Source organism: Planococcus sp. SE5232, from assembly GCF_050686535.1.
Lineage (GTDB): Bacteria > Bacillota > Bacilli > Bacillales_A > Planococcaceae > Planococcus.
The window spans coordinates 114,773-169,519 of record NZ_JBOGCP010000005.1; the positions used below are offsets into that span (position 1 = coordinate 114,773).

The window sequence follows — 54,747 nt, forward strand, 5'->3', positions numbered from 1 at the left end:
TAGGCAAGGCCTTATCCGAACCAGAACGTCCATTTACAGCAATCATCGGCGGGGCTAAAGTGAAAGATAAGATTGGTGTCATTGATCATCTATTGGATAAAGTTGACAATTTGTTGATTGGCGGAGGGCTTTCGTATACCTTTATCAAAGCGCAAGGCTATGAAATCGGAAACTCCCTTGTAGAAGAAGATAAATTAGAGCTCGCGAACTCGTTCATCGAAAAAGCAAAACAAAAAGGCGTTAAATTCTATTTGCCGATTGATGCAACTGTAGCCAGCGAATTTTCAAAAGATGCTGATACGAAAAGTGTGAAAATCGAAGAAATTCCGGCGGACTGGATGGGCTTGGATATTGGGCCAGAAACCGCAGCGTTGTACGCGGATGTCATTAAGGATTCTAAGTTGATCATCTGGAACGGACCGATGGGCGTATTTGAAATGCCGGCATTCGAAAACGGCACGAAATCAGTGGCGCAGGCGATGGCAGAAACCTCAGGCTATACCGTAATCGGCGGCGGGGATTCCGCTGCAGCTGTTGAGAAATTCCATGTAGCTGAAAAGATGGACCATATATCCACTGGCGGCGGTGCATCACTGGAGTTTATGGAAGGCAAGGACTTGCCGGGTGTCAGTGCATTAACCGACAAGTAAAACGAGTGATTTGAAAGGGAGTGCTTTTGTGAGAAAACCAATTATTGCAGGAAACTGGAAAATGTACAAAACAGCAACAGAGGCAAAACAATTTGTCGAAGAAGTAAACGGCTTGGTGCCGGATGCTGAAAAACTGGATGCTGTCATTTGCGCACCGGCGCTATTTTTGGCGCAGCTGGTCGTATCTGCAGAAGGAAGCCCGCTTCAAATCGGCGCACAAACCATGTCCGCAGAAGACGAAGGTGCATTTACAGGCGAAATCAGCCCTGTTCAATTGACGGATATCGGTGTGAAGTATGTCATTATCGGACATTCGGAACGCCGCCAGTATTTCAACGAAACTGACGAATCGGCAAACCAAAAAGTAAAAGCTGCTTTCAACCACGGTTTAGTGCCAATTCTTTGCGTCGGAGAAACTTTGGAGCATCGTGAAAATGGTGAAACCGGTGCTGTTGTAGAAGCGCAAGTGGAAAAAGGGATTTCCGGTTTGACTGAAGAGCAAATCACGCAATTGGTCATTGCCTACGAGCCTATCTGGGCAATCGGAACAGGAAAAACCGCTACTGCTGAAGACGCCAATGAAGTTTGTGGAATTGTCCGCAAAAAAGTGGCTGCGTTGTATAACGAACAGGCTGCTGAGCAGCTTCGCGTTCAATACGGCGGCAGCGTAAAACCGGCTAACATCGATGAATTAATGGGAATGGAACATATTGACGGAGCGTTGGTTGGCGGCGCAAGCTTGGAAGCCGACTCTTTTGTCAAATTGTTGGAGGCTGGTTCACATGCGTAAAACCGAACATCCAGCGGCGCTCATCATCTTAGATGGATTTGGATGCCGCGAAGAGACTTTCGGTAATGCTGTAGCACAAGCCAACAAACCGAATTTCGATCGCCTATGGAAAACGTATCCGCATGAGTTGCTGACGGCTTCGGGCGAAGCTGTCGGATTGCCGGATGGCCAAATGGGCAATTCTGAAGTCGGCCATCTGAATATTGGTGCAGGCCGAATTGTTTACCAAAATTTGACCCGTATCAATAAGTCGATCCGCGATGGCGATTTTTATGAGAATGCCGCTTTTCTTGAAGCGGTCGGCAACGCCAAAAACCGCGGTAAAGCCCTTCACATTTTAGGGTTATTGTCTGATGGCGGCGTACACAGCCATTATGAGCATCTTTTCGCTTTGTTGAGACTTGCCAAGCAAGAGGGATTATCAGAAGTCTATGTCCACGGTTTCCTCGACGGCCGCGATGTAGGGCCGAGAACGGCTCTTAAATATGTAGAGCAAGCTGAACGCGAAATGGAAAAAATCGGTGTCGGTAAATTTGCATCGATCAGCGGACGCTATTATGCAATGGACCGCGACCAGCGCTGGGAACGTGCTGATCTGGCATACCGTGTGTTGGTTGATGGAATCGGAAAAACGGCTCCTTCGGCAAATGCCGGCATTACGTATTCATACGACTTGGACGTTTCAGACGAATTTGTCGTGCCATTTGCCATCGTTGAAGACGGCAAGCCAGTGGCTACCATCGATTCGGGCGATTCGCTGATTTTCTTTAACTTCCGCCCAGACCGTTCCATTCAATTGACATCCGCATTTATCCGGGAAGATTTCACGGGATTCCCGTTAAGCGCTAAACATCCGAAAGATTTAAGCTATATCACATTTACTTCCTATAGTGATGATTTGCCGACCCGTGTGGCGTTCGAAACACTGAATCTGGAAAATACCATCGGTGAAGTGTTATCGGCTAATGGATTGACTCAGCTTCGGATTGCCGAAACTGAAAAATATCCGCATGTCACTTTCTTTATGAGTGGAGGACGCGAAGACGTCTTTCCTGGTGAAGACCGTATACTCGTAGCATCGCCGAAAGTTGCTACATACGATCTGCAGCCTGAAATGAGTGCTTATGAAGTGACAGACCGTTTAGTGGAGCAGATAGAAGCTGGCGCACACGATGCCATCATCCTGAATTTCGCTAATCCGGACATGGTCGGCCACAGCGGCTTGCTGGAACCGACCATCCGTGCCATTGAAGTCGTAGATGAGTGCTTGGGCCGCATAGTTGATGCATTGCATGCACAAGGTGGTTCGGCGTTGATCACTGCTGACCATGGCAATGCCGATGAAGTCCGCACGGTTGAAGGTTTGCCGATGACGGCGCATACTACAAACCAGGTGCCGGTGATTTTGACGAAATCAGGTCACGTACTTCGAAAAGGCGGCATTCTTGCCGATCTGGCACCAACAATTTTAAAAATGCTGGATATTGAACAACCGATTGAAATGACAGGAAAACCATTATATTAAAAGGGAGCTGTTTTAATTGCCAATTATCACACAAATTCAAGCACGCGAAGTATTAGATTCACGAGGAAACCCAACAATCGAAGTTGAGGTATTCACAGAAAGCGGCGCATTTGGCCGCGCGATCGTACCTTCAGGCGCTTCTACAGGCGAACACGAAGCAGTCGAGCTCCGTGATGGCGACAAGAGCCGTTTCCTTGGAAAAGGCGTATTAAAAGCAGTCGAGTTTGTTGATACTGAAATTGCGGAAGCGTTAGAGGAAAAATACTCAGTGCTGGACCAGGTATCAATCGATAACGCGATGATCGAATTGGACGGAACAGAAAACAAAGGCCGTTTAGGCGCTAACGCTATTCTGGGCGTTTCATTGGCCGTTGCACACGCTGCAGCTGACTACCTGGACGTTCCACTTTATCAATACTTGGGCGGCTTTAACGCAAAACAATTGCCGGTTCCAATGATGAACATCTTAAATGGCGGCGAACACGCGGACAACAATGTGGACATTCAGGAATTCATGGTAATGCCGGTTGGAGCAGAATCTTTCCGTGAAGCGGTTCAGATGGGTGCAGAAATCTTCCATAACCTGAAAGCTGTGTTGAAGGAAAAAGGCTATAACACTTCTGTTGGAGATGAAGGCGGATTTGCTCCGAACTTAGGTTCGAACGAAGAAGCATTGACGACTATCCTGGAAGCAATTGAAAAAGCAGGCTACAAAGCGGGCACAGATGTACTGCTAGCGATGGATGTTGCTTCTTCTGAAATCTATGATAAAGAAAAAGGCGTCTACAACCTTCCTGGCGACAACACTGTGAAAACTTCTGCAGAAATGGTTGACTGGTACGAAGAACTTTGCAATAAATACCCGATCATTTCAATCGAAGATGGATTGGATGAAAACGATTGGGCTGGACACAAATTATTGACTGAACGAATCGGCGATCGAGTTCAATTGGTCGGAGATGATCTATTCGTTACCAACACGAAGAAATTGGCTCAAGGAATCGAAGAAGGCATCGGTAACTCAATCCTGATCAAAGTTAACCAAATCGGTACGTTGACAGAAACTTTTGATGCAATTGAAATGGCAAAACGCGCTGGCTACACAGCAGTCATCAGCCACCGTTCAGGCGAATCGGAAGATGTCACCATTGCGGACATCGCTGTTGCAACGAATGCAGGACAGATCAAAACAGGTGCTCCATCCCGTACGGACCGCGTTGCGAAATACAACCAATTATTGCGCATCGAAGATCAGCTGTTTGAAACAGGCCAATACCTTGGCTTGAAAACTTTCTACAACTTGAAAAAATAAAAAATAGAGGCATTTGCCTCTATTTTCTATTGCTATTGTCACAGGTCACAATTTTTGGTAAACTTAGATTTGTTGTGAACGTTCTTTTCAGGAGGTGGAATTTATGCATACGTTGTTAATGACATTACTCGTCATCGTATCGCTCGCATTAATCGTTGTCGTTTTATTGCAATCTGGAAAAAGTGCAGGTCTTTCAGGAGCCATCTCCGGTGGAGCAGAGCAACTTTTCGGCAAGCAAAAAGCTCGTGGTTTGGACTTGGTCCTTCACCGGGTTACGATCGTACTTGCTGCCTTATTCTTTATTCTGGCTGTTGCCGTAACGAAAGTTTAATGTAGATGATTAAATCGCCTGACCATACATGGTTGGGCGTTTTCTTTTAGTATTGGAATGGAGGGATCATGATGCGGATTTCGCAGCCAAAACCATTTTTCTTTAAATCAGGTCCACGTGCCGTACTTCTTTTGCACGGCTTTACAGGGAACTCGGCGGATGTACGCATGCTCGGCCGGTTTTTGGAAACGAAAGGGTATACAAGCATTGCTCCGCATTACGCGGGCCATGGCGTCGCGCCTGAAGAATTGATCGGCACCGGTCCAGAGGATTGGTGGAAAGACGTAGAACAGGCATATGAGACATTGCTTGAAGAAGGCTATACCGAGATTGCAGTAGCGGGACTGTCACTGGGCGGCGTATTCAGCCTGAAATTAGGGTATACAAAGCCTATCAAGGGAATTGTCACCATGTGTGCGCCGATGTATATGAAAACCACCGACCTCATGTATGAAGGTGTGCTGAAATATGCGCGTGAATACAAGAATTATGAAGGAAAAAACGATGAACTTATCGAAGAAGAAATGAAGGCTTTCCAGGAGCGGCCGATGGAATCGCTGGCCGATCTGCGTGCCTTGATTGCAGATGTCAAAGAGCAGGTGGACCATGTCTATGCTCCTTTGTTCGTCGTCCAGGGCAGACTGGATAATGTCATCAATACGGATTCGGCAAATGTTATCTATGAAAACGCCGAATCGACCCAAAAACAGATTAAGTGGTATGAAAACTCAGGCCATGTCATTACGCTTGATAAAGAGAAAAAGCAATTGCACGAAGACATTTTCGCATTTCTCGAATCGCTTGATTGGAGTGTGTGAACCGTCATAAAGGAGGAGTTAGATTTGGGAAACACCGATCGTTCATTGGAACAGCGCTTATTGGTTTTCATGCGTGAAGAAGCTTATAAGCCGCTGACTGTACAGGAAATAGAAGAACAATTCGGTTTTGAAGATGCCGATGAATTCAAGGAACTGGTGAAAACTTTAGTGCGCCTGGAAGAAACGGGGACACTGGTCCGCTCCAGATCCAACCGCTACGGTGTACCGGAGCGCATGAATCTGATGCGCGGAAAATTTATTGGACATCCTAAAGGATTCGGTTTCGTGGCACCTGAAGAAGCCGGTTTGGATGATGTCTTTATTCCGCCGACTGAAACGAACGGTGCAGTAAACGGCGATAAAGTACTGATCCGTGTTTCTGAAGGATCTTCAGGAGACCGCCGTGAAGGCGCCATTATCCGGATTATTGAACGCGGTACGACAAAAGCCGTCGGAACTTTCCAGGAAAACAAAGGCTTCGGTTTTGTCGTCACAGACGATAAGAAAATGAATATGGACATCTTTATCGCCAAGGATGATACATTAGGCGCGGTAGACGGCCATAAAGTGGTTGTGGAAATTACCGGATGGCCAGAAGGCAGAAAGTCTGCAACAGGGATGGTCACACAGATTCTTGGCCATAAGAATGACCCGGGTGTTGATATACTTTCCATTATCCATAAATACGGAATCGAAACGGAATTCCCGCCGGATGTTTTGGAACAGGCAAATAATGTGCCGGATGAAATCGACCCGGCTGATTTAACGGATCGCCGCGATTTGCGAAGCGAACAGATCGTAACGATTGATGGAGCTGATGCTAAAGATTTGGATGATGCCGTCCAGGTCGTGAAGTATGAAGATGGCACCTATAAATTAGGCGTACATATCGCTGATGTCAGCCATTATGTAACGGAAGGCTCTGCGATTGACCGCGAAGCCTATGACCGCGCGACAAGCATCTACTTGACCGACCGCGTCATTCCGATGATTCCACATCGCTTGTCAAATGGCATTTGTTCATTGAATCCACAGGTGGACCGCCTGACTTTGTCCTGCGAAATGATTTTCAATGACCAGGGTGAAGTAGTTTCCCATGATATATTCCAGAGCGTCATCAATACGTCAGCACGCATGACCTATACAGACGTTTATGAAATTTTAGAGCAGGACAACCAGGAGCTGAAAGAACAATACAGTGAATTGGTCCCGATGTTCGAATTGATGAAAGAGCTGGCTGAAGTTCTGCGCACGAAGCGGATGCGCCGCGGTGCCATCGATTTCGATTTCAAGGAATCCAAAGTATTGGTGGATGAAAACGGCTATCCAGTGGATGTAGTTGTCCGCGAACGCACAGTAGCTGAGCGTCTGATTGAAGAATTCATGCTGGCTGCCAATGAAACAGTAGCTGAACATTTCCATCGCATGGAAGTTCCTGCTATTTATCGGATCCACGAAGATCCAAAGCCTGAAAAACTGCAGCGCTTTTTCGAATTCGTAACGAATTTCGGGATCGTGGTAAAAGGCTCAGGCACACAGATTCATCCGAAAGCTTTGCAGGAAATTGTTGAATCCATTGCAGGAACTCCGGAAGAGCCGGTTATTTCCACGATGATGCTTCGTTCGATGCAGCAGGCGAAATACTCGTCTGAAAGCTTGGGACATTTTGGCTTATCGACCGAATTCTATACACATTTCACATCACCGATTCGTCGTTATCCCGATTTGGTCGTGCATCGCCTAATCCGCACGTACTTGATTGAGAAGGATTTATCACAAAAAACAATCGCTTACTGGGATGCCAACATGGATGATATCGCTACACATACATCTGAACGTGAGCGCCGTGCAGTAGAAGCTGAACGTGATACGGATGCTTTGAAGAAATCACAGTTCATGGCTGATAAAATCGGCGAACAGTTTACCGGAATCATTTCTTCTGTAACGAATTTCGGTTTGTTTATCGAACTGGAGAATACGATTGAAGGCTTGGTCCACGTTTCCAATATGACGGATGATTATTACCGTTTTGACGATCGCAGCATGATGATGATCGGCGAGCGCAATAAACGCCAATTCCGAATCGGTGACGAAATTGAAATCAAAGTCATCGGCGTAAAACCAGAAGAATCATCGATTGATTTCGAAATTGTCGGTATGGTGCAAAACACACGCCAGTCGAGAAGAGAGCAGCCGAAAGTGATTCGCGCCACGAAAAAAGATGATGGTGGAAAACCAAGACGCGACGGCAAAAAGCCTGAAGGCGGCGGACCAACCCGCAAACCGAAAAACAAAAAGAAAAAGTTCTACGAAGACGCAGCCAAAAAAGGACGCAACAAGAAAAAATAAAAAAGCGGCTCCAGGGCCGCTTTTTTGAATCTAGCTGAGGTGAAACCACATGGCCAAAGGAGAAGGCAAAGTAATCGCCCAAAACAAGAAAGCCGGTTTCGATTATTTCATAGAAGAAACGATCGAGGCAGGGATTGTCTTGCAGGGCACAGAAATCAAATCGGCACGAAACGGCAAAGTCCAGTTGAAGGAATCGTTTGTACGGATCCGAAACGGGGAAGCCTGGATTTCAAATATGCACATCAGCCCTTATGATCAGGGCAATCAGTTTAATCACGACCCTACACGGTCACGCAAGCTTCTGCTGCATAAAAAGCAGATTACGGATTTAGAGGCCCATTCAAAAGTGCAGGGTTCTGCCATCATTCCGCTGAAGATGTATTTGAAGGACGGCTTCGCCAAAATTCTGCTCGGTGTCGGTAAAGGGAAGAAGAACTACGACAAACGGGAAGATTTGAAGAAAAAAGACGCGAAACGCCAAATCGACCGTGCAATAAAAGAATACAACCGCTAGAACTTGAAGTCTGACCAATGTTGTCTTATAATAGGGATATAGCACATGAAGCTGTTTATTCATCTTCCGTGTCTCTTTTTAATAAGGGGACGTTACGGATTCGACAGGGATGATCTGGGCTTGGGTCGCGCGTCGGAGGGTCGGCTCCGTCATCAACGTATTTATAACAACTGGCAAAACAAACCAAAACCTAGCATTCGCAGCGTAAGCTCGGATCTGCTTTATCTATCCATCGCCCATGTGGCTGGGTAAAGCTCAACTTTAGTGGGATACAACGTTTGCTGCCATCTGAGGCAACCGGGAGAGATTCACAGATTAGTGCCCAGGACGCCTGCTTATTGGCAGAATGGTGCATGAAACCCCAATGAATAAGCTACACGCGTAGACGCTCAAGTAGCGGAGTTTCTGGACGCGGGTTCGACTCCCGCCGTCTCCATAGTGAGATTAATACCGTATTTCAAAAACGCCAAAACCTTTGATAAGGTTTTGGCGTTTTTTGTGTTGTGTACGGAACCGTTGATTTCCGCGGGCATGGCTTCCTTCGCTTCCTCCGCTGCAATCAACTGAAGAGATTCCACTAGTATTAAAAGTTGTATCTTAAAATGAATAGTATTAATCATCTTTTAGTCAGCGGATAAAGTTAAGCCAGAAAGAAGAGTTTTTTGAGGGGTTAAAGAAATGGTGATTGGCGATGAATAGTATTACTAAGTTTTTAACGATATTTGCAATCTTAGCAAAAATCTAATAAGGTTCACTTCATTAAATTAAGGTATATTATATTCGTAATAGATTCTCTGTAGAGACAAGAAAAGTAGGTGGAAAAAGTGGGGAAATTCGGATTGGATAGCAAAGGACAGGTAGCTGTGACAAAGTATCATGAAAAACACAAGCCTGCCAAATTTGATAAAAAGCAGCAACTTGAAAAAATACGTGCTGAGTATTTGAAAAAGAAGGAAAAACAAACAGATAACTAATAGGAATGAAAACATAGGGAGTTTAAAATTTCCCTATGTTTTTCTTATTTGAAACACTTTTTTAATTTTGGAATTAATCGACATATACTAATTATCAGAAGGTCTATAAACTAAGGTCATTAGTACTTCATACTCACTAGTAAGTAAAACAGTCAAATAAATAAGTAAGAAAACGCCTAAAACCTTTGTGGCTGTAAGTCTCATTAATTGAAGCAGAAACTTCTATTAAGTAAGCTACACGCGTAGCCGCTCAAGTAGCGGAGTTTCTGGACGCGCATTCGACTCTCGCCGTCTCCATAGTGAGATAAAGTACGTCAAATCCTTTAGAGGTTTTGGCGTTTTTTTGTTGTTCCACAAGTTATTGATTTCCGATGCGGTGAAAGCTTTAGCATATGGCTTACAAAATAGAAATTAATGAATGTAAAATGTTATACAATGTATATTATTTTGATAGCTCTTGAAACAATTTCTTCATAAGTGATATGGAAGCACGTATATTAAAGTACACGTGTTGTCATTCTGAGCCTAGCCACATAAATTTACAAGAAACACCTTATTCTATAGCCCAAATTGTATTGACAAGAAAGCTCAATATCATTATAGTTACAATATTGATATTGAGAATCATTATCATTCATTTGAACGAGAGAGGAATTACAAAACATGAAGAAGTTTAAGAGTAAAAAGGGTCTACTTATAGCATTCATCACATCTATTTTCGTTGTTATAGCAGGTTGTTCCAATAACGATGCTGCTTCCCAGTCTAGTGAAGGTGCAGAAGGGGCGCCGACTTCTATTGTGATGTCTTGGCCGCGGGACATCGGATCCATGAATCCCCATGTTTATAATCCTTCGCAATTACTAACCCAGTCGATGATTTATGAACCCCTAGTCAGTTATGAAGAAGGCGGAGAGCTTAAACCCCATCTGGCAGAATCCTGGACAATTTCCGAAGATGGTCTTGAATATACATTTAAACTTCGTGAAAATGTTAAGTTTACAGACGGGTCTTCATTTAATGCTTCAATAGTGAAAAAGAACTTCGATACCATCATGGAAAATAAGAATTCCCATAGTTGGCTCGGCGTCATCAACGTACTTGAGAAAACAGAAGTCATCGACGAGCAGACATTTAAAATGGTGTTATCAGAACCTTATTATCCTGCAATTCAGGATTTGGCAGTCGTTCGTCCGGTGAGATTCCTTGGGGAGTCGGGATTCCCTGAAGATGGCGATACGTCAAAAGGAATTACAGAGCCAGTGGGAACAGGACCCTGGGTTTTGGAAGACTATAAAAAAGACGAATATGCTACATTTACCCGGAACCCGGATTATTGGGGTGAAAGCCCGGAAGTTGAAAAAGTAACTATCAAAATTATTCCGGATGCTGAAACGCGTGTTTTGGCTTTTGAAAAAGGCGAATTGGATTTGATCTATGGAGAAGGTGCGATCAGCATGGATTCCTTTAACCACTTAAAAGAGTCAGGGGAATACAAAACGGACTTATCAGAGCCGGTTGGAACAAGAAGTTTGCTGTTGAACACTACAAATGACAAGCTCGCTGATTTAAAAGTACGCTTGGCTTTGCAGCATGGTTTCAACAAAGAAGCGATGGTGGACGGCATCACACTTGGAATAGAAGAGGAAGCGGATAAGATTTTATCCACCAATTTTCCTTATACTGATGTTGAAGTCGAGGCGATCGAGTACGATGTGGAAAAAGCTGCTTCCTACCTTGATGAAGCAGGATGGAAACTTCCTTCTGGAAAAGCAGTACGAGAAAAGGGTGGCCAATCTCTTGAATTGGAATTGATGTACGATAAAACGGATCCTATCCAAAAAGCGATGGCTGAAACTCTTCAAGCTGAATGGTCAGCAATTGGTGTGAAGCTGGACATTATAGGAGTAGAGTTGACGGTCCAAATCGAACGTCGTAAAGCAGGAGATTTTGACGTTGATTTCTGGTATAACTATGGCGCTCCATATGATCCACATTCCTTCATCAACGTTGTTGCAGAAGAAGGCTGGGGCGTTTCAGAAGCTCACTCGAACCTGCCGATGAAAGACGAGTTGGACAAGCAGGTCGATAAGGCTCTTGCTTCCACTAATGAAGCAGAACGCCAGAAGCTTTATGGAACAATTTTAAAAACATTACAGGAACAATCAGTTATCGTACCGGTTTCGTATATGAAAAAGACAGTTATTTATCAGAATGGCATTGAAGAATTTGTGTTTCCAGCTAATCGCGATGAGCACCCTTTCAATGAAATGAAAGTAAGCCAGTAATCAACGGAGAGGACCAGTCATGTTTATCTATCTTATAAAACGGCTCCTTGCTGTTATTCCTATTATTCTCTTTGCTATTTTTCTGATGTTTGTACTGATACGCTTCTCCCCGGTTGATCCGGCTGAAGCGTATCTAGCTGCAGCTAATATACATCCAACTGATGAGATTCTAGCTGAGAAAAGACATGAGTTCGGTTTAGATCAGCCATTGCTTGTCCAATATGTTCAAACTGTTAAGGACGTTGTTCAATTGGATTTTGGCAACTCGTATGTGACAAATACATCTGTTTGGCAAGAAATTGCCACTAGAATGCCCGCAACCATTCAACTTGCTGTCAGCAGCATCATTCTTTCTCTTGTCATCAGTGTTCCTTTAGGGTTCTTAGCAGCAGTTTATAAAAACAGCCTGATCGATCACTTGAGCAGGCTTCTTTCTTATTTAGGCGCTTCCATTCCACAATTTTGGCTAGGCTATGTACTGATTTTTCTCTTTTCTGTCAAACTGGACATGTTTCCGGTGGAAGGAAGGGGAACATGGCAGCATTTCGTACTGCCAAGCATTACGTTGTCCTTAGCATTAATTGCGATTTACACTCGTTTGCTTCGCGCAAGTGTGTTGAATGAATTGGAAAATGTATATGTAGTCTATGGCCGTACACGAGGCATTAAAGAAAAGACCATTATGGTGAAGCATGTGTTGAGAATTGCTATTTCTCCAATGCTGACAGGATTGGGTATGAATTTAGGGAAACTTCTCACGGGTACTATTATTGTCGAACAAGTTTTTTCCTGGCCGGGATTTGGACGTTTTTTTATAGAAGCGATATTTAACCGGGATATTCCAGTTATTCAAAGCTATGTTGTTCTGGCGGCGTGTCTGTTTATAATTTGCAATCTGATTATCGATCTTGTGCAATTGTACATAGATCCACGTATTTCACGGAAGGGAATGGCTCAATCTTGATTTCTAGCGTACAAATGGCCAGCAAAAGCAAATGGGCGCTTATCCTAAGTGCAGTCATATTGATTGTTTTTTTTCTGGTCAGTATTTTGGCGCCATGGATGGCTCCTAACGATCCTATCCAAGTGAACTTGGCTATCAAGCTTTCTTCTCCCTCCTGGGAATATCCTCTCGGCACAGATCATTTAGGGCGTTGCAATTTATCGCGCCTTTTATACGGAGCGCGTGTTTCCTTAGGTTTTGCCTCTTTGATTTTTGCTGCATCTTTAGGTTTTGGGTTGATTGTCGGAATGCTTGCCGGATTCAAAGGCGGGTGGATTGACCTGTTGTTGATGCGGTTCTGTGACGGTGTCATGGCGTTTCCAAATCTGGTACTTGTCCTTGGCATCGTTGGTTTGTTAGGTCCTGGACTGTGGCAGGTGGTTATCGCACTCATGATGGTCCAGTGGGTATATTATGCACGAATGATCCGCGGCATGGTTGTCAGTATGAAAGAGCAGAACTTTATTGCGGCGGCTCGGATCAGCGGTTCTTCAACAGGGAAAATTATCAGGAGGCATCTACTGCCAAATGTCCTTTCCCCTATTATGGTCATGGGGACACTGGAGATGGGCTGGGCGATTATGGACATTTCTGCTCTATCGTTCCTTGGGCTTGGCATACAGCCACCTACGCCGGAGTGGGGCGCAATGATACAGGAAGGCAAAGCTTTTATCCGGAGCCAGCCTGAATTAATGATTTATCCAGGATTAATGATCTTGTTTGTGGTCATTTCATTCAACGTGTTGGGAGAATCTCTCTCGGAACGGCTTGGCGTAAAAAGACGTTATTAAAAAGGGGATGGAGAAGATGGAAAAACAGCAAATTGCTTTGCAGGTAAAAGATCTGAGTATTGCGGTCAACACACCACATGGAGCGCTTCCGCTGGTTCAAAATCTGGAACTGGATTTGACTCCGGGTAAGGTTCTTGGGTTGGTAGGTGAGAGTGGCAGCGGAAAAACAGTCACATGCATGGCGCTTCTTCAATTGCTGAATCCGAAATCGATGACTGTAGAAGGAAGCATTCAATTGCATGGACAGGAGCTGAATGGCTTAAAGCAAAAGGAAATGCGAAGAGTCCTAGGCAAAGAAATTGGGTTCATTATGCAAAATCCGATGAATGCCTTCACACCTGTATACACGATCGGCAACCAATTTGTTGAAACCATCCGAACCCATACAGCATTAACAAAAAAACAAGCCATTGAGTTGGCTGTCTCTTCTTTAGAATCCATGAACTTGAAAGAGCCGTCTAAAATTATGAAAATGTATCCTTTTCAGCTCAGCGGCGGGATGCTCCAACGTGTCATGATCGCAATATCGATGTGTTTACGCCCCTCGGTTGTTATCGCTGATGAGCCGACAACTGCTCTTGATGTGACGAATCAGCTGCAAGTTCTAAGAGAGCTGGATCGACTTCGAACAGAATGCGGAACAACGATTTTGCTGATATCACATGATTTAGGCGTCATTTCGGAGCTGGCAGACGACGTGGCTGTCATGCGAAATGGCCGGATAATAGAAAAAGCGGATGTATTCCAATTGTTCGATCATCCAATGCATGAATACACAAAAAAACTATTGCAGGCAAGACCTGTATTACCAGTGAATGAACCATTGAGGAAACTGGTTATATAAAAATGACTGATAGGTAATAGAGTTGAAAAGTGAAGGAGGACGCACGGATGAGTCTATTGGAAGTGAAGAAGGTCACACATGCATATGGCTCACTGCGTTCTTTTTGGCGCCCCCAAACTGAAGCGGAAGTTCTTTCCGACGTTTCCCTTTCTATAGAGCAGGGAACATGCATGGGGCTTATTGGTACAAGCGGAGCTGGAAAAAGCACATTGGGAAAAGTGATTCTGGGACTAGAAAAACCCAAAAAAGGCCAGGTCCTGTTTCAGGGAGAAGACCTCTACACGATGAATTCCCAAATGCGCAGGCAGGTTCGGAGAAATCTTCAAGTAGTTTTTCAAGACAGTTACTCCTCGGTGAATCCTCGTTTGACCGCGGAAAAGATTATCGGGGAACCATTGGAAAACTACGAAAGGCTATCTGCTTCCGAACAAAAAAGAACGATTGCCCAGTTATTGGAACAGGTTGGATTACGTGCAGAGGACATGAAGAAGTTTCCAGGTCAATTTAGTGGCGGACAGTTGCAGCGGATCAGCATCGCAAGAGCCATAGCCTTAAAGCCGAAAATGATTGTTCTGGATGAATCAGTGAGCAGTCTTGATATGGTGAACCAGACAAATATATTGAAATTATTGGATGAGTTAAAGGATCAGTATGGCTTGTCTTATCTCTTTATCACACATGACATTCGGGCAGCGTATTCGATTTCAGACACCCTGACAGTTTTGGAAAAAGGGAGAATAGTTGAAACTTATTATGATAAAGATGAGATATTTACTTCTCCGCAACCGGCTGTGAAGAATCTGGTAGCTTCTATACTGCCTGAACATCCTCGAAATCGCACCATTGCTAACGGAAAACATTTTGTGCAAGTATGACGGAACACTTATCGGATTCATGCAGCATGATCAATTAATCGAAAAAGTCCAGGAAGCTTATGGCTATCCATAGACCTTGACTATTCATGGCATCGACCAATTCATATAGAAGAAACTCATCAAGATCTGCCGATTCGGTTAACCGTAGCCACGTTCAATAAACGAGCGATTCATCTGTATAAAAAGCTGGGTTTTGCTTCAAGCGAGCAGTTCAACATTGATTCTGAATCATTTATGACGATGGTGAAAATAGGTTGAACTGGGTATCCCAAAAATCTTATTGGTGTTTCCCGGAAGAGCCAATTGAAGTCTTTTGACATAGCCGCTTTCAGCGTTGAAAGAATAAAATCCGCTTTATCTTACTCCGAATTAACGTTGAATGGTGAACAAACCGCCACATTCTCCCTTTTCCTAGATCTTTTGAGCGTCTGCAGAAATGGTTTTTGTTTTTCCCGCCGGGCTGAACGTGCTACACTAACGGACATTAAGTTTGAGAGGGGTAAACATATGATTAAAAAATGGTTCTTGACTATCGTACTGGGAGGATCCATGGCAGCACTCGCTGCGTGTGGTGGTGAAACAGCAGAAGAGACGAACGAAGAAGCAGCACCACAGGAGGAAGCAGCAGCTACAGAAGAAGGCAGTACTGAACAACCCGAAATGCCTGAACCTGATTTAGAAGGCGTGCCTGAGGTAGTGGCGGAAGTGAATGGCGAAGAAATCGTGAAAGAGGATTTTGAATCCGCTTATACTGGGCAATTCCAGCAAATGGCTATGCAAGCCCAAATGAGCGGTCAGGAAGTTGACCAGGCTCAGTTGAAAGAGCAGGTTGCTGAAAGTTTAGTGGCGCAGGAACTTCTGGTTCAGGAAACTGAAAAGCAGAAGTTGACGGCATCAGAAGAAGAAACCAATGCAGCGCTAGAGGCACTGGCTCAACAAAATGGACTCGAATCTTCTGAAGAATTTCTGGCTGCACTCGAAGAGCAGGGAATCTCTAAAGAAGAAGTCATGAAGCAGGTTGAAGCCCAAGTGAAAATAGAACAATTGATTGCAAAAGAAACTGGGGAAGTCGAACCGACGGATGAAGAACTCCAAACCTTTTACGATCAAGCACAAGCCCAGCAAGAAGAGTCGGGTGGCGAAGAACTTCCAGCTTTCGAAGAAGTGAAGCCTCAGCTTGCTGAACAGGTGAAGATGCAAAAAGAAGGGGAAGCTACACAAGCTTTAGTAGCGCAACTCCGTGAAGAAGCAGATGTTACGATTAATCTGTAATTAAGAAGCCAGATCCCCAACGGATCTGGTTTTTATTTGTTTTAAAAAGCTTACGTTCTATAGCTACAGGTATTGAATATATGTGGAATTTTCAGTTACATTATGAAGGTGCCTTATCCATCTGCAAAAGAAACAGAGGGTTTGACAGGACGGAGAATCTTCCGTATCCTTTACACTTGTGATAAAGAGAAACTTCAAGCAGCGGGGTTTTCAGCCGCGGCTGCTTTTGAGTTGACCAATTCAGGCTTGGACGGTCAGTGGACTTTCACTTGGAAAAGTGAAGAGATACTGGCCGTTAAAGCGGGATACAAAGAAAAAGGAGGTACTATATGAAAAAAGTAACCAATGTTTTTTGGATAGCTCTTGCACTTGTATTATTGGCCATTGGCTATGGCGCATTTGCACCCGATAATTTTGCAGAAGTTACAGGGAATATAGAATCGTTCCTGACCACTTCGTTCGGGTGGTATTATTTATTGGTTGTTTCCGTCATGGTTCTATTCTGTTTGTTTTTCCTTGTCAGTCCGATGGGACAAATCAAATTAGGCAAAGATACCGATAAACCCGAGTTCTCGTTCGGGACATGGATTGCCATGCTGTTTTCAGCAGGAATGGGAATCGGCCTCGTGTTCTGGGGAGCTGCAGAGCCGCTGTCGCATTTTGCGATCGACCCTGCAACCGCTGAACCTGGAAGTGCTGAAGCGATGCGCGAATCCATGCGTTTCAGCTTTTTCCACTGGGGGATTCACGCGTGGGCTATCTACGCTGTAGTGGCCTTGGCGCTTGCTTATGCCCAGTTCCGAAAAGGGGAACCCGGATTGATTTCCGCGACCTTAAAACCTTTGTTCGGAGACAAGATGAAAGGCCCATGGGGCATGCTGGTAGATGTTATCGCTGTTTTCGCAACAGTAGTCGGTGTCGCCACCACACTTGGTTTTGGCGCTATTCAGATTAATGGAGGCCTTGCCTTCCTGTTTGATGGAATACCTGGAGACAGCTTTGGTGTTCAATTGGTCATCATCGCCATAGTCACCGTACTGTTCATGTTTTCTGCATGGACTGGATTGAGTAAAGGCATCAAGTATCTTTCCAACACCAATATGGTCCTCGCTGTCGCATTGCTGTTGGCAGTCATTATTCTTGGCCCGACGCTGCTGATCATGAATATGTTTACCGATACAATCGGTACATACTTCCAGAACCTGGTTGAGATGAGTTTCCGCGCAGGTCCTGTAGACGGTGAAAACCGGGCATGGATCGATGGCTGGACGATTTTCTATTGGGCTTGGTGGATTTCCTGGTCACCATTTGTCGGTATTTTCATTGCACGTGTATCCAGAGGACGTACGATCCGCCAATTCTTATTAGGCGTCCTGATGATTCCGACTTTCATCAGCTTCCTTTGGTTCGCAGCTTTTGGTACGACCGCAATCGATGTGCAAAATAGCGGAGTGGATCTGACGGGCTTGTTGACAGAGGAAACGTTGTTCGCAGTGTTCAATGAGTTGCCGCTCGGCGTCATGCTGTCGGTCATAGCGATTTTCCTGATTACAACGTTCTTCGTCACTTCTGCCGATTCTGCGACATTTGTTCTTGGAATGCAGACAACGGGTGGTTCGTTGTATCCGCAGAACACAGTGAAACTGACTTGGGGGATTGCCCAATCGTCAATCGCTGTAATCTTATTATCCACTGGGGGGCTTGGCACATTGCAGACAGTGCTGATCATTGCGGCATTCCCGTTCTCGATCATCATGCTGTTGATGATGGCATCCTTCTATAAAGCACTCAATCTCGAATACAAAGCTATAAAACGCAAACGTTAAAACCGCCGCTTCGGCGGTTTTTTCCGTGGATAAGCGTTATAATGGAAGTCAGGCAACAACAAGATGGAGGATTTTTAACTATGGAGAAACCGCATGTATTATTAGTGGATGGAATGGCGCTGCTGTTCCGCTCTTTTTTCGCAACATCAGCCGTCGGTCAATATTTCCGGACAACTGAGGGGTTAGCTACAAATGGTGTACAGGGATTTGCCAGACATGTACTGGCAGCTAAAACCTTGATGAAGCCGACGCACATGGCCGTATGCTGGGATATGGGAGCACGGACATTCCGGACAGATCTGTTTGACGGATATAAGGCGAACCGGCCGGCACCGCCAGAAGACATGGTGCACCAGTTCGATTTGGCTCAATCGATCTCCGAGCAGCTTGGCTGGAAAAACTACGGCGAACCGGGGATTGAAGCGGATGACTTTATCGGCTCGTTCACCAAGCAATGGCAGGACCAAGTGGACTTCACCATCATTACCGGTGATAAGGACATGCTGCAATTGCTGACGCCTTCGGTCAATATTGCCTTCATGAAAAAAGGTTTCCACGTTTACGATGTCTATACCGAAATGCGTTTCATTGAAGAATACGGCATACAGCCTAACCAGTTTGCAGATGTCAAAGCGTTTATGGGCGACCCGAGCGACGGGTACCCAGGGGTCAAAGGCATCGGTCCGAAGACTGCGCTCCAGTTGATCAAAGACTACGGTTCAACGGACGGGGTACTCGATGCCATCGACGAATTGAAACCGGCTCAGAAAAAGAAAATCGACGAGCATAAGGAAATGCTCCTGTTATCAAAAAAACTGGCTGTCATCAAATGTGACATCCAGTTGGATATGCCGTTGGAGGAACTGACTGTTCCTGCTTACACCAACGACCATATTCAGTTATGCCGCGACCAGCAATTGCTGCTGCTTGCCAAACAGCTCGAGAAGAATGTCGGCGTTACTGCCGATCCTTGGGCATAATCTTTACAAAGCTCAGTACTTTACGATTTTCCAGATAAGAAACCGTCCGCATTTTGCTGGGGCGGTTTTTTTGTCCGTTGTCGTGAATATAGAGGATCAGGTCATCCGCTTCCTGTTTAAAGCCGATCAACGGCACCCAGTGGTAACTGTAAAGCGGTTTTGAAAACCAATGGAAGGTGAAGTATCGGTCGAACTTCATGGCGAGCGGCCTGCCTGCCAGTAATTCTTCTTTTACTTCTTCGATGCTGCGCACTTTCTTCACTTCGTAGCGTTGGCCGCCGACTTTGTGGAAATTTCTCAGCAGCTTCCAAGTGAACAGTCCGATGGGAGTTGAGCCAAGCAGTCGGTAAAGCTGATTGACGCCAAGCTCCAATCCTTCGTGATGCCGAAGGATAGCGGCAGCCGTAACAGGACCACAGGCAGAAGAACGATATTTTTCAAAGATGGCTTCGTCATGTTGGGACATGCCCTGAAAATCGATTAGTTGCTTCACGGCAAACACCTCCATGTCTTTTTGTTCACCCAGTTTATTCTACTACTTGAATGCTATTTTGTAGTTTCTGTAAGCAACTGTGCCAAGGCAACTCTGAAAGTCGTGTACACTTCCAGCTCTACTTGGATGCCGGCGTGAACAATCTCGCGCACAAACAACGGATTAAAGCCTGCATAAATGGCGCGCAGACCCATTAGTCCGAGAGCGGAGTTTAACTGGCTCAATTCACTGCCGAGCCCGTCATAGTCGAATTCAGCAAAATCATCCGTTGTGACGCCAGTGAAATCAAAAATGACCCGTTCTGTTTCTCGATGTTTTTCCGCATATTTTAAGACTTTGGTCCGGATCATATCAAAGCGGTCTGTAAAAATAAAACCCGCGATCGGCACTAAAATCGTTTTAGGGACAATCGATGGAATGATGGGTGCCGACATGTTCTTAATCAGCTTTTCATAATAGACCAGCTGTTCTTTCAATTCTTTAATTTCCTGTTGTGAATCCATTCCAATACCTCCGCAGTAGTTATAAGATGCTTCAATCAATTAGTAAATGTAAAATAGTGTGGGATCAGCCTCTTTGTTCACTGCGAATTGCGTTTGCCATCAGCAGCTGAAAACTGGATACGTTCTATACTATAGCGAAAAAAAGAGTAGGCGTAAGCCTACTTCTTTTGATCATTCAAAAATTCTGTAACTGATTCAGGGGATTTGGCGTTGGCACTGTGGAGATGCGCCGTCTTTTCGCCGTCTTTAAAGATCAATAGGCTTGGAATGCCCATGACATCGTATTTTTCAGCAAGATCGGGAAGCTCATCGCGGTTGACATCAAACCATTGGTACTGGTTGAATTCCTCGATGATCGGATCGATGAACATATCCATGCGTGTGCAGTCCGGACACCAGCCTGCCTGGAATTTCACGATTACCGGGTCATTGCCTTTTATAACTTCGTTAAATTGTTCGTTCGTAGTAAGTGATTTCATTGCATTGCCTCCTTATAGGTTCTCTCTCAGTTTACCTTGCTTTTATTAAATCGCAAAGAATTTGTTCTTGAAAATTTTTGGGAGTTTTTAACGATTAAATATTGCGAAAAAAGAAAATATAACTTACACTAAGAGACATAGAGAACGTTCTATTTTTTTAATTAAAAAATGAATGAGTATTCATTCAAAAATTCAAGGAGGGTTTTGCTAGTGGCTTACCAAATTAGAAAAGCGGCTGTACTCGGTTCAGGTGTAATGGGTTCGGGAATTGCAGCGCACCTTGCAAATATAGGAATCCCTGTATTATTGCTTGATATTGTTCCGCGTGAATTATCGAAGGAAGAACAGGCAAAAGGGCTGACTCTTGGAGACAAGGCGGTGCGCAATCGAATTGCAACCGGATCTATCCAGAAACTGCTCAAACAGAAACCTGCTCCATTGACTGCTAAAAAGAACCTTCAATTGATCACGCCGGGAAATCTGGAAGACGATCTGGAAAAATTAAAAGATGTCGACTGGGTCATTGAAGTCATCGTCGAAAACCTTGACGTTAAAAAATCCTTATACGAAAAGATCGATGGCGTCAGAAAAGACGGCACCATCATTTCTTCAAATACATCCGGCATCAGCATCAATGCGATGGTGGAAGGGCGCTCAGAAGATTTCGGCAAGCATTTCCTGGGGACTCACTTTTTCAACCCACCACGCTACCTGAAATTGCTGGAAGTGATTCCTGCAAAAACAACGGCTCCGGAAGTAGTGGAGTTCGTGTCGACATTCGGGGAAGACAATTTAGGAAAAGGCGTCGTCATCGCTAAAGATACGCCGAACTTCATCGCAAACCGGATCGGTACTTACGGCTTGCTTGTGACTTTGCGCGAAATGATGGCGCGCGGCTATTCGATCGGAGAAGTGGACTCTGTTACCGGACCATTGATCGGCCGTCCGAAATCGGCGACATTCCGGACTTTGGATGTGGTTGGACTAGATACCTTCATGCATGTTGCCAAAAATGTCTATGACCAGACTACCGGCGAAGAACAGAAGGTCTTTGAAGCACCTGAGTTCATGGCCAAGATGGTTGAGAACGGCTGGCTTGGAGCTAAATCGGGGCAAGGATTCTTCCTGAAAAAAGACAAAGAGATATTGGAACTTGATCCAGAAACTTTGGAATACCGCACAGCGGGTAAATTGAAAACGCCTTCACAGGAAATGGCGAAGCAACAAAAAGGCCTAGCAGCTAAGATGAAAACGCTTGTCTATGCAGAAGACCGTACCGGTGAACTGCTTTGGAGCATCTTGGCTCCGACATTGCGGTATTCGGCTGAACTGAACGGGGAAATCGCAGACGACATCGTTGCCATCGACAATGCCATGAAGTGGGGCTTTGGCTGGGAACAAGGACCGTTTGAAGTCTGGGATGCCATCGGTGTCCAAAAATCAGTTGAGAAAATGAAGCAGGAAGGGCATTCGATTCCGGCATTTGTGCAGTCTTTGCTGGACAGTGGAAACGAAACCTTCTATAAAGAAGAAAACGGCGATCTTCATTTCTTCGACGGCACGAATTATCAGCCGGTTCCAGTCAATGAAAAAGTCATCGACTTGAAACGCTATAAGAAAAAGCATGGCGTCATTAAATCGAATTCGGGTGCAAGCCTGATCGACTTGGGCGATGGCATTGCTTTGCTTGAATTCCATTCACGTTCGAATGCCATCGGTTTGGATATCATGCAGATGATCAATTATGCAGTCGACGAAGTGGAGAAGAACTTCAAAGGGCTTGTCATCGGCAACCAGGGCAAGAACTTCTGTGTCGGCGCTAACCTCGGCATGATCCTGATGGAAGCACAAGACGACAATATTTTCGAACTTGATTTCACGATCAAGACTTTCCAAAATGCCATGATGAAAATCAAATACAGCAATAAACCAGTAGTAGCAGCTCCATTCGGCATGTCGCTTGGCGGCGGTGCGGAAGTGGCGTTGCCCGCAGCACATATCCAGGCTTCGATGGAAACCTATATGGGCTTAGTGGAAGCAGGCGTAGGGCTTATCCCTGGCGGTGGCGGAAACAAAGAGCTGTATATGAAGCAATTGAAAGGTCTGCCAAATGGTGTGACAGTGGATTACCAGAATATCGCCAGCAAAGTATTCGAATCGATTGCGATGGCAAAAGTATCGACATCGGCAGAAGAAGCCCGTGAAAATAACTTCCTGAATTTCGTGGACGGCATCAGCGTCAACAGTGACCATCTGATCTACGATGCAAAACAGGCGGCTCTTTCGCTTTACGAAACCGGTTATCAGGCACCTCTACGTGAAAAAGTACCCGTTACCGGTGAGCCTGGCTACGCAACCTTGTTATTGGGTGCGGAAGGCATGTTCATTTCCGGCTATATCACTGAATATGATTTAAAAATCGCTAAAAAATTGGCGTTTGTCCTATCAGGCGGGAAAGTTCCATATGGCACGAAAGTGGATGAGCAGTACCTGCTTGACCTTGAACGCCAGGCATTCTTAAGCCTCGTGGCAGAACCGAAAACCCAGCAGCGCATGCAGCATATGCTGGTCAAAGGAAAACCATTACGTAATTAATCGTTAATCATAAAAGGAGGAACTACACATGCGTGAAGCAGTAATCGTGGCCAGTGCTCGGACACCGGTCGGAAAAGCGGGAAAAGGTTCTTTAGCGACTGTACGTCCGGATGATTTCGGCGCATTGGTCGTTAGGGAAGCGCTACAGCGGGCTGGCGGATATGACGGACCGATAGATGATTTGATCATGGGCTGCGCCATGCCGGAAGCAGAGCAGGGTATGAATATCGCCCGCAATATCGGAGCACTTGCAGGATTGCCGGATACGGTATCAGCCGTTACCGTCAACCGCTTCTGTTCATCAGGCCTTCAGTCGATCGCCTATGCAGCAGAACGCATTATGGTCGGATCAGCAGAAGCGATCATCGCCGGTGGTGTGGAATCGATGAGCATGGTGCCGATGATGGGCAACGTCATCCGCCCAAATGCGAAATTGGCCGAAACAGCCCCTCAGTATTATATGAGCATGGGGCATACCGCGGAACAGGTAGCTACGCAATACGGCATCAGCCGTGAAGACCAGGATGCATTTTCTGTCCGTTCACACGAAAAAGCAGCAGCAGCAATTGCAGCCGGAAACTTTGATGAAGAGATTATTCCGGTTGAAGTGATTAAACGATATGTAGACGACAACAATAAATACCAGGAGAAATCTTCCATGTTCGAAATGGATGAAGGCGTTCGTCACGGAACCAGCATCCAAACCTTGAACAAATTGCGTTCCGCATTCTCAGCACGCGGAACCGTTACCGCCGGAAACTCATCACAAACTTCTGACGGCGCCGGCGCATTGCTGGTCATGGACCGTGAAAAAGCGGAATCCCTCGGGCTGAAGCCGATCGCTAAGTTCCGTTCATTCGCAACAGGCGGTGTACCACCGGAAATCATGGGCATCGGACCTGTCGTCGCTATTCCAAAAGCCTTGAAATTAGCCGGATTGACGATTGAGGATATCGACGTATGGGAACTGAATGAAGCATTCGCTTCGCAGTCGCTTGGCGTTATCCGCGAGCTTGGCCTGGACATCGACAAAGTCAACTTCAACGGTGGAGCTATTGCACTTGGCCACCCGCTAGGTGCGACAGGTTCCATCCTGACAATCCGCATGATGAGTGAACTAAAACGCCAAGGCAAACAGTTCGGCGTCGTCACAATGTGTATCGGTGGAGGAATGGGCGCAGCAGGCGTCTTTGAAATGCTGTAGAAATAGATTTTAGGAATTAAAGAGTAGAGTAGGTCTGAAGAAATCGCTTCAGGCGGAACTGGTTTGCGGAATATCCACAACACCTTAAGCTCATAATAAAACATGAACTCAACATATAATAAGCAATTACAAAATAGGAGGAATACAAAATGGAACAATCAAAAACATTGATCAAAGGCGGTAGTTTCTTAATTGAAGAGGCGGATCTGTCACGTGTGTTCACACCGGAAGATTTCACGGAAGAGCAAAAAATGATCGCGAAGACGACGGAGGATTACGTTAACACTGAAGTGATGCCTGTTGTCGAAAACTTGGAAAACCATGAATTCGAACATTCCGTCCGTCTATTGAAAACGGCTGGAGAGCTTGGGCTTCTTGGTGCTGATGTACCAGAACAATACGGCGGCCTTGGATTGGACAAAATCGCTTCAGCGCTGATCGCTGAAAAAATGTCGAAAGCAGGCGGTTTCTCAATCACTCATGGCGCACATGTCGGAATCGGTTCATTGCCGATCGTTCTTTTCGGTAACGAAGAGCAAAAACAAAGCTATCTGCCACGATTGGCTTCTGGCGAAATGATTGCAGCTTATGCTTTGACTGAGCCAAGCTCAGGATCGGATGCATTAGGAGCGAAGACAGTTGCCAAGCTGAACGAAGCAGGCACTCATTATGTGTTGAACGGTGAAAAGCAATGGATCACCAATGCTGGGTTTGCGGATGTCTTCGTAGTCTATGCGAAAATCGATGGAGACAAATTCTCTGCCTTTATCGTAGAACGTGAATTCCCAGGCGTTTCTGTTGGACCGGAAGAAAAGAAAATGGGCATCAAATCTTCTTCTACACGGACATTGATCCTGCAGGATGCTGAAGTTCCTGTCGAAAACTTATTGGGCGAAGCTGGGCGTGGACATATCATCGCGTTCAACATCCTGAACATCGGGCGCTACAAATTGGGAGTGGGTACAATCGGAGCTTCCAAGCGCGCAATGGAATTGACGATCCCTTATACGAACCAGCGCCAACAGTTCAAGACACCGATCTCTTCATTTAACTTGACGCGTGAGAAATTGGCCACGATGGCTTCTAAATTATATGCAGTTGAAAGCTCTGTTTACCGTACTGTTGGATTGTTCGAAGACCGCATGAGCGGATTTACGGATGAGCAGCATGCAGACGGTAAATTAGTGGCTGACTCCATCGCTGAATTTGCAGTGGAATGTTCACTCAATAAATTCTTCGGTACGGAAACATTGGATTATATTGTGGATGAAGGCGTACAATTGCATGGCGGCTACGGCTTTATGCAGGAATACGAAATCGAGCGCATCTACCGCGATTCACGCATCAACCGTATTTTTGAAGGAACCAACGAAATCAACCGCTTGCTTGTTCCAGGAACGCTTTTGCGTAAAGCGATGAAAGGCGAATTGCCATTATTGCAGCATGCACAGCAGCTTCAGGAAGAGCTATTGATGATGATGCCGGAAGAAGTCGGCACCGAAGCGTTGGCTCAAGAGAAATACCTGGTGAAAAATGCGAAGAAAATCGCATTGCTGGCAGCTGGGCTTGCCGCTCAGACTTACGGCACGAAACTGGAAGCCGAGCAGGAAGTGCTTGTTAACATCGCAGACATTGTCAGCAACGTCTTTGCAATGGAATCAGTAGTCTTGCGTACAGAAAAGGCGATTGCTGCATCAGGCGAGGAAAAAGCCAAGCAAAAACTGCTATATACGCAAATCTACTGCCAGGAAGCATTCGATCAAATCGAAAAAGATGCGAAAGAAACATTGATTGCTGCCATCGAAGGCGACAACCAGCGAATGATGCTTTCTGCGTTGCGCAAACTGACTCGTTCAACGCCTTACAACGTGATTGCGAAAAAACGCGAAGCGGCTGTCAAGCTGATCGATGTCGAAAAATACATCGTTTAATGAGTAGTGGAAAACAGGCATCCCCAGCTGTATCGGGTTTGCCTGTTTTTTTAGTCGTCGACCGAAAGCTTTCTTTTTGGTAAGCTTAGAAAAAAGGGAGGTACTAACGTGATTACTTATTATGCATACCCGAAATGCACAACTTGCCGGAAAGCAAAAAGTTGGCTGAACCAAAATGGTGTGGAATACAACGAAATACATATTGCAGAAAACCCGCCGACAAAAGAACAGTTGACGGAGATTTATGAGGCAAGCGATTTGGAATTGAAGAAGTTCTTCAATACGAGCGGCTTGGTTTACCGTTCGCTTGGACTTAAAGAAAAGCTGTCGGACATGTCCGAAGAACAGCAATTGGAGCTTCTGGCTTCAGATGGCATGCTGATCAAACGGCCGTTGGCGTGGGACGGGAAAACTGTGACACTTGGGTTTAAGGAAGCAGATTACCAAAATAGCTGGCTGTAGTAGATTTGTGTCATCTTGTATTTCACAGCCGTTTATGTCAAACTGAATTTGAATGAACTACATAATTTGGAGGGGTCAAGATGAGCACACCAGAAGAACTTCGTTATTCAAAAGAACATGAATGGGTCAAAATCGAAGATGGCAATGCGCGTATCGGAATTACTCATTTCGCACAGGCTGAATTGGGGGATATCGTTTTCGTTGAACTTCCACAAGTCGGGGATGAACTGAAAAAAGATCAGCCTTTCGGCAGCGTGGAATCCGTTAAGACGGTTTCGGAATTGTATGCACCAATCAGCGGGAAAGTTGTCGAAGTTAACTCTGAGCTTGAAGACAGCCCGGAATTCGTCAACGAGTCACCTTACGAGCAGGCTTGGATGGTGGTTATCGAAGCTCCTTCAGAAGATGAAGTCAGCGCATTGATGACAGCAGACCAATACAAAGAAATGATCAACGAGTAATCCTGGAAAGCGCCTGTATTTTGGCGCTTTTTTTTATGGGCAGCAATTCAAAAATGCTTAACCCTTAATGGATCCAAATCAGAAGGTCTGTCGATGTATAAATGAAACCAAGGGTTTTTAGGCAGCCTTTTTGTGGAATACCAAATTATAAAGGTATCTTATGTACAATAGATAGCCTCTTGTCTTTTAGGATTCTAAACTCGATGGGGTGAGTGTATATGGGAAAGGTGATCGTGGTGGAAGGGATCAGCGATAAATCGAGGATTGCACCGCTCATTGCAGAACCCGTGACGATTCTTTGCACAAATGGTACAGTTAGTGTATCGAGACTTGAAGAATTATTGCTGCCATACGAAGGTCAGGACATCATCATATTAGTGGATGCAGACTCTTCAGGAGAAAAATTGCGGAAGCTGGTCAAACGCGAGTTTCCCGAAGCCCGGCATTTCTATGTCAACAGGAGCTACAAGGAAGTCGCGAAAACCCCGCTTCGCATCCTGAAGGATGTGCTCATTTCAGCGAATGTCCAGGTCAATAAGCTATTGATAGAGGGATGAAGAAGATGAAGGAATGGACTCATAAAGAATGGATCAAAGAAAAGAATACAAAACGGATCACTGCATTTTATTTATACACGCCGATGTGCGGAACCTGCCAAGTGGCATCTAAAATGCTGTCTGTCGTCACAGAGCTGTTGCCGGATCTGCAGTTAGGCAAAGCGAACTTGAATTACGTTCAGGAAATTGCGGGTTTATATGAAGTGGAAAGCGTGCCATGCCTGCTGATTACAGAAGATGGCCAATTGAAAGAAAAAATATATGCTTTCCAATCAGTTCCTTATTTATATGACAAGTTAAAATCTGTTGACGAATATAGCCGGTCGTGGTAAATTGGATTTCTGATCAAATAATTTCATATCGAAACTCTTATTAAGAGTGGTGGAGGGAAGTGCCCTATGAAGCCCGGCAACCGTCATGAAAATGAAATGGTGCCAAATCACACGAAGCGAAAGCTTTGGAAGATGAGAGATTGGTTTTCGTGTAATATACGTTTGCCCTTCTGCTCAGTTATGCGCGGAAGGGCTTTTATTTTTAGGATTCAGGGGTGTACAACGAATGATTGAGTTAACAAAAGTGACAAAAAAGTTCGACACAGGAAAAGCGGTCCTTACGGCTGTGGACCAAGTCGATTTATCTATTGCTGATGGAGAAATATTCGGCATCATCGGATACAGTGGCGCCGGTAAAAGTACATTGATTCGTTTGTTGAATGGCTTGGAAAAACCGACATCAGGTACGGTGGAAATCAATGGCAAGGTGATTACCTCCATCAAAGGCGGGGAATTGCGGAAGGCCCGACAAAAAGTCAGCATGATTTTCCAGCATTTTAATCTGCTGTGGTCCCGGACCGTGAAAGAAAATATTGAATTTCCGCTTGAAATTGCTGGAGTGTCGAAACAACAGCGCGGAAAGCGGGTTCAGGAACTGATTGAGCTAGTCGGCTTGGCCGGGCGTGAACATGCCTATCCATCCGAACTTTCAGGTGGCCAGAAACAGCGTGTCGGCATTGCCCGTGCGCTGGCAAACGATCCAGAGGTCCTATTATGTGATGAAGCGACGTCAGCACTTGATCCGGAAACAACAGATGCCATCCTGGATTTGCTGGTGGACATCAATAAACGATTGGGATTGACGATTGTTCTAATTACGCACGAAATGCATGTCATCCGTAAGATTTGCCATCGTGTGGCGGTCATGGAAGGCGGTCGGGTTGTTGAACTTGGCGATGTCCTCAATGTCTTCCAATCACCAAAAGAGGAAATTACGAAGCGTTTTGTTGCACAGGTGACCGATTCCGGAGATTCTGAGGAAACCATCAAAAATCTGCGGGAGCTATATCCTACAGGTGAACTGGTGAAATTGGTTTTTGTCGGTGAGCAGACTGAACAACCGATTCTGACGAAACTGATCCGCAGCCATGCAGTGGAAGTCAATATTGTCCAGGGCAATATCTCGCATACCCAGCGCGGAGCATATGGAACATTGATTTTGCAGTTGAAAGGTTCTAAAGCAGAAATTGAAGAAGCACTGGCATTTCTTCGCACGGAAGATGTTCAGGCGGAGGTGATGCACAATGATTGATTCTTTATTTCCGAATGTAGATTGGGACAGCATGTGGGAAGCAACACTTGAAACGCTCTATATGACAGCATTATCGACTGTGTTTACGTTTGTAATCGGTTTAGCTCTGGGAATTATCTTGTTTTTAACGGCGCCGAAACAGTTATGGGCCAACAAAGTGGTCAATTGGCTAACAGGAGCGTTCGTCAATATATTCCGTTCGATTCCTTTTATCATCCTAATCATCCTGTTAATTCCTTTCACTTTATTCCTAATGGGCTCGATTCGGGGACCGAATGCGGCTTTGCCCGCATTGATTATCGGCTCGGCTCCGTTTTACGCTCGTATGGTACTTATTGCATTGAAGGAAATTGACAAAGGGGTCATCGAAGCGGCCCGTTCTATGGGTGCGACGACGGGCACCATCATCTGGAAAGTCCTGTTGCCGGAATCGAAGCCGGCCTTGATTTCGGGTATTACGGTAACAGCCATTGCACTCGTCGGCTATACGGCTATGGCGGGCATTATTGGCGCTGGCGGTCTTGGGACATTAGCTTTCCTGGATGGCTTCCAGCGCAGCCGTGAAGACGTTACGTTGATGGCGACGATCTTAATCCTGATCATCGTCTTCGTAATCCAATATATCGGCGATCTCGCCACTACAAAAGCAGACAAACGGTAACAGCGGATTTTTCCGTCCTATAAATAAAACACATTATAAGGGAGAGATTGAACATGAAGAAATTTGTAGTAGGAACAGCATTGACGGCTTTGGTACTTGCAGGATGCGGCAATGGCGGAGCAAGTGAAGAAGAATCCCAAACATTGCGCGTAGGGGCTTCCAACGTGCCGCACGCTGAAATTTTAGAACAGGCTCAACCGATTCTTGAAGAACAGGGAATTGAACTGGAAATTGAAACCTACCAGGATTATATCCTGCCGAATGAAGATTTGGAATCTGGCGAAATTGATGCCAACTACTTCCAACACGTTCCATATCTTGCATCACAAGTTGCGGATCATGGCTATGAGTTTGAAAACGCTGGCGGTATCCACATCGAACCAATCGGTGTCTATTCGCAGGATTATGCTTCTCTTGATGAACTTCCAGAAGGCGGAACCATCCTGATGAGCAACTCGGTAGCAGACCATGGCCGCATTCTTTCTTTGCTTGAAGCTGAAGGCCTGATCACATTGGCAGAAGGCGTCGATAAGACGGCTGCTGAAGTGAGTGATGTTGTTGAAAACCCGAAAAATCTTCAATTTGATGCTGATTACGAAGCAGCTTTGCTGGTTCAGATGTATGAAGCTGGAGAAGGCGATGCAGTATTGATCAACTCGAACTACGCAATTGATGCAGGCATCAGCCCGTTGGAAGATTCAATTGCACTTGAATCATCAGAGTCGCCGTATGTAAACATTATTGCCGTACGCGCGGGTGACGAAGAAAACGAAAACATTACTGCGTTGGTGGAAGTATTGAAATCTCAGGAAATCCAGGATTTCATCCTGGAAGAGTGGGGCGGTTCAGTAGTACCCGTAGACTGAGTAGAAAAAGCATCCTTTTGGATGCTTTTTTATTTTTTTGTCTAAATAATAGAAATATTTCGCGTTTTCGTGAACACCTTACATTCAGAGAAGGTCTGTGCTACTTTTGAATAATAAAAAGAAGCATTTGTTCACATGAGGAGGACATATTGATGAAGTTCAATTTTGGTTTATTGCCGCGCATTGTGGTAGCGATTGTTTTGGGGGTGCTTATTGGCTTGGTGGCACCAGAAGCTTTGGTGCGTGTATTTGCAACATTTACGACGATTTTCGGTAACTTCTTGAACTTTGTTGTGCCGTTGATTATTCTGGGATTCATTGCGCCGGGGATTGCAAAATTAGGAAAAGGCTCGGGCAAACTGCTGGGTATGGCTACAGGTGTTGCCTATGCTTCCACGGTTACGGCTGGGGTTTTCGCGTTTTTCGTAGCAACAACCGTATTGCCCAATTTTATGCAATCTGGATCTTTGAGCAGTTTGGAAGACCCGGAACACGCTTTGGCAACAACGTTTATTGCCCTTGATATGCCACCTGTTTTTGGCGTCATGTCTGCACTGATTTTGGCTTTTCTTCTGGGGATCGGCATGGCCTCTACAGGAAGCAAGACCATGTTGTCGTTTTTCGATGAGTTCCAAGCGATTATTGAGAAGACAATTTCTTACATCATTATTCCTTTATTGCCGTTTCATATCTTCGGTATTTTTGCCAATATGGCATATGGTGGTGCAGTATTTGAAATCCTATCGCTGTTCGGCATCGTTTTTGTGATGATCATCATCCTTCATTGGGCTATGCTGCTGCTTCAATATTCAGCGGCAGGAGCTTTAAAAGGGAAAAACCCATTGGTGATCCTGAAAACAATGATGCCGGCTTATTTTACAGCCTTGGGAACTCAGTCTTCTGCGGCGACAATTCCTGTCACGTTGCGGCAGGCACGCAAATCCGGTGCTAATGAGCGCGTCGCAGACTTTACGGTTCCGTTATTTGCGACGATTCATTTGTCAGGCAGTACGATTACGCTGGTTTCCTGTGCGATCGGTGTAGTATTGCTGACAGGCGGAGTGCCCACTTTCGCAAGTTTCTTCCCGTTCATCTTAATGTTGGGTGTCACCATGGTTGCAGCTCCGGGAGTTCCGGGTGGCGCTGTCATGGCGGCAATTGGCCTGCTTGAAATTATGCTCGGTTTCGATCCGACAATGGTCGCTCTTATGATCGCGCTTTACATGGCTCAGGACAGTTTCGGTACGGCTGCTAATGTAACCGGTGACGGTGCATTGGCACATATTGTCGACCGTTTTACAAATGGACGGAAGAGTTTTGAATAATTAAGCGATTTTGTAAATTACAACTTTCCCCAAGTGTCTATTCTATTGGTAATTTCTGTGCTATTATAGCGAAGATATTACACAATAGGGGGAAACATCATGAAAAAGTTATGGGCAATTGGGTTATCGGCAACCGTTTTATTGGCGGCGTGCGGAGCGGAGGAATCAGCTGAGCCAGCGGAAGCAACAACAGGTGCAGAGGGTTCTGAAGACAACAAAGAAGTAAAAAGAGAATTGATGAAATTCTATATGTCCATTCCAAATGCCATCAATGCGGTAGATGGGGGTCTAAATACATTTGAGATGAATCAGGCAGAAGGCACGTTGCCGGAAGGCGAAGAATTGCAAGCGATGAAAGACGCAGCAATCACTTCTGCAAATGAAGCGGCAGGAGCAGTAGATGCCCTGGAGATTCCGGAGGTATTGCAAGATCAAAAAGGACAGATCGAAAAGGCATTTGCTTCTATTCGTGAATCTTATGAGATAAAAGCTGAAGAATTGGCGAAAGATGCGTCATTTGAAGCAGCTGATGAGAAGTTCAACGAAGCAGACGCACAGTTGAACGAGTTGCTGGTGGAGCAGGATTTGGCTGCATCCAGCATCTATAACGAAGTTTCGCAATAATTGAGTAACCCCTCTGACTAAAAGTTGTCAGAGGGGTTTGTTTATGGGGGGACATAAGACAATAGTTCTATTTTCAGATTAATTAAACTATTCTTTATGTTTATTTGCGACGCGATGGGGTATAATAAAAAAGTAATCTTAAAAATTACAAGATTGAAAGGAATGGTTCAGTATCGAATCGAATGGAATTGAAAAGACGGAGAAAATGGAACAAGCATTCAGAAACGCACATGGTTTCGGAATTGACGAGTATCAAAATGACCCGGATAAAATACTTGAAGTAGAACAGCGCCGTGAACAAGATTATCAGCTAGGCCAAAAAGTAGCCAGCCAAATCGAACGGCAGGTTCATCGAGACTAATCATAAATATAAAAACGGAACCAGCATCCTCGGATGCTGGTTTTTCAATGATATGAATTCTCAATTAGCAATCTTTTATTGAAAATATGAATCCATGACAGTTATCATATCAAGCTTTTACAAAATAGTAAGGAATCCAGTATTCTAAAATGGTTTGAGCCAGCTTTTGAAGCGGTTTAATGATTTGCCAGTATGGTGAATATGCGTTAAGATTAGAATGATACTAATTAAGAATGGTTTGCCATTCAACATTAACTTTATGGAGGTATTTACATGTCAACTTTGGTCATTAAAGATTTACACGTTAAAATCGAAGATAAAGAGATTTTAAAAGGTGTAGACTTAACAATTAATACAGGTGAAATCCACGCAATCATGGGGCCTAACGGTACTGGTAAATCAACACTGGCATCAGCTATCATGGGTCATCCAAAATACGAAATCACGCAAGGATCCATCACATTGGACGGCGAAGACGTCTTGGAGATGGAAGTTGATGAACGCGCACGCGCAGGTCTTTTCCTTGGCATGCAGTATCCAAGCGAAATTTCAGGAGTGACCAATGCTGACTTTATGCGTTCTGCAATGAACGCACGACGTGAAGAAGGCGATGAAATTTCATTGATGAAATTCATCCGTGAATTGGACAGCAAAATGGAAGTGCTTGATATGGAACAGGATATGGCACAGCGTTATTTAAACGAAGGCTTCTCAGGCGGGGAAAAGAAACGCAACGAGATTCTTCAATTGATGATGATCAAACCAAAAATCGCAATTTTGGACGAAATTGACTCCGGATTGGATATTGATGCTTTGAAAGTCGTTTCAGATGGCATCAACCAAATGAGAAGTGAAAACTTCGGTTGCCTGATCATCACTCACTACCAGCGTCTACTGAACTACATCACGCCTGACCATGTTCATGTAATGATGCAAGGACGCGTCGTTAAATCTGGCGGGGAAGAACTTTCCCATAAATTGGAGTCAGAAGGCTATGATTGGATCAAAGTTGAACTTGGCATTGAAGACGAGACTGTAGGACAAGCATAATTGAAGGGAGAGACTAGCATGACGGTTGAAACAAATTTAAAAATGACCGAGCAGGACGTGCGCTCCTTTTCAGAAATGAATGGTGAACCTTCATGGTTTACTGAGCTTCGTCTTCGTTCGTTTGGTGAAGCGCAAAGCTTGCCGCTGCCAAAACCAGATAAAACCAAAATCCTTAGCTGGAACTTCACTGATTTTCCAGTTCATACGGTAGAAAGTTCGGCTTTCGATTCTATGGAAGATTTGACGGAAGATGTTAAAGCCATCGTGGACCTAGAGCAAAAGAATCTCTATATCCAACACAATAACACGCCTGCATTTTCACGGATTTCTGATGAGCTTGCAGCTCAAGGCGTTATTTTGACGGACATTTTTACAGCTCTACGTGAACACGGTGATTTGGTGAAGAAATACTTCATGACTAACGGCGTAAAAACCGATGAGCATAAATTGACAGCATTGAATGCTGCATTGATGAACGGCGGAGCTTTCTTATACGTTCCGAAAAATGTTGTTGTGGAAGAGCCTGTACAAGTGGTCTTTTATCACGATGACGCTGAAGCATCTTTGTTCAACCACGTGATTGTGGTTGCTGATACCAGCAGTAAAGTGACATATGTGGAGAACTATTACTCTACTGTGCCGCATGCTAATGGATTGGCAAATATCGTTTCAGAAGTATTTGCTGAAGATAATGCGCAAATTACGTACGGTGCAGTGGATACACTGGCAGAAGGTTTCATCACCTATGTCAACCGCCGTGGTGTAGCAGCACGTGATGCACGCATCGAGTGGGCACTTGGAATGATGAATGACAGTGACACGATTTCCGAAAACACGACAAACCTGATCGGCGATAATTCTTATGGCGATACGAAGAGCGTAGTGGTTGGACGCGGAAAACAAAAGCAGAACTTCACGACTCAAGTTGTCCATTGGGGCAAAGATTCCGAAGGCTTCATTTTGAAACACGGTGTTATGAAAGATTCTTCCTCAGCCATCTTCAACGGCATCGGCAAAATCGAACACGGTGCAACAAGATCGAACGCAGTGCAGGAATCACGTGTGTTGATGTTAAGTGAAAAAGCTCGTGGAGACGCAAACCCGATTCTTTTGATCGATGAAGACGATGTTACGGCTGGGCATGCCGCTTCAGTCGGACGTGTAGATCCGCTTCAATTGTATTACTTGATGAGCCGCGGTATCACAAAACAAGAAGCTGAACGTCTTGTTATTCACGGTTTCTTGGCACCGGTTGTTCGCGTACTGCCAATCGAAGGCGTTAAAAAGCAATTGACGGAGGTTATCGAAAGGAAAGTCCGCTGATGATCAACAAAGAGATAAAAAGCTATTTTCCGATACTCAACCAAGAAATAAATGGTAACCCACTGATTTATCTGGACAGTGCGGCAACTTCCCAAAAGCCGGTTCAAGTCATTGAGGCATTAAAGGAATATTATGAACACGATAATGCCAATGTGCACCGAGGCGTCCATACGCTCGGCAACCGTGCCACTGAAAAGTATGAAGGTGCACGTGAAAAGGTCCGTAAATTCATCAACGCCAATTCATTGGAAGAAATCATTTTCCTGCGGGGGACGACAACGGCCATAAACCTTATTGCGCAAAGCTACGGCAGAGCCAATGTAGAAGAAGGCGATGAAATCGTCATCACCTATATGGAGCATCATTCCAATATCATTCCATGGCAGCAATTGGCGAAAGAACGTGGAGCCATTTTAAAATATGTTGAACTTGAAAAAGACGGTACGATTTCTTTGGAACAAGTTCGAGCGGCCGTGACGGAACGGACAAAAATTGTTTCAATGGTTTATGTCTCGAACGTACTCGGCACAATGAACCCAGTTAAGGAAGTTGCACAGATCGCCCATGAAAATGGAGCGGTCATGGTGGTTGACGGAGCTCAGGCTGCACCTCATCTGAAAATAGATGTCCAGCAGCTTGATTGTGACTTCTTTGCATTCTCTGGACACAAAATGTGTGGTCCTACTGGAATCGGCGTTCTGTACGGCAAAAAGGAATTATTGAACAATATGGAGCCGGTTGAATTCGGCGGGGAAATGATCGACTTCGTCGGTTTGTATGATTCGACTTGGAAAGAGTTGCCGTGGAAATTTGAAGGCGGGACACCGATTATTGCAGGTGCGGTTGGATTAGGCGCAGCGATTGATTTTCTTAACGAAATCGGCTTAAATGAAATTGAAAAGCATGAACATCAAATGGCTGCTTACGCAATGGAAAAAATGAGCACGATTGAAGGATTGGATATTTACGGTCCGGCGGATCCGCAGCTGCGGGCTGGCATCGTGACATTCAACTTGAATGACGTCCATCCGCATGATGTGGCAACTGTCCTGGATATGAGCGGCATTGCGGTTCGTGCAGGCCATCATTGCGCACAGCCTTTGATGAAATGGCTGGAAGTTTCAGCTACAGCACGCGCAAGCTTCTACTTATACAACAGCGAATCTGATGTAGACCGCTTAGTGGAAGGTCTGCGTTCGGCAAAGGAGTATTTCAACGATGTCTTCTAATAATTTAGACCAATTATACCGACGGGTTATTATGGACCATTATAAAACACCCCGAAATAAAGGGACAATTGAAGAGAACAGCGTCAATATCGAGATGAACAATCCGACCTGCGGAGATCGCATCCTGTTGACTTTACAGGTCGAAGACGGCATCGTCAAAGATGCGAAGTTTGACGGTGAAGGATGTTCGATTTCAATGGCTTCTGCTTCCATGATGACGCAGGCTGTCAAAGGACAGGAAATTGATACGGCATTAAAACTTTCCGGCATCTTTTCTGATATGATGCTTGGTAAAGAGTACGATGATTCGATTGATCTCGGTGATATTGAAGCATTGCAAGGCGTCTCTCAGTTTCCGGCCCGTATCAAATGCGCTACTTTAGCATGGAAAGCCATGGAAAAAGGCGTTCAAAACGAAGAAAAATCGTAACAGAGAACGGAGGAACGACGATGGCGAAAAAAATGCCAGAAATCGGTGATTATAAATATGGGTTCCACGACAAGGATGTCTCAGTTTTCAGATCTAAACGAGGACTGACAGAAGAAATTGTACGAGAAATTTCGAAAATTAAAGAAGAGCCGGAATGGATGTTGAATTCCCGTCTGAAAGCATTGAAATTATTCTATTCAATGCCGATGCCACAATGGGGCGGCGATTTAGGTTCATTGGACTTTGATGAAATTACGTATTACGTAAAACCATCAGAAGCTAGCCAGACTTCTTGGGATGAAGTCCCTGAAGAAATCAAACGTACATTTGACAAATTAGGGATTCCAGAAGCAGAGCAGAAGTATTTGGCTGGTGTTTCAGCTCAATACGAATCTGAAGTTGTCTACCACAACATGAAAGTGGAGTTGGAAGACATGGGGATCGTCTTTAAAGATACCGGTTCTGCTCTTCGTGAAAACGAAGATCTTTTCAAAGAATATTGGCAGTCGGTCATTCCGGCAGCTGACAATAAATTTGCTGCATTGAACACGGCGGTTTGGTCTGGTGGATCTTTCATCTACGTACCAAAAGGCATCAAAGTGGAATCACCACTTCAAGCTTACTTCCGTATCAACTCAGAAAACATGGGTCAATTTGAGCGTACGCTGATCATCGTTGATGAAGGCGCAAGCGTCCATTATGTAGAAGGTTGTACAGCTCCTGTCTACACGACGAATTCACTTCACTCCGCTGTTGTTGAAATCATTGTGAAGAAAGATGCTTATTGCCGTTATACAACGATCCAAAACTGGGCAAACAACGTCTATAACCTGGTGACGAAGCGTGCATTTGTTGACGCAAACGGAACAATGGAATGGATCGATGGCAACATTGGATCTAAATTGACGATGAAATACCCAGCTGTTTACTTGAAAGGCGAAGGCGCACGCGGCATGACTTTGTCGATCGCAATCGCTGGTAAAGGACAGCATCAGGATGCTGGAGCGAAAATGATTCACTTGGCTCCGAATACATCTTCTTCAATTGTTTCGAAATCCATTTCGAAACAAGGCGGGAAAGTTTCATACCGCGGAATCGTGCACTTTGGCCGCAAAGCCGATGGTGCCCGTTCAAACATCGAGTGTGATACATTGATTATGGATAATCAGTCTACTTCTGATACAATTCCATACAATGAAATCCTGAACGATAACGTTTCTTTGGAACACGAAGCGAAAGTTTCAAAAGTGTCTGAAGAGCAATTGTTCTACTTGATGAGCCGTGGTGTTTCGGAACAGGAAGCAACAGAAATGATCGTAATGGGCTTCATCGAGCCATTTACGAAAGAACTTCCTATGGAATATGCGGTGGAAATGAACCGTTTGATCAAGTTCGAAATGGAAGGCTCAATAGGTTAGTCTTTAACCCTTGGTATAGCTAGGTTTTAAAGATTCTAGTTATACCTTTGATACCGATTTGATACCATTAATCAAAAAAGGACATAGCTTCATGTTTCCGTTCCATATACAAATGACTGTATGTATTAGCTGTTTCTTGTATACTGGAATGTCTCATAAGCTCCTTAATCAAGTAAAGATCAGCACCGTTATTAATTAAGTGGGTTGCATAACTATGTCTTGTGTCATGTATTCTTAATTCAGGATAAACTTGACGAAACTTCTTATGAAAGTGAGAATAGTGGTAGGGCTGCAACCCACCGAAAACAAAATAATCATCATTGAATCCGTGGAACTTTTCTGCGGATTCTTTTTTTATTTCAATTAACATGTCTACAATGGAGCGATGCAAAGGAATAAATGCCTCACTAGCTGAATTTTTCGGTGGTCCTAATTCTCTTTTGTTCACATCGAGGGTATGGGCGACAAAGAGCTTCATGTTCACCAGGTCTACATTCTTCCACTGCAAAGCCAGGGCTTCTCCTATTCTAAGGCCGGTAAAAAACAACGTATGAGTGAGCTCCTGGTAATGATGAATGGTAAACTCCTGGAGACGGCTCTCAAATTCTTCTTTTTTCATATAGTTAACCTTTGCTTTCACTCGCTTAATTGGTTCGATTTTTAAAGTCGGATCTATTTTCATATTGTAGAATTTAACTGAGTGATTGATGATAACTTTAAAGTTACTATATACAGTCCTAGCACTGTTAAGTGATTTAAAATTATTTTCTAAATAAGTTTTGAAATCCATCACTTGCCTCATGCTTATATCTTTCAGTTTTAAATGTCCGAATTTCGGTTTTATGTGGAGGTTATATTCATTCACCCGGCGTTTTATGGTTTTTTCTTTATATGTTTTAAATGAAATATTATGAAGAAAAACTTCATCGAATGTAACTTCGTCCGAAAAGGAATCTTTAATACTTGAAACGAAATCTGCTTCAGCAGCTATTGCATCTTTCCTTTTTTCGAAACCTCTCTTAAGTTTTTGCTTATTAATACCATACATATCTTTATATCTAACTTTGAAGTACCAAGTCTTCCTTTGCTCATCTTTGTATACGGGCATCTTTTAAACCTCCTGATTAGTTAATAAAGAGTGGCAAAAGACCACTCTCCATTCGTCATTATTAAAATCTAACTTCATAACTTACAACTTTCCCAATAATAGTAATCGAATTATCTTCAGTGACGACAATCGGATCATGTTGTTGGTTGTCAGGCATCAAGATAATCGTATTCCCTTGTTTTTTGAAACGTTTTAATGTCGCGTAATTATCTCCATTAATACAAACTACAACTAATTCGCCATTCTCAGCAGTGCTCTGTCTTCTAACAACTACATAGGCGCCATCTGGAATGGTAGGATACATACTATCACCTTTTACTCTCAAACCCAAAAGCTCGCCTCCGGGAACTCCGTCAGACGAGCGATAAAGATATCCTTCTAAATCTTCTTCTACAGGAATTGGCGATCCACACGGTATTCTTCCATATAGCGGTATCTTCACGCCTTGTGGAGGTATTTCTTTTAAATTACTAGGTATTGTTAAATCTTCATTCATCAAATCATGTAAGTTTACACGGAATATACTAGCTATATCTGATAGAACTCCCGACTTCGGAGTGTACGTTCCTTTTTCCCACTCACTAATAGAAGAAGAACTTTTACGGCCCAGCAATTGGGCTAACTCCATTTGCTCTAAACCTCGCTTCTCTCTCAAATATTTTAAATTACGACCGAAGACTGTCTTCATGTCGTTTCACCTGCCTTTCTTCTATACTATACCACCCATTGCTGAAATGATGAAGAATAATAACGGAATTTAATTTCTGAATTTCTGAAATAAAGTTCTTGACTTCAGAAATACAGAAATGATATGATGAGTGCAACAGAGAAGGGGGAGAGAACATGATGACGGCTACAAAAGATAAATTAAAGGTCTTGAGAACAAAAGCTGACTTGACGCAGGAAGAACTGGCTAAAAGAGCAGGTTTGTCTGCAAAAAGCATTGGATTGTATGAATCAAACGTGGAAAACCTTAGAAAATCTAATTATCAAACTCTGGAAAAACTAGCCAAAGCACTTGGCGTATCAGTTGACGATATTTTTTTAGGGTAGACTTCAGAAAAACCGAAATGAGGTGCCAAGATGAAACAATTCTATACAGCAATTGAGGTCCAAGAAATGCTAAACCTCGGCCATGTAAGAACAGCGCAATATCGCATCCAAGCGTTAAATGAAGAACTTAAAACAAAGGGGTACTGGATCGAGCGCGGCAAAGTACCCGTCAGTTTCTTTCACGAAAAATATCCTTACATTCGAATGAGCGAAAAAGGGATGAGCTACACATAAGAATTAGATAACGCAGTTAAAAGGAACATAGGTAAAGGAATGAAAAAATGATGACAGAAGAAAACAGCTTTGAGATTTCAGCATTAACCATCATCGGCTTGATCTACCTTGTAGTGTGCATCAAATTCTATTTGTACTCAGATAAATGAGCACTAATTTTTTTAAATAATAATTACCATATATTTCTTCAAAATATTTAATCGCTGGATGATACATGTAAAAAAACTGTAAATTAAAATATTTAACAATTATAAACTTAAATATCGCATTCATACTCTCCATTGAGTGTTTGAACCGAGCAGAGTACGCCAAGACCTTCTTAGGAAGCGAGCGACACCGAAAGGCAATGCCAAGACGTTTGAATACTGAATGGGGAGTGTGAAGCTCACAGTCCTACAAATACAAAAAGAAAAGAGGAAAGAAAATGCCGTATTTGAAAGTAATTTCCTTAGAAGGTCGCCTTGTCACTGAAAGCAGAGAAGTAGCAAATATGACTGGAAAAGAACACAAAGAACTAATGCGCTCTATACGCCACTACTCAGGTATTTTAACCAGCGCAAATATGCGCTCGTCAGAATTCTTCATCCCACATTATTACGAGGATGCGAAGAAAGAACAGCGGCCTTGCTTCTTACTTACCAAAAAAGGGTGCGACATGGTAGCCAATAAGATGACTGGCGAGAGAGGCATTCTTTTCACAGCCGAATATGTCACAAGATTCGATGAAATGGCAATGGCAGCACAATCACCAAAAATACTGTCTGAAAAAGAACAACTCATGGCTTCGATGAAATTGAGCTTAGAAACAGCAGATCAAATAGAAGTAGTGAGAAAAGAAATTTCTGAAGTTCGTCACTTTGCTGAAAACCAAATAACGCTGGCCCATGGGGAACAACGTAGATTACAGATTGCAGTATCGAAAAGAGTTTACCAGCTAGAAGGGGATCCTTTGTTACGTCCGAAGCTGTTCGGTGAATTGTACAGAGAAATCAAAGACCGTTTCGCTGTTGCTTCATACAAGGATGTAAAACGTAAGGAATTGCAATCAGTTCTCCGTTACGTTAATGCCTGGATGCCCAGGAAGGTTTCATGAAGCCGGAAAGAGAGGTGATCAACATGACTCATGATGCCAAGCTAAAAGAAATGGGACTGGTGGCAACGGCTTTGCTGAATCTGCATTTGCTGGATCCTAAAAATTATGATTCTGAAACTATCGTCAGCAAAATGTTCGATAAGTTCGAGGGATTAGAACTTGAAGACACAGAGTAGATGGAAACGGAGGAATAAAAGATGACTCACGAAGAATCACTGAAAGCTTTAAAAGAAGGCAAGCGTGTTCAGTTTCATTATGAAGGTAGAACCAAGGAAGTGACGCTTGAAACGACACTCGACGACCTTCGCTGGGCATTTCTTGCAAAACTTCACTTAACTGTTTCAGACGTAATAAACGGGCATTATTCAATCATCGAATAAAGAACTATGCGCACATTATGTTCAACAAAAGAAAGGATGATCCAAATGATTGAAGCAGGAGAGCCATTATATTACTACATTGCCACTGTATTCATCACTTCAATAAGCTTCATGGCCGGAACTCAGTTCGGCAGCGTATCTAAAAAAGGACAAAAAAATAGTGACTGATTTTCCAGATCAGCCACCCAAAGAATTAAATAAGTTAATCACAGTATACACAATAAAATCAATTAACGTCAACGAAATATAAAGATTCATGAATCGAGGATGATTTTAGTGAGTAATTATAAGGCAATGCGCGAACTAACCAAAAGATTAAGTGGCCAAGAAAATGTATTTACAGTACCGCGTATTTATGTTCAGTACACCGGTGATTTAACAACAGCCATCCTGCTTAATCAAATTGTATTTTACTCTGACAAGTCCAAGCGTACAGATGGCTTCTTCTACAAAACATATGACGAATGGGAACAGGAAATCTGTTTATCTAAACGCCAAGTCAGTTACTCCACTGAGAAATTAAAGGCTCTCGGAGTGGTCGAGACAAAGATTAAAAGAGCGAATGGAGCACCGACAGTTCATTACAAATTGGATTATGACAAATTGGTAGATTCGATAGTGACAAAATGTCACTTTCCATTAGAACAAAATGTCACTATCCATAATGACAAAATGTCACTTTCATTAACAGAGAGTACTACAGAGAATACAACAGAGATTACTACATTAAAAGATAATGTCGCTAAAGCTCCTTCATTACCTTATGAAACCATCGTAGATTATCTGAATCAAAAAACTGGGAAGTCCTACAGATCCGCATCTAAGAAAACCCAAACATTAATAGCCGCAAGAATCAACGAAGGTTTCACGGTTGAAGATTTCAAAACTGTCATCGATATCAAAACCGAAGAATGGCTAAACGATAGCAAGTGGCAAGTCTATTTACAGCCCAGCACGTTGTTTGGTGCCAAGTTTGAAAATTACCTAAACCAAAAACCGAAAGGAGCTAAATCGAATGGAAGCTCTCAACAAATTCATAGAGGATCTAGCAGCGAAGAATGGGACGGATTCTCACTCTGAAGGCGAAGTATGTGAACACTGCCAAGAAATCGTGCCGCCATTAAAAATCGAGATACTCGGGAAAACCAGATGGGTCCAGCCTATTTGTAAGTGTGAAGCTGATATCCGCAAGCGAGAAATCACCAAATATGAAAATGTTCAGCGTGAAAGAGAAGTGAGGGAGTTGTTTTCAATCAGCGACCTTGGTGAACGTTTCCATGAATCCAGCTTCGACAACTATAAATCTAGGAACGGTTCCGAGAATGCCGAGAAGATAACAAAGTACTATGCAGACAACTTTGAAGAATTCGGCCTTGAATCCATTCTGCTGTGGGGCGAACCAGGTAATGGAAAGACGCACCTGGCATCAGCTGTTCACAATCAATTGCGGGAAAAAGAAAAAGTCGTTGTCTTCATTTCAATGCCAGAGCTGCTAAAACGAATAAAAGCGACATTCGGTAAAGGCAATAACGAAAGCGAACAGCAAATACTAAAAGCCTTGAACATCTGCGATTTGTTGATTATTGACGACATCGGCGCTGAAAAAACAAGCGAATGGGTGGAAGAGATTATCTTCTTAATCATAGATAACCGTTATCGTCGCAAAAAGCCCATCATGGCAACTTCTAACCTAGAACCTAAGCAGTTGGCAGATAAAATCGGAAAACGTGCTTACGACCGCATGATAGAGATTTCACAGCCTATCGAGAACAAAGCAACCAGCTACAGACGCGAACTTGCTAAAGGCAGATTGTCAAAGTTTGATCATCTACTTAAAAACTAGGAGGAACTCTGATGGATAACTATATTGCGAATAGACAACACACTTTGAATTTGTTGGTTATAACCGCAGGCAGCTGGATGGCGACAGGATGCAAGGACGAAGCATTAGAGCAGAAGTTTGATTCTCTGCTATACCGACTCCATCCGGCACGCAAAACAGCACTGGCCATCTTACAACAGCATCTGGAAGAACCGGCAGCATGAAAGAGAAAGAAGTAGTGCCAGTCGAGAAAAGGCAGCCCGTCAGAAAAGCTGATGATTGGAAAAAAGAACATAACGAAAAGAAGTTCTACGATTCAATCACATTTAAGGGAATCAAGATCGGATACACCGGGGACTTAATGGACGATGAAAATGTTCCTTTTTAGGAATATTTTTTTACCAACCTAATACCAATATTTTCTTGAAAAACAATCAGTTTAGGAAGATTATTGGAAAACAATTGAAGGAGGATGGGGTATGAAGTATTGGCATAAACACATGGAATTTTGGGTTGAGGAACTGAAAGGCTACGGCATCAATTACGGGCCGAATGGGGAGACGCTTGGGAATATGGATTATTACGATCTCAAAGCTTATATGGTGAAAGTACACCTTCAGCGCGACATCGAAATAAAAGCGAGTCCGTGGTTCTGATGGCAAGGGGCAAAGAGCTTTTGTTCTATCGCCATGAAGACGGACAGGAGGTTTGGCAATTCGTCCGATATCGTGCAGCTGGCATCAAATGGATGCTGAAGAACGGCTGGCGGAAAATTGACTGGATCAATGAAGAGGAGTGAAGGAAATGGAATTTATTGAAGTCCCTGAAAATCAATTAACCATATTTGACATGCTGCAGGATAAACAAGAATCTGCAGCAGAAACATTCAGCGAAGAGAAAGCGAATTGGCATCAGGAAAGACACTGGATTAAACTTTTGCCTACTGACTGGGTTTGCAACGTAATCGGCATTGTTCCAGCAAGTGTTTTGTCTCCTTCAGAACGCACAGGAACCATCGAAATAGCTTCAGCTGAATGGCAGAAACAACAAAGCATCTGGAAAGAGTACGCATACAGCATTTCGAAAATGATTCCTTATCATGAACGAGGAGAAGAAGATGCCAACGGTTGGTCAGCAGCCTGTGAAATATTAGAGAAGAGCCGGGATGAAAGAAAACCGATTGAGCTATTCATCTGGAAATGGCAATCCTCATTTTTCAAGGATTTAGAAGTCATTGAGTATATACAGGAAATGAAAACGGAGGATGAAGTCAATGCAGTACACACCTAAAACCAAAGTGCAGAAGGTTGAACGCGCTGACAGATATACAGGCGGGAAAGTAAAGGATGAAAACTATGACAAGTTAGTTGCTGCCATTCCTTACTGGAAGCCAACACGCGAAATTAGAGTATTTGGAATCTCAGCCATCCAAGAGATCTGCGGATGCGGATTCAAAGACGCCATGGAACTACGAGACACTTTGGAGTACCAGGGCGGATTACCAACTAGAAAATGGAGTGACGGCATTTAAGTGCCGCACTCTTCCAAAAGAAATGAGTGATTGAAATGGTCGTACAAAGAATTATCGTTACCGCTAAAAATGCAGCTGAATTGGCTATGCGGATTGAGGACAATGAACTTCGTGACTACAAGGTCATCAACGTAATCAAGACTAAGCACAATGAACACAAGCACTACACTTATCAGCCAAACATTCGCGGCACAAAGAAGCGCTACGCTTCTTCAGATCAGTCGGAAAAACATAGCGTTGTCATGGAAAGAGATTACAAACCTGCGATGAAGATTAATTGAGTACCGCAGAGTTGATGGAAAAGGAGATGATAAAGGATGGCTGAAATAAAAGTGAAAATAGTTGAAATGGTTGGCGGTTATTTTAGGGTAATTATTAACGATTTGCCTATAGCTCAATATCTAGAATGGGATCAAGCAAACGAATTAGTAGAACATTTTATAAAGCTTAATGCTGATAAAAAAGTGACTAGAGATTAAACGGCAGTCCGCACATAAAGCGCGGGAAAGGAGGGACGCTCTATTGATTAAAATACTTGAACTTTTTGGAGGAATCGGTGCTCCGAGAAAAGCACTCATAAATTTAGGGATTGATCATAAGTCAGTCGACTATGTGGAAATTCAAGAGAATAGAGTTCGAGCATATAACGCTCTTTACGATCATAGACACAAACCACAATCAGTTGTTGATTGGAATTTGAAGCCCGATGTTTTGGTTCACGGAAGTCCTTGCCAGGATAACTCAAGAGCTCAATACAGTAGCAACATCGATAAAGACAAAAAGAAGCGCGGATCCGCAGAAGGCAGCGGCACCAGAAGTTCTCTGATGCACGAAACAATAAAGATAATTCGGAACATGGGTGAATGGAAACCAAAGACCGTCATTTGGGAAAACGTCACCGGAGTTCTTGATAAAAAATCTATCGGTGCATTTAATCATTACTTGGAACAGCTTAATGAATTGGGTTATCAAAGCAGTTTTGACGTACTGGATGCCAGGGACTTCGGAGTGCCGCAGGCCAGGGAAAGAGTTTTCTGTGTATCAACACTCGGCCGTCCTTTCTATTTCGGCCACCTTAAACGAAAGCCGATGCGGGCTATATCCGATTTCTTAGAAACAAACGTCACTGATCCGCAGTATCAGATAAATATTCCATCAATGCTGAACAAGATTGAGGAATTTAATCCAGTACAGTCGCAGGATTCTTATAAGCGCAGACTTGGCGTTATCGATACACATTGCTGGACCATTACCGAACGACAAGACAGATGCCCGAATGCCGGCATCATCCGTATGAACGGGGAACCAGCCTACAGATATTTAACCGAACGTGAAGTATGGCGTTTAATGGGATTTGACGATGCGGACTTCAACCTAATGCTTGCTCAGTTCCCGACTAAGGAAGGCAAACGGAACGCCACTTTATATGCACTGGCCGGAAACAGCATAGTAGTCCCTGTATTAGAAGCCATTTTTGAAGTCTTACTGAAAGAAAACAATGAGCAAAAAGATATTTCGTTTAATAAGAATGGCCAAATGGAATTGATTTGTTAGTTTAACCAGTAACCGAAAGGAGCAATTCATGCTAACCCTAACAGCTGCATTAATAGCAGCCTGGCTGACAACAATCTTAATGTTTGCAAGATCCTATACAAATTACCTGAATGAAGAAAGGACTGAAAGGCATGACGAAACACGAATTAAAAAACGCAAGACTGCGTATCTTGGTAGAAATAGACGATTTAAATAAACGTTCAGAAGCTGGGGAGGACGTTTCAAAAGAATTGCTAAGATGCGGCAGGAAACTAGACAAACTAACAAAAACACGCCGCCGACCGGATATCATGAACGCCGACTTCAAACCTGCTGTAGCAATACCGATTAAGACCAATCACAAACACAAAAAAACTGGAGAACGTGGACAGTATAAACGGCATGACATAAGCGAAGAGATTAAGGCGTTGGCGAAAAAAAACGATATCAAGTACAAAACGTTAAAACAAAGAATCTTCCAGTACGGCTGGGATGAATATCGTGCAGCTACTGATCCAGTGCCAAAACCAAATGATCAACTCTCTATAGATGAATACAAGCGCTTGACTAAAGAAGGATGGTCCGGCTATCGAATCATCAAAGAAGGGCGCGGCACAGAATATGCGATCCGGAGCATCAAAAAGTCAATAGCCAAAGAAAGAGAAATATTGGGGGTAGGAAAATAATGACTCACATCACCGAAAAGCAAGTAATGGAACGGCATACAGAAAAGTCAGGTAACAAACCTTTACAGCAATCAAAGTCGAAAACCGGATTCCTCGAACGTGCTGTAAGTAACTCTGCATCCGATTATGTGGATATGCTAGTAAATTCGGCTTTGCATTCAGATGAATCTTTGAAAATCGAAGAAGCCAAGCAGACAATCTCTGACTTAACCGAATCAGTCGCAGACTTGAAAGAACATAGAGAACTTCTGGAATTCCAATTAAATGAATCGAAAGATAATGCTGCTGGGTGGAAAAGGGAATTTAAGAAAGAGTATGAATGCAGTGCGATGTGGCGAGATCGTTTCTTGGAAGCAGAACGCCAAAGGGACCAATTTAAAGAACAGATTGGCATTGAGTTAAAAAAACAGAAAGAAGCAGAAGGCTTGATGGATGAAGCACTGATCGCTGCTTACCAGGATGAAAAGTTGGCCGTTGCATTGGCCGCTAAGTTTGTGGCAGTTAGCAAGCGAAACATGGAGGTTGGATGATATGACAAAAATATACCTAACAGAACTATTCGAAACACAACGCTTACTGGACGCTGAGATTGAACGGAAACATCCGAGAATACCTGATGAAGACAGACTAGAAAAACGCGTTTTAGCTCTATTAGTTGAACTTGGAGAGTGCGCGAATGAATGGCGTGGTTTCAAATTCTGGAGCAATCGCCAAACGGCAAATACGCTATATCAGACGACTTGTGATCCGGACGCGGCAACTCATCATTATTGCGAAGATTGTAAAGAGGATGTAGCGAATAAAGATACACTTAAACACTTCAAAAAATGCGAAGGGGTTCTTTATCCTTTGAGAGCGAAAAACCCACTCCTAGAAGAATATGTGGACTGCGTTCACTTCGCTCTATCCATCGGACTTCAACTTAATATACCTTTGAATCTGGAATGGGGACCATATCGCAAGAAAACAGTGACAGAACAATTCAAAGACTTATTGCAGGCAGATTGGGAAACTTATTACCCGAATGTGTACCACGGATATTGCAGAAATATGGAACTCCTAATTGGTCTTGGCGAAATGCTCGGCTTCACGTGGGAACAAATCGAAACAGCTTACATGAGCAAAAACGTAACCAATTGGAAACGCCAGGAAGAGGGCTATTGATATGACGCCAGGCGAAACCTACACAGCAGAAATCAAAGTAGTCAAGGTTAGACGTGGAGAATCTACGGTAGTGATGGTTGATGGAAAGCGTTATATTCTGGATGAAAAATAAAAAACTACCTGGTCAGAGACCAAGTAGTGATTTGACTAAAAGAGACAGGACAGGGACCAATGCCGGAGCAAAGGGTCGCAAGTCAAACTCCACTGTTATATGAAATCTAATCAAAGGTATCATCCTTTGTAACCCTTAGGATTCGCGGAGGTGATGAGGCTCTGCAAGGGCTACTCTTTATAGTCTTAAATAGAGTATCAGTCATTGAATTTATTTACAACGCAATTTGAAAATTAAATTTTAGGAGTTTTAAAGAATGAGCGAAGAAAAACGCCAATTTTATATTGACTGGCTATTGCTGGCATATCCATTTAAAGCAGAATCGTATTTCCGAAGAATGAACGATGCTGATTTGCTGAAAGAGTACGAAAAACTAAGTGATATTTTTTAAGTGAAGCAAAGGAGGATCGTCATGAACTATTTTTTATTCGAAAGTGATGATCATGATTTGAATTTAATCTTTTTAGAAGAAGAGCTGAAAGTTTTTCTCAAACTTTGGAATGAAAACATAAGCCTTCGGGAGATAGCTTCCAAAATGAAGAGAAAGACAAGCGAAGTAGCCCTGCTGGTGTTTGATCATGCTGAACGGGGATTGATTGAACAAAGAGATAGAAGCTTGCACAGGCTTTGAGGAGGACAACCATGGGACAGGAACAGACAGACAATGAAATCCTCGCTAAAATTAAGATGAATAAAAACTCTATAATAATTGTAAAAGGTGGTAAAATAGAGATATTAGGATCTCCACCTGAAGGGCACGGGAAACAAACTATCACCTGGGCAGATGGCGCACCGATCATCATTGAGAACTATTTCAAAAGAAAATTATAGTCTGACCGAGAACCGGAGGACACTGATTTAGCTTAACAGCTATTTTGGTGTCCTCTTTTTTTATTTACAAGGAGGCTTGACCATGAACTTTGTACAGCCAATCAGGAACTTGGAGAAAGTGGACAAAATGAAAGTGTACCTAAGAAACAAAAGTGAACGTGATTACATCATGTTTCTTTTAGGGATAACAGTAGGCTTAAGAATCTCCGATATTCTGTCACTGAAAAAAGAAGACTTGCTGAAGACTCATATCGATATTGTCGAAAAGAAAACAAGGAAGCGCAAGCGCGTAAAGATCCCTGGTTACATCAAGAAAGAATTATTCGCTTATATAAACAAGCTGAGCGATGGCTCCTATGTCATTTTAAGCCGGCAGGGTACTAACAGACCGATTGATCGTTCTACCGCATACAGGATACTAAGAGAAGCAGCTGAACATGCAAACTTAAAAGAAATCGGCACCCATACATTAAGAAAGACATTCGGCTATCACTATTACAAACAAACGAAAGATGTGGCCATGCTCCAGGAGCTATTTAACCACACTGATCAATCAACCACCTTGAAGTATATTGGCATCAATCAAGACCTTATCGATGAAGCTATGGATAAATTCCGTATCTAACATCTATTTTTTTAAGGGTAAGACGCACCATAAAAAACAGAAACGTGCAGTAAAAAGAAAAAGCATATTCAAGCCTTGGTACTACAGGGAAATTTCGGCGGGCTGAGTGCAACAGTATATGTTTTATAGTGCAGTCAGAAGGGCAGGAAAAGACGTATGACAAGCGATGAAGCCAGATTGAAGATAAAGGACTTGGAAATGTTTATCGAGACGATGGAAGCTTATGAGCCGGAAGGTTTCGAACAAGAAGCATTCAAGCTCTATGTGGAATCAGGAAGTGTCAGCAAGGTTGCTGCTGTATTGAAGGATAAAGGCTATCGGATTGGAAACCGCAAAGTGATCAGCAAAGATATTACGGACTTAATTCGTTCCAAGCCAATAAAAGACAATATGCATAAAATGGCGCAAGAAACTTTAAAAAGAAGCGCTGCCAGAATGAAACGGTTCAGTTAACGCGTATTTAAGATATGTGTAACTGAAAGAGCGTAAAGGGAGGCTGCAGTTGATGAATTTAAAACCCGTCATATCCTCAATGCATATTGAAGATTCGAGTGGTAAGCAAACTGAAATTGTTAATTGGTATTCAGATAACTCTATTTATCAAGATATTTTAGAGCTGACATTAGCAGATGGTCAGGTATTAAAAATAGTTATTGATAAAACTGTTTTAGATGCAAGTAAAAGGAGAGGGTTTTAATGAAAACTGAAGACGAACTGTTAATCTCCTTCATGTATCGAGAAGGCTATACAGAGAGGAACTATATAAAGAACGGCCATTCGCTCCAAAGAAAAATAATTTCAAATTAATCGATTCTAAAAATATTTCGCGCATGTCGCATCAGGTCGACAATCGCAAGCCAAGACATTTGGTTAAAAAGATAATTCGTTAAGGGAGTGAAATAGATGGGAAGTTTTCACACTAAGTTCACCTATCGGCAACTACTGACCATTAAACACGCTTTGTTCTATTACATGAAAAGGGAAAATCAGTCTGATGAGGATTGGGATTCAGAAAAAGCTTTGCACAAGAAAGTAAAAGAGCAAATTAAAATTGCTGAAGAAAAGATAAATAAAGGGAGCGATAAATAATGGACATAAATAATGTAATGAATAATATGATGCACACTCGCGCGAAACAAGAAATGAGAAGCAATGAATGGGGCAAGAAGTTGGACGACGTATTAACCTCTATCGAGGAATTGGTGGAAGTTGCCGATGAAAAGCAAGCTATGCAAATGAAGCGTTTAAGCGGAGAGATTAAGAGGGTAGCGGAATTCAGGTTGAGACAACTGGAAGACGATGAACTTGATGAAGATTTCAGGGAAGAGGAGGAAGAATAATGGACGTAGTACAACAGTGGGAACAGCTTTTATCGCATTTAATGAATCTAGGGCCGACGGTTTACTCATATTATGAAGAATTGAAACGTCAAGGATTTACAGAAGAACAGGCGATGCAGCTTGCGGTAGCGTGTCAGAAATCTTTAATTGAAGCGACTTCGAAATGACAGGCTTTTAATATTTATGGATAGGGAGTGCAGATGATGGATATCAAGAAATTCGAAGAAGCGAAGAAATTAGTAAGCCTAATCGAAGGGGCTGAGAGAAGCGTTGAAAGACTACAGAACTTGTTCGATACGGAAGAAATAATGATTTCAAGAAAAGAAGGTGGCCATGCTTATGCTACCGGCAAGAAAAAGGATGCCATTAAAGAAATTATGGTTGGTAGTGCTCAAGAGTGGCTGGATAAACAGAAGAAGACTCTGGAAGAACTGTAAATCAATTAATCATTAAGGAGTGATCAATATGGGTGGATTCATAGCAAAACAACCCAACGGATTATATTGCAGGTTTTCTACTGTAGTAGATTGTCCGACACATTGGAACTTTACAAGAGAAGATTACTTGAATAATTGCACAGGAACCGTAAACAGCTTTAGAGATGGTAAAGATATTCTCGAAAGACATTTGCGCCCATTCTCCGAAGTGATTGAATACTTCGCACCCGAAAATATGAGTCAAAAAGAATTCGACAATATGCTGCTAGATGTGAATGAAGAAGTACAAAAGGAGTGAAGTCGATGCCGGCATTAAAGATGAAACCAGGAGCATTTAAACATATAGAGGCTGAACTATCGGATTACTATGAAACGGTTAAACGGATCAAGCTGCGCCGGGAAGAAATTATGCTCAGTTCATCGACTGACGAAAACATTGGTGGAGGTAAATCAAATATTCCTTCAAGGCCGACTGAACAGATGGCCACTCGCTTAGTTGCGGATCTTCATCTCCAGGAGTTAGAGCGCATTGCTTCATCCATCGAGCATGTCTACAACCTTTGTGATAAAGAACGGAAGAAGCTAATCCTTTTGAAGTATTGGACATTTCCTCAGACAAAGACATGGGATGGCATTGCTCAGGAATTGAACATCAGTAAACGGCAGGCGTATCGCTGGAGAGATGAGATTGTCCAGGCTATTGGCGAGAAATTGGGCTGGAGATAAATAAAACACTGTAGATGGAAAAGGGGAGATAGAAGATGGTAGAAGAATTTGACGAAGAATTTTTAGAAGGCACTACTTTTCCGGTAGTTAAATTAAACGGCGGTTACAAAAGCATTCAGACCGAGCGAATTTCATACGAGAGAATTCTCGAAATGTTAGGTGTTCAAGGCAACCAAATTTACACAGTTACTTATTTCACTAGAGACAGAAGGGTAAAAGGTTCATTGTCGCCTGGTGAATCAATTCCCACAGTCAACCGTTTAATTATCAACGCTGACCGAACTGACAAAGCATAGTCCCGCCAAAGGTAGAGGGAAAAGGAGGAATTTAGATATGGCCAAAATAGAAAATTTTGAAGTGTCATGTAAAAAGTGCAGAAGCAAAGATGTTAGTTTAGTCGGGGAATCTGGACAAGGTTATGGCGTTGGCATTTTATCGTGCAACAATTGTGAAAATATCGAGGAAGAATCTTCAAACTAACTGTCCGCCCAAACAATAAAGTTAGAGGAGGAATGAAGAAAATGGGAATCTTAGAAGTATTGACAATCATATTCATCGTACTTAAAATCACCGGCACGATTGACTGGAGTTGGTGGGTAGTTCTTTCACCAACAATCATTTCAGTGTCGCTATATATCATATGGTTCATAGTTCTTCTCGTTATCAACAGGAAAGCAAGAAACCATATCGACAAGCATTTTGATAATGATTTCTTCAAGGATTAAAACGTGTCACTATCATGTCACTTTCGGCCTCTACTTCCGTGGTAAATTAGTAGAGTAGAAGTTTAGCTAAAGCGACTTCACATCCTTAGGGTCATAAACAGTATGATTCTCGACATGCGGAACTTAACCGATTGACATGTCATAAACCAGTCAGACACCTGCAGTGATTATCCATATCACATTGTAGGTGTCTTCTCTTTCCTGTATTATGAAATTAACTAATCGGAAAGCAGGGGATACATATGGCTAGTAAATACGATGCAGCTAAACAAAGTGCTGATGAAGCAGTCGAACAGCGCAAACAAGAAATTATTGATATGAAAGTACAGATCAGCAGCGGTACACTTTCTCCGCGTGAAATTAAGAAGCTTGAAAAAGAAATTGCTAAGATTGAGAAGATGAATAAGAAGAGTGAATTCTGGGCAGGCATTGCAGCTAAAGCAGATAGCGGTGGCAGTAAGATGCAGGAGACAGGCAAGGCGATGCAGAAGGCTGGACTCAAGACAACAGCTATCGTGTGGACGCCGGTTATCTATGCAGGATATAAGGCAGTGAAGAGTGTCAAAGGGAAGTCGCCAGAGTCGGATCTAGTTTCATTGGTGAAGGAATGCGAAGAGGCACACGCTGACGGACACATCACTGAGGAACGCA

Annotated in this window: 76 protein-coding genes, 1 other RNA gene and 1 riboswitch (2 of these 78 only partly in view); of the genes, 72 read left to right on the forward strand and 5 right to left on the reverse strand. The window is 43.5% G+C overall.

Annotated features, from left to right (window positions below; genetic code table 11):
- The 18 genes from ACRC6Q_RS16340 to ACRC6Q_RS16425 all read left to right on the forward strand — a co-directional run.
- Positions 1-650 carry the 3' portion of a phosphoglycerate kinase gene (locus ACRC6Q_RS16340; protein WP_223641803.1) on the forward strand. Its footprint begins 535 nt before the window's first position, so only the last 650 of its 1,185 coding nucleotides appear in the window; the start codon falls outside the window, past its left edge; it ends in the stop codon at positions 648-650.
- Positions 651-678: 28 nt separating this feature from the next.
- Positions 679-1,440: a triose-phosphate isomerase gene (gene tpiA / locus ACRC6Q_RS16345; protein WP_223641811.1), complete on the forward strand. Its 762-nt coding sequence runs from the start codon at positions 679-681 to the stop codon at positions 1,438-1,440.
- Entirely contained in the window at positions 1,433-2,965 is a 1,533-nt protein-coding gene (gene gpmI / locus ACRC6Q_RS16350; protein ID WP_431467038.1) for a 2,3-bisphosphoglycerate-independent phosphoglycerate mutase, read from the forward strand. Before tpiA ends, gpmI begins: the two co-directional genes overlap by 8 nt.
- Positions 2,966-2,981: 16 nt before the next feature.
- Positions 2,982-4,277 carry a phosphopyruvate hydratase gene (gene eno, locus ACRC6Q_RS16355; protein ID WP_223641815.1) on the forward strand — a complete coding sequence of 432 codons (1,296 nt, stop codon included), beginning with the start codon at positions 2,982-2,984 and terminating at the stop codon, positions 4,275-4,277.
- 103 nt (positions 4,278-4,380) lie between these two features.
- The gene (gene secG, locus ACRC6Q_RS16360) at positions 4,381-4,608 is read left to right on the forward strand and encodes a preprotein translocase subunit SecG (RefSeq protein ID WP_049694326.1); all 228 of its coding nucleotides are present in this window, start codon (positions 4,381-4,383) and stop codon (positions 4,606-4,608) included.
- A gap of 71 nt (positions 4,609-4,679) precedes the next feature.
- Positions 4,680-5,426, forward strand: coding sequence for an alpha/beta hydrolase (locus ACRC6Q_RS16365; protein WP_431467039.1), 747 nt, complete (start codon positions 4,680-4,682; stop codon positions 5,424-5,426).
- 24 nt (positions 5,427-5,450) lie between these two features.
- Positions 5,451-7,775 carry a ribonuclease R gene (gene rnr / locus ACRC6Q_RS16370; RefSeq protein ID WP_223641817.1) on the forward strand — a complete coding sequence of 775 codons (2,325 nt, stop codon included), beginning with the start codon at positions 5,451-5,453 and terminating at the stop codon, positions 7,773-7,775.
- A gap of 49 nt (positions 7,776-7,824) precedes the next feature.
- Positions 7,825-8,289, forward strand: coding sequence for an SsrA-binding protein SmpB (smpB, locus tag ACRC6Q_RS16375; RefSeq protein ID WP_223641819.1), 465 nt, complete (start codon positions 7,825-7,827; stop codon positions 8,287-8,289).
- A gap of 85 nt (positions 8,290-8,374) precedes the next feature.
- Positions 8,375-8,728: a transfer-messenger RNA gene (gene ssrA, locus ACRC6Q_RS16380) on the forward strand.
- Positions 8,729-9,113: 385 nt separating this feature from the next.
- Positions 9,114-9,263 carry a hypothetical protein gene (locus tag ACRC6Q_RS16385; RefSeq protein WP_223641821.1) on the forward strand — a complete coding sequence of 50 codons (150 nt, stop codon included), beginning with the start codon at positions 9,114-9,116 and terminating at the stop codon, positions 9,261-9,263.
- Between the two features lie 663 nt (positions 9,264-9,926).
- A complete protein-coding gene (gene nikA / locus ACRC6Q_RS16390) occupies positions 9,927-11,549 on the forward strand; it encodes a nickel ABC transporter substrate-binding protein (RefSeq protein WP_431467040.1) in 1,623 nt (540 codons plus the stop codon).
- 19 nt (positions 11,550-11,568) lie between these two features.
- A complete protein-coding gene (gene nikB, locus ACRC6Q_RS16395) occupies positions 11,569-12,513 on the forward strand; it encodes a nickel ABC transporter permease subunit NikB (protein ID WP_431467041.1) in 945 nt (314 codons plus the stop codon).
- Positions 12,510-13,343 (forward strand): nickel ABC transporter permease subunit NikC, encoded by an 834-nt coding sequence (gene nikC / locus ACRC6Q_RS16400; protein WP_431467042.1) that lies wholly within the window; start codon positions 12,510-12,512, stop codon positions 13,341-13,343. The genes nikB and nikC overlap by 4 nt, the downstream gene beginning before the upstream one ends.
- A gap of 16 nt (positions 13,344-13,359) precedes the next feature.
- Positions 13,360-14,187, forward strand: a complete 828-nt coding sequence (locus tag ACRC6Q_RS16405; RefSeq protein ID WP_411730374.1) for an ABC transporter ATP-binding protein — start codon at positions 13,360-13,362, stop codon at positions 14,185-14,187.
- A 47-nt stretch (positions 14,188-14,234) separates the two neighbouring features.
- Positions 14,235-15,062: a nickel import ATP-binding protein NikE gene (gene nikE / locus ACRC6Q_RS16410; RefSeq protein ID WP_431467043.1), complete on the forward strand. Its 828-nt coding sequence runs from the start codon at positions 14,235-14,237 to the stop codon at positions 15,060-15,062.
- Between the two features lie 507 nt (positions 15,063-15,569).
- Entirely contained in the window at positions 15,570-16,334 is a 765-nt protein-coding gene (locus ACRC6Q_RS16415; RefSeq protein ID WP_431467044.1) for a SurA N-terminal domain-containing protein, read from the forward strand.
- Between the two features lie 329 nt (positions 16,335-16,663).
- Positions 16,664-18,160, forward strand: coding sequence for a glycine betaine uptake BCCT transporter (locus ACRC6Q_RS16420; protein ID WP_223641838.1), 1,497 nt, complete (start codon positions 16,664-16,666; stop codon positions 18,158-18,160).
- 80 nt (positions 18,161-18,240) lie between these two features.
- The gene (locus ACRC6Q_RS16425; protein WP_223641840.1) at positions 18,241-19,140 is read left to right on the forward strand and encodes a 5'-3' exonuclease; all 900 of its coding nucleotides are present in this window, start codon (positions 18,241-18,243) and stop codon (positions 19,138-19,140) included.
- Here the strand turns inward: ACRC6Q_RS16425 and ACRC6Q_RS16430 are convergent.
- The 3 genes from ACRC6Q_RS16430 to ACRC6Q_RS16440 all read right to left on the reverse strand — a co-directional run bounded on the left by ACRC6Q_RS16430 (position 19,118) and on the right by ACRC6Q_RS16440 (position 20,615).
- Positions 19,118-19,633, reverse strand: coding sequence for a hypothetical protein (locus ACRC6Q_RS16430; protein WP_431467045.1), 516 nt, complete (start codon positions 19,631-19,633; stop codon positions 19,118-19,120). The genes ACRC6Q_RS16425 and ACRC6Q_RS16430 overlap by 23 nt on opposite strands.
- Before the next feature lie 53 nt (positions 19,634-19,686).
- Positions 19,687-20,136 (reverse strand): STAS domain-containing protein, encoded by a 450-nt coding sequence (locus ACRC6Q_RS16435; RefSeq protein WP_223641845.1) that lies wholly within the window; start codon positions 20,134-20,136, stop codon positions 19,687-19,689.
- Positions 20,137-20,294: 158 nt separating this feature from the next.
- Positions 20,295-20,615, reverse strand: a complete 321-nt coding sequence (locus tag ACRC6Q_RS16440) for a thioredoxin family protein (protein WP_223641847.1) — start codon at positions 20,613-20,615, stop codon at positions 20,295-20,297.
- 210 nt (positions 20,616-20,825) lie between these two features.
- Between ACRC6Q_RS16440 and ACRC6Q_RS16445 the strand changes: the two genes are divergently transcribed.
- The 18 genes from ACRC6Q_RS16445 to sufB all read left to right on the forward strand — a co-directional run bounded on the left by ACRC6Q_RS16445 (position 20,826) and on the right by sufB (position 38,696).
- The gene (locus ACRC6Q_RS16445; RefSeq protein WP_223641849.1) at positions 20,826-23,210 is read left to right on the forward strand and encodes a 3-hydroxyacyl-CoA dehydrogenase/enoyl-CoA hydratase family protein; all 2,385 of its coding nucleotides are present in this window, start codon (positions 20,826-20,828) and stop codon (positions 23,208-23,210) included.
- A gap of 28 nt (positions 23,211-23,238) precedes the next feature.
- Positions 23,239-24,414, forward strand: a complete 1,176-nt coding sequence (locus tag ACRC6Q_RS16450; RefSeq protein WP_223641851.1) for an acetyl-CoA C-acetyltransferase — start codon at positions 23,239-23,241, stop codon at positions 24,412-24,414.
- 149 nt (positions 24,415-24,563) lie between these two features.
- On the forward strand, positions 24,564-26,345 hold the full coding sequence (locus ACRC6Q_RS16455; RefSeq protein WP_223641853.1) for an acyl-CoA dehydrogenase family protein: 1,782 nt from the start codon (positions 24,564-24,566) through the stop codon (positions 26,343-26,345).
- Positions 26,346-26,453: 108 nt separating this feature from the next.
- A complete protein-coding gene (locus ACRC6Q_RS16460; RefSeq protein ID WP_223641855.1) occupies positions 26,454-26,807 on the forward strand; it encodes an arsenate reductase family protein in 354 nt (117 codons plus the stop codon).
- A gap of 80 nt (positions 26,808-26,887) precedes the next feature.
- Positions 26,888-27,268 (forward strand): glycine cleavage system protein GcvH, encoded by a 381-nt coding sequence (gene gcvH, locus ACRC6Q_RS16465; protein ID WP_223641857.1) that lies wholly within the window; start codon positions 26,888-26,890, stop codon positions 27,266-27,268.
- Positions 27,269-27,486: 218 nt separating this feature from the next.
- Positions 27,487-27,825, forward strand: coding sequence for a toprim domain-containing protein (locus ACRC6Q_RS16470; protein WP_223641859.1), 339 nt, complete (start codon positions 27,487-27,489; stop codon positions 27,823-27,825).
- A 5-nt stretch (positions 27,826-27,830) separates the two neighbouring features.
- On the forward strand, positions 27,831-28,157 hold the full coding sequence (locus ACRC6Q_RS16475; RefSeq protein ID WP_223641861.1) for a thioredoxin family protein: 327 nt from the start codon (positions 27,831-27,833) through the stop codon (positions 28,155-28,157).
- Between the two features lie 34 nt (positions 28,158-28,191).
- Positions 28,192-28,296, forward strand: a riboswitch (SAM riboswitch).
- An 87-nt stretch (positions 28,297-28,383) separates the two neighbouring features.
- Positions 28,384-29,409 (forward strand): methionine ABC transporter ATP-binding protein, encoded by a 1,026-nt coding sequence (locus ACRC6Q_RS16480; RefSeq protein WP_223641863.1) that lies wholly within the window; start codon positions 28,384-28,386, stop codon positions 29,407-29,409.
- Positions 29,402-30,070 (forward strand): methionine ABC transporter permease, encoded by a 669-nt coding sequence (locus ACRC6Q_RS16485; protein ID WP_223641864.1) that lies wholly within the window; start codon positions 29,402-29,404, stop codon positions 30,068-30,070. Before ACRC6Q_RS16480 ends, ACRC6Q_RS16485 begins: the two co-directional genes overlap by 8 nt.
- A 53-nt stretch (positions 30,071-30,123) precedes the next feature.
- Positions 30,124-30,936 carry a MetQ/NlpA family ABC transporter substrate-binding protein gene (locus tag ACRC6Q_RS16490; RefSeq protein WP_223641866.1) on the forward strand — a complete coding sequence of 271 codons (813 nt, stop codon included), beginning with the start codon at positions 30,124-30,126 and terminating at the stop codon, positions 30,934-30,936.
- A 152-nt stretch (positions 30,937-31,088) separates the two neighbouring features.
- Positions 31,089-32,261 carry a dicarboxylate/amino acid:cation symporter gene (locus ACRC6Q_RS16495; RefSeq protein ID WP_431467046.1) on the forward strand — a complete coding sequence of 391 codons (1,173 nt, stop codon included), beginning with the start codon at positions 31,089-31,091 and terminating at the stop codon, positions 32,259-32,261.
- Between the two features lie 99 nt (positions 32,262-32,360).
- Positions 32,361-32,885, forward strand: coding sequence for a hypothetical protein (locus ACRC6Q_RS16500; RefSeq protein WP_431467047.1), 525 nt, complete (start codon positions 32,361-32,363; stop codon positions 32,883-32,885).
- Positions 32,886-33,090: 205 nt separating this feature from the next.
- The gene (locus ACRC6Q_RS16505) at positions 33,091-33,246 is read left to right on the forward strand and encodes a hypothetical protein (protein WP_215102197.1); all 156 of its coding nucleotides are present in this window, start codon (positions 33,091-33,093) and stop codon (positions 33,244-33,246) included.
- Positions 33,247-33,513: 267 nt separating this feature from the next.
- Positions 33,514-34,296, forward strand: coding sequence for a Fe-S cluster assembly ATPase SufC (gene sufC, locus ACRC6Q_RS16510; protein ID WP_317851933.1), 783 nt, complete (start codon positions 33,514-33,516; stop codon positions 34,294-34,296).
- An 18-nt stretch (positions 34,297-34,314) separates the two neighbouring features.
- On the forward strand, positions 34,315-35,619 hold the full coding sequence (gene sufD / locus ACRC6Q_RS16515) for a Fe-S cluster assembly protein SufD (protein ID WP_223641874.1): 1,305 nt from the start codon (positions 34,315-34,317) through the stop codon (positions 35,617-35,619).
- On the forward strand, positions 35,619-36,848 hold the full coding sequence (locus ACRC6Q_RS16520) for a cysteine desulfurase (RefSeq protein WP_223641876.1): 1,230 nt from the start codon (positions 35,619-35,621) through the stop codon (positions 36,846-36,848). Before sufD ends, ACRC6Q_RS16520 begins: the two co-directional genes overlap by 1 nt.
- Positions 36,838-37,278 carry a Fe-S cluster assembly sulfur transfer protein SufU gene (gene sufU, locus ACRC6Q_RS16525; RefSeq protein ID WP_223641885.1) on the forward strand — a complete coding sequence of 147 codons (441 nt, stop codon included), beginning with the start codon at positions 36,838-36,840 and terminating at the stop codon, positions 37,276-37,278. The genes ACRC6Q_RS16520 and sufU overlap by 11 nt, the downstream gene beginning before the upstream one ends.
- Positions 37,279-37,298: 20 nt before the next feature.
- Positions 37,299-38,696 (forward strand): Fe-S cluster assembly protein SufB, encoded by a 1,398-nt coding sequence (gene sufB, locus ACRC6Q_RS16530; RefSeq protein WP_223641888.1) that lies wholly within the window; start codon positions 37,299-37,301, stop codon positions 38,694-38,696.
- A 67-nt stretch (positions 38,697-38,763) separates the two neighbouring features.
- On the opposite strand, the gene ACRC6Q_RS16535 is transcribed toward sufB, so the two are convergent.
- The gene (locus ACRC6Q_RS16535) at positions 38,764-39,804 is read right to left on the reverse strand and encodes a tyrosine-type recombinase/integrase (protein ID WP_431467048.1); all 1,041 of its coding nucleotides are present in this window, start codon (positions 39,802-39,804) and stop codon (positions 38,764-38,766) included.
- Positions 39,805-39,865: 61 nt separating this feature from the next.
- Positions 39,866-40,492, reverse strand: coding sequence for a LexA family protein (locus ACRC6Q_RS16540; protein WP_431467049.1), 627 nt, complete (start codon positions 40,490-40,492; stop codon positions 39,866-39,868).
- Positions 40,493-40,647: 155 nt separating this feature from the next.
- Here ACRC6Q_RS16540 and ACRC6Q_RS16545 point away from each other — a divergent pair, with 155 nt between their 5' ends.
- From ACRC6Q_RS16545 to ACRC6Q_RS16720, 36 genes are all read left to right on the forward strand, one after another.
- Positions 40,648-40,857 carry a helix-turn-helix transcriptional regulator gene (locus ACRC6Q_RS16545; RefSeq protein WP_431467050.1) on the forward strand — a complete coding sequence of 70 codons (210 nt, stop codon included), beginning with the start codon at positions 40,648-40,650 and terminating at the stop codon, positions 40,855-40,857.
- Positions 40,858-40,887: 30 nt separating this feature from the next.
- Positions 40,888-41,091, forward strand: coding sequence for a hypothetical protein (locus ACRC6Q_RS16550; protein WP_431467051.1), 204 nt, complete (start codon positions 40,888-40,890; stop codon positions 41,089-41,091).
- Between the two features lie 424 nt (positions 41,092-41,515).
- Positions 41,516-42,184, forward strand: a complete 669-nt coding sequence (locus ACRC6Q_RS16555) for a Rha family transcriptional regulator (RefSeq protein ID WP_431467052.1) — start codon at positions 41,516-41,518, stop codon at positions 42,182-42,184.
- The gene (locus ACRC6Q_RS16560) at positions 42,181-42,360 is read left to right on the forward strand and encodes a hypothetical protein (protein ID WP_431467053.1); all 180 of its coding nucleotides are present in this window, start codon (positions 42,181-42,183) and stop codon (positions 42,358-42,360) included. Before ACRC6Q_RS16555 ends, ACRC6Q_RS16560 begins: the two co-directional genes overlap by 4 nt.
- 21 nt (positions 42,361-42,381) lie before the next feature.
- A complete protein-coding gene (locus tag ACRC6Q_RS16565) occupies positions 42,382-42,564 on the forward strand; it encodes a hypothetical protein (RefSeq protein ID WP_431467054.1) in 183 nt (60 codons plus the stop codon).
- A gap of 45 nt (positions 42,565-42,609) precedes the next feature.
- Positions 42,610-42,732 (forward strand): hypothetical protein, encoded by a 123-nt coding sequence (locus ACRC6Q_RS16570; RefSeq protein ID WP_431467055.1) that lies wholly within the window; start codon positions 42,610-42,612, stop codon positions 42,730-42,732.
- 108 nt (positions 42,733-42,840) lie between these two features.
- The gene (locus tag ACRC6Q_RS16575; protein ID WP_431467056.1) at positions 42,841-43,644 is read left to right on the forward strand and encodes a conserved phage C-terminal domain-containing protein; all 804 of its coding nucleotides are present in this window, start codon (positions 42,841-42,843) and stop codon (positions 43,642-43,644) included.
- Positions 43,580-44,407, forward strand: a complete 828-nt coding sequence (locus ACRC6Q_RS16580; protein ID WP_431467057.1) for an ATP-binding protein — start codon at positions 43,580-43,582, stop codon at positions 44,405-44,407. Before ACRC6Q_RS16575 ends, ACRC6Q_RS16580 begins: the two co-directional genes overlap by 65 nt.
- 11 nt (positions 44,408-44,418) lie before the next feature.
- Entirely contained in the window at positions 44,419-44,610 is a 192-nt protein-coding gene (locus ACRC6Q_RS16585; RefSeq protein ID WP_431467058.1) for a hypothetical protein, read from the forward strand.
- Positions 44,607-44,774 (forward strand): hypothetical protein, encoded by a 168-nt coding sequence (locus tag ACRC6Q_RS16590; RefSeq protein WP_431467059.1) that lies wholly within the window; start codon positions 44,607-44,609, stop codon positions 44,772-44,774. The genes ACRC6Q_RS16585 and ACRC6Q_RS16590 overlap by 4 nt, the downstream gene beginning before the upstream one ends.
- A 91-nt stretch (positions 44,775-44,865) precedes the next feature.
- Positions 44,866-45,042: a hypothetical protein gene (locus tag ACRC6Q_RS16595; RefSeq protein ID WP_431467060.1), complete on the forward strand. Its 177-nt coding sequence runs from the start codon at positions 44,866-44,868 to the stop codon at positions 45,040-45,042.
- A 20-nt stretch (positions 45,043-45,062) separates the two neighbouring features.
- The gene (locus ACRC6Q_RS16600) at positions 45,063-45,185 is read left to right on the forward strand and encodes a hypothetical protein (protein WP_431467061.1); all 123 of its coding nucleotides are present in this window, start codon (positions 45,063-45,065) and stop codon (positions 45,183-45,185) included.
- Between the two features lie 5 nt (positions 45,186-45,190).
- Positions 45,191-45,676, forward strand: a complete 486-nt coding sequence (locus ACRC6Q_RS16605) for a hypothetical protein (protein WP_431467062.1) — start codon at positions 45,191-45,193, stop codon at positions 45,674-45,676.
- Complete coding sequence (locus ACRC6Q_RS16610; RefSeq protein WP_431467063.1) at positions 45,660-45,917, forward strand: hypothetical protein; 258 nt, start codon at positions 45,660-45,662, stop codon at positions 45,915-45,917. Before ACRC6Q_RS16605 ends, ACRC6Q_RS16610 begins: the two co-directional genes overlap by 17 nt.
- A gap of 35 nt (positions 45,918-45,952) precedes the next feature.
- The gene (locus ACRC6Q_RS16615; RefSeq protein WP_431467064.1) at positions 45,953-46,198 is read left to right on the forward strand and encodes a hypothetical protein; all 246 of its coding nucleotides are present in this window, start codon (positions 45,953-45,955) and stop codon (positions 46,196-46,198) included.
- Positions 46,199-46,234: 36 nt separating this feature from the next.
- On the forward strand, positions 46,235-46,396 hold the full coding sequence (locus ACRC6Q_RS16620) for a hypothetical protein (RefSeq protein WP_431467065.1): 162 nt from the start codon (positions 46,235-46,237) through the stop codon (positions 46,394-46,396).
- A gap of 43 nt (positions 46,397-46,439) precedes the next feature.
- A complete protein-coding gene (locus ACRC6Q_RS16625) occupies positions 46,440-47,471 on the forward strand; it encodes a DNA cytosine methyltransferase (RefSeq protein ID WP_431467066.1) in 1,032 nt (343 codons plus the stop codon).
- A 131-nt stretch (positions 47,472-47,602) separates the two neighbouring features.
- On the forward strand, positions 47,603-48,136 hold the full coding sequence (locus ACRC6Q_RS16630) for a hypothetical protein (protein ID WP_431467067.1): 534 nt from the start codon (positions 47,603-47,605) through the stop codon (positions 48,134-48,136).
- Positions 48,136-48,666: a hypothetical protein gene (locus ACRC6Q_RS16635; protein WP_431467068.1), complete on the forward strand. Its 531-nt coding sequence runs from the start codon at positions 48,136-48,138 to the stop codon at positions 48,664-48,666. Before ACRC6Q_RS16630 ends, ACRC6Q_RS16635 begins: the two co-directional genes overlap by 1 nt.
- Before the next feature lies 1 nt (position 48,667).
- Complete coding sequence (locus tag ACRC6Q_RS16640) at positions 48,668-49,300, forward strand: dUTP diphosphatase (protein WP_431467069.1); 633 nt, start codon at positions 48,668-48,670, stop codon at positions 49,298-49,300.
- 368 nt (positions 49,301-49,668) lie between these two features.
- Positions 49,669-49,803: a hypothetical protein gene (locus ACRC6Q_RS16645; protein WP_431467070.1), complete on the forward strand. Its 135-nt coding sequence runs from the start codon at positions 49,669-49,671 to the stop codon at positions 49,801-49,803.
- 21 nt (positions 49,804-49,824) lie between these two features.
- On the forward strand, positions 49,825-50,043 hold the full coding sequence (locus tag ACRC6Q_RS16650) for a hypothetical protein (RefSeq protein ID WP_431467071.1): 219 nt from the start codon (positions 49,825-49,827) through the stop codon (positions 50,041-50,043).
- Between the two features lie 11 nt (positions 50,044-50,054).
- The gene (locus tag ACRC6Q_RS16655) at positions 50,055-50,243 is read left to right on the forward strand and encodes a DUF3954 domain-containing protein (protein ID WP_431467072.1); all 189 of its coding nucleotides are present in this window, start codon (positions 50,055-50,057) and stop codon (positions 50,241-50,243) included.
- A gap of 82 nt (positions 50,244-50,325) precedes the next feature.
- Complete coding sequence (locus ACRC6Q_RS16660) at positions 50,326-50,868, forward strand: tyrosine-type recombinase/integrase (RefSeq protein WP_431467073.1); 543 nt, start codon at positions 50,326-50,328, stop codon at positions 50,866-50,868.
- Positions 50,869-51,024: 156 nt separating this feature from the next.
- Positions 51,025-51,321: a hypothetical protein gene (locus ACRC6Q_RS16665; protein WP_431467074.1), complete on the forward strand. Its 297-nt coding sequence runs from the start codon at positions 51,025-51,027 to the stop codon at positions 51,319-51,321.
- A 52-nt stretch (positions 51,322-51,373) separates the two neighbouring features.
- Complete coding sequence (locus tag ACRC6Q_RS16670; protein ID WP_431467075.1) at positions 51,374-51,565, forward strand: hypothetical protein; 192 nt, start codon at positions 51,374-51,376, stop codon at positions 51,563-51,565.
- Between the two features lie 206 nt (positions 51,566-51,771).
- Positions 51,772-51,957, forward strand: a complete 186-nt coding sequence (locus ACRC6Q_RS16675; protein ID WP_431467076.1) for a DNA strand exchange inhibitor protein — start codon at positions 51,772-51,774, stop codon at positions 51,955-51,957.
- A complete protein-coding gene (locus tag ACRC6Q_RS16680; protein ID WP_431467077.1) occupies positions 51,957-52,208 on the forward strand; it encodes a hypothetical protein in 252 nt (83 codons plus the stop codon). Before ACRC6Q_RS16675 ends, ACRC6Q_RS16680 begins: the two co-directional genes overlap by 1 nt.
- Complete coding sequence (locus ACRC6Q_RS16685; RefSeq protein WP_431467078.1) at positions 52,208-52,375, forward strand: hypothetical protein; 168 nt, start codon at positions 52,208-52,210, stop codon at positions 52,373-52,375. Before ACRC6Q_RS16680 ends, ACRC6Q_RS16685 begins: the two co-directional genes overlap by 1 nt.
- 36 nt (positions 52,376-52,411) lie before the next feature.
- Positions 52,412-52,645 carry a hypothetical protein gene (locus ACRC6Q_RS16690; RefSeq protein WP_431467079.1) on the forward strand — a complete coding sequence of 78 codons (234 nt, stop codon included), beginning with the start codon at positions 52,412-52,414 and terminating at the stop codon, positions 52,643-52,645.
- 28 nt (positions 52,646-52,673) lie between these two features.
- Positions 52,674-52,943 (forward strand): hypothetical protein, encoded by a 270-nt coding sequence (locus tag ACRC6Q_RS16695; RefSeq protein ID WP_431467080.1) that lies wholly within the window; start codon positions 52,674-52,676, stop codon positions 52,941-52,943.
- A 5-nt stretch (positions 52,944-52,948) separates the two neighbouring features.
- Positions 52,949-53,371, forward strand: a complete 423-nt coding sequence (locus ACRC6Q_RS16700) for a transcriptional regulator (protein WP_431467081.1) — start codon at positions 52,949-52,951, stop codon at positions 53,369-53,371.
- A 35-nt stretch (positions 53,372-53,406) separates the two neighbouring features.
- Complete coding sequence (locus ACRC6Q_RS16705) at positions 53,407-53,667, forward strand: hypothetical protein (RefSeq protein ID WP_431467082.1); 261 nt, start codon at positions 53,407-53,409, stop codon at positions 53,665-53,667.
- Positions 53,668-53,704: 37 nt separating this feature from the next.
- On the forward strand, positions 53,705-53,851 hold the full coding sequence (locus tag ACRC6Q_RS16710; RefSeq protein ID WP_431467083.1) for a hypothetical protein: 147 nt from the start codon (positions 53,705-53,707) through the stop codon (positions 53,849-53,851).
- Between the two features lie 41 nt (positions 53,852-53,892).
- Positions 53,893-54,096 (forward strand): hypothetical protein, encoded by a 204-nt coding sequence (locus tag ACRC6Q_RS16715; protein ID WP_431467084.1) that lies wholly within the window; start codon positions 53,893-53,895, stop codon positions 54,094-54,096.
- A gap of 242 nt (positions 54,097-54,338) precedes the next feature.
- A protein-coding gene (locus ACRC6Q_RS16720) for a hypothetical protein (protein WP_431467085.1) crosses the window boundary here: on the forward strand, positions 54,339-54,747 show its 5' portion. The gene runs 47 nt beyond the window's last position; the window shows 409 of its 456 coding nt (coding positions 1-409); it begins with the start codon at positions 54,339-54,341; the stop codon falls past the right edge of the window.

Coding starts and splice junctions, on each gene's coding strand:
- gpmI (WP_431467038.1), top strand. CDS start 1,433: ATGCGTAAAACCGAACATCCAGCGGCGCTCATCATCTTAGATGGATTT.
- secG (WP_049694326.1), top strand. CDS start 4,381: ATGCATACGTTGTTAATGACATTACTCGTCATCGTATCGCTCGCATTA.
- ACRC6Q_RS16365 (WP_431467039.1), top strand. CDS start 4,680: ATGCGGATTTCGCAGCCAAAACCATTTTTCTTTAAATCAGGTCCACGT.
- smpB (WP_223641819.1), top strand. CDS start 7,825: ATGGCCAAAGGAGAAGGCAAAGTAATCGCCCAAAACAAGAAAGCCGGT.
- nikA (WP_431467040.1), top strand. CDS start 9,927: ATGAAGAAGTTTAAGAGTAAAAAGGGTCTACTTATAGCATTCATCACA.
- nikB (WP_431467041.1), top strand. CDS start 11,569: ATGTTTATCTATCTTATAAAACGGCTCCTTGCTGTTATTCCTATTATT.
- ACRC6Q_RS16405 (WP_411730374.1), top strand. CDS start 13,360: ATGGAAAAACAGCAAATTGCTTTGCAGGTAAAAGATCTGAGTATTGCG.
- nikE (WP_431467043.1), top strand. CDS start 14,235: ATGAGTCTATTGGAAGTGAAGAAGGTCACACATGCATATGGCTCACTG.
- ACRC6Q_RS16415 (WP_431467044.1), top strand. CDS start 15,570: ATGATTAAAAAATGGTTCTTGACTATCGTACTGGGAGGATCCATGGCA.
- ACRC6Q_RS16420 (WP_223641838.1), top strand. CDS start 16,664: ATGAAAAAAGTAACCAATGTTTTTTGGATAGCTCTTGCACTTGTATTA.
- ACRC6Q_RS16425 (WP_223641840.1), top strand. CDS start 18,241: ATGGAGAAACCGCATGTATTATTAGTGGATGGAATGGCGCTGCTGTTC.
- ACRC6Q_RS16435 (WP_223641845.1), bottom strand. CDS start 20,136: ATGGATTCACAACAGGAAATTAAAGAATTGAAAGAACAGCTGGTCTAT.
- ACRC6Q_RS16440 (WP_223641847.1), bottom strand. CDS start 20,615: ATGAAATCACTTACTACGAACGAACAATTTAACGAAGTTATAAAAGGC.
- ACRC6Q_RS16450 (WP_223641851.1), top strand. CDS start 23,239: ATGCGTGAAGCAGTAATCGTGGCCAGTGCTCGGACACCGGTCGGAAAA.
- ACRC6Q_RS16455 (WP_223641853.1), top strand. CDS start 24,564: ATGGAACAATCAAAAACATTGATCAAAGGCGGTAGTTTCTTAATTGAA.
- gcvH (WP_223641857.1), top strand. CDS start 26,888: ATGAGCACACCAGAAGAACTTCGTTATTCAAAAGAACATGAATGGGTC.
- ACRC6Q_RS16470 (WP_223641859.1), top strand. CDS start 27,487: ATGGGAAAGGTGATCGTGGTGGAAGGGATCAGCGATAAATCGAGGATT.
- ACRC6Q_RS16475 (WP_223641861.1), top strand. CDS start 27,831: ATGAAGGAATGGACTCATAAAGAATGGATCAAAGAAAAGAATACAAAA.
- ACRC6Q_RS16480 (WP_223641863.1), top strand. CDS start 28,384: ATGATTGAGTTAACAAAAGTGACAAAAAAGTTCGACACAGGAAAAGCG.
- ACRC6Q_RS16485 (WP_223641864.1), top strand. CDS start 29,402: ATGATTGATTCTTTATTTCCGAATGTAGATTGGGACAGCATGTGGGAA.
- ACRC6Q_RS16490 (WP_223641866.1), top strand. CDS start 30,124: ATGAAGAAATTTGTAGTAGGAACAGCATTGACGGCTTTGGTACTTGCA.
- ACRC6Q_RS16495 (WP_431467046.1), top strand. CDS start 31,089: ATGAAGTTCAATTTTGGTTTATTGCCGCGCATTGTGGTAGCGATTGTT.
- ACRC6Q_RS16500 (WP_431467047.1), top strand. CDS start 32,361: ATGAAAAAGTTATGGGCAATTGGGTTATCGGCAACCGTTTTATTGGCG.
- ACRC6Q_RS16505 (WP_215102197.1), top strand. CDS start 33,091: ATGGAACAAGCATTCAGAAACGCACATGGTTTCGGAATTGACGAGTAT.
- sufD (WP_223641874.1), top strand. CDS start 34,315: ATGACGGTTGAAACAAATTTAAAAATGACCGAGCAGGACGTGCGCTCC.
- ACRC6Q_RS16520 (WP_223641876.1), top strand. CDS start 35,619: ATGATCAACAAAGAGATAAAAAGCTATTTTCCGATACTCAACCAAGAA.
- sufU (WP_223641885.1), top strand. CDS start 36,838: ATGTCTTCTAATAATTTAGACCAATTATACCGACGGGTTATTATGGAC.
- sufB (WP_223641888.1), top strand. CDS start 37,299: ATGGCGAAAAAAATGCCAGAAATCGGTGATTATAAATATGGGTTCCAC.
- ACRC6Q_RS16535 (WP_431467048.1), bottom strand. CDS start 39,804: ATGCCCGTATACAAAGATGAGCAAAGGAAGACTTGGTACTTCAAAGTT.
- ACRC6Q_RS16540 (WP_431467049.1), bottom strand. CDS start 40,492: ATGAAGACAGTCTTCGGTCGTAATTTAAAATATTTGAGAGAGAAGCGA.
- ACRC6Q_RS16545 (WP_431467050.1), top strand. CDS start 40,648: ATGATGACGGCTACAAAAGATAAATTAAAGGTCTTGAGAACAAAAGCT.
- ACRC6Q_RS16550 (WP_431467051.1), top strand. CDS start 40,888: ATGAAACAATTCTATACAGCAATTGAGGTCCAAGAAATGCTAAACCTC.
- ACRC6Q_RS16555 (WP_431467052.1), top strand. CDS start 41,516: ATGCCGTATTTGAAAGTAATTTCCTTAGAAGGTCGCCTTGTCACTGAA.
- ACRC6Q_RS16560 (WP_431467053.1), top strand. CDS start 42,181: ATGAAGCCGGAAAGAGAGGTGATCAACATGACTCATGATGCCAAGCTA.
- ACRC6Q_RS16565 (WP_431467054.1), top strand. CDS start 42,382: ATGACTCACGAAGAATCACTGAAAGCTTTAAAAGAAGGCAAGCGTGTT.
- ACRC6Q_RS16570 (WP_431467055.1), top strand. CDS start 42,610: ATGATTGAAGCAGGAGAGCCATTATATTACTACATTGCCACTGTATTC.
- ACRC6Q_RS16580 (WP_431467057.1), top strand. CDS start 43,580: ATGGAAGCTCTCAACAAATTCATAGAGGATCTAGCAGCGAAGAATGGG.
- ACRC6Q_RS16585 (WP_431467058.1), top strand. CDS start 44,419: ATGGATAACTATATTGCGAATAGACAACACACTTTGAATTTGTTGGTT.
- ACRC6Q_RS16590 (WP_431467059.1), top strand. CDS start 44,607: ATGAAAGAGAAAGAAGTAGTGCCAGTCGAGAAAAGGCAGCCCGTCAGA.
- ACRC6Q_RS16595 (WP_431467060.1), top strand. CDS start 44,866: ATGAAGTATTGGCATAAACACATGGAATTTTGGGTTGAGGAACTGAAA.
- ACRC6Q_RS16605 (WP_431467062.1), top strand. CDS start 45,191: ATGGAATTTATTGAAGTCCCTGAAAATCAATTAACCATATTTGACATG.
- ACRC6Q_RS16610 (WP_431467063.1), top strand. CDS start 45,660: ATGCAGTACACACCTAAAACCAAAGTGCAGAAGGTTGAACGCGCTGAC.
- ACRC6Q_RS16615 (WP_431467064.1), top strand. CDS start 45,953: ATGGTCGTACAAAGAATTATCGTTACCGCTAAAAATGCAGCTGAATTG.
- ACRC6Q_RS16620 (WP_431467065.1), top strand. CDS start 46,235: ATGGCTGAAATAAAAGTGAAAATAGTTGAAATGGTTGGCGGTTATTTT.
- ACRC6Q_RS16630 (WP_431467067.1), top strand. CDS start 47,603: ATGACGAAACACGAATTAAAAAACGCAAGACTGCGTATCTTGGTAGAA.
- ACRC6Q_RS16635 (WP_431467068.1), top strand. CDS start 48,136: ATGACTCACATCACCGAAAAGCAAGTAATGGAACGGCATACAGAAAAG.
- ACRC6Q_RS16640 (WP_431467069.1), top strand. CDS start 48,668: ATGACAAAAATATACCTAACAGAACTATTCGAAACACAACGCTTACTG.
- ACRC6Q_RS16645 (WP_431467070.1), top strand. CDS start 49,669: ATGAGCGAAGAAAAACGCCAATTTTATATTGACTGGCTATTGCTGGCA.
- ACRC6Q_RS16650 (WP_431467071.1), top strand. CDS start 49,825: ATGAACTATTTTTTATTCGAAAGTGATGATCATGATTTGAATTTAATC.
- ACRC6Q_RS16655 (WP_431467072.1), top strand. CDS start 50,055: ATGGGACAGGAACAGACAGACAATGAAATCCTCGCTAAAATTAAGATG.
- ACRC6Q_RS16660 (WP_431467073.1), top strand. CDS start 50,326: ATGAACTTTGTACAGCCAATCAGGAACTTGGAGAAAGTGGACAAAATG.
- ACRC6Q_RS16665 (WP_431467074.1), top strand. CDS start 51,025: ATGACAAGCGATGAAGCCAGATTGAAGATAAAGGACTTGGAAATGTTT.
- ACRC6Q_RS16670 (WP_431467075.1), top strand. CDS start 51,374: ATGAATTTAAAACCCGTCATATCCTCAATGCATATTGAAGATTCGAGT.
- ACRC6Q_RS16675 (WP_431467076.1), top strand. CDS start 51,772: ATGGGAAGTTTTCACACTAAGTTCACCTATCGGCAACTACTGACCATT.
- ACRC6Q_RS16680 (WP_431467077.1), top strand. CDS start 51,957: ATGGACATAAATAATGTAATGAATAATATGATGCACACTCGCGCGAAA.
- ACRC6Q_RS16685 (WP_431467078.1), top strand. CDS start 52,208: ATGGACGTAGTACAACAGTGGGAACAGCTTTTATCGCATTTAATGAAT.
- ACRC6Q_RS16690 (WP_431467079.1), top strand. CDS start 52,412: ATGGATATCAAGAAATTCGAAGAAGCGAAGAAATTAGTAAGCCTAATC.
- ACRC6Q_RS16695 (WP_431467080.1), top strand. CDS start 52,674: ATGGGTGGATTCATAGCAAAACAACCCAACGGATTATATTGCAGGTTT.
- ACRC6Q_RS16700 (WP_431467081.1), top strand. CDS start 52,949: ATGCCGGCATTAAAGATGAAACCAGGAGCATTTAAACATATAGAGGCT.
- ACRC6Q_RS16705 (WP_431467082.1), top strand. CDS start 53,407: ATGGTAGAAGAATTTGACGAAGAATTTTTAGAAGGCACTACTTTTCCG.
- ACRC6Q_RS16710 (WP_431467083.1), top strand. CDS start 53,705: ATGGCCAAAATAGAAAATTTTGAAGTGTCATGTAAAAAGTGCAGAAGC.
- ACRC6Q_RS16715 (WP_431467084.1), top strand. CDS start 53,893: ATGGGAATCTTAGAAGTATTGACAATCATATTCATCGTACTTAAAATC.